The 57,304-nt window shown below is 72.7% G+C and carries 49 protein-coding genes and 1 pseudogene; 33 read left to right on the top strand and 17 right to left on the bottom strand.

Features of this window, described 5'->3' with window-relative positions:
* Window positions 1-178 precede the first annotated feature (178 nt).
* Complete coding sequence (locus IE136_RS23250; protein WP_189601290.1) at window positions 179-766, top strand: pyridoxamine 5'-phosphate oxidase family protein; 588 nt, start codon at window positions 179-181, stop codon at window positions 764-766.
* 245 nt (window positions 767-1,011) lie between these two features.
* Here the strand turns inward: IE136_RS23250 and IE136_RS23245 are convergent, their stop codons facing one another.
* From IE136_RS23245 to IE136_RS23220, 6 genes are all read right to left on the bottom strand, one after another.
* Entirely contained in the window at window positions 1,012-3,768 is a 2,757-nt protein-coding gene (locus tag IE136_RS23245; protein ID WP_158991956.1) for a fumarate reductase/succinate dehydrogenase flavoprotein subunit, read from the bottom strand.
* 22 nt (window positions 3,769-3,790) lie between these two features.
* Window positions 3,791-4,546: an ABC transporter ATP-binding protein gene (locus IE136_RS23240; RefSeq protein WP_158991958.1), complete on the bottom strand. Its 756-nt coding sequence runs from the start codon at window positions 4,544-4,546 to the stop codon at window positions 3,791-3,793.
* On the bottom strand, window positions 4,543-5,433 hold the full coding sequence (locus IE136_RS23235) for an ABC transporter permease (RefSeq protein WP_189601289.1): 891 nt from the start codon (window positions 5,431-5,433) through the stop codon (window positions 4,543-4,545). Before IE136_RS23235 ends, IE136_RS23240 begins: the two co-directional genes overlap by 4 nt.
* Complete coding sequence (locus tag IE136_RS23230; RefSeq protein ID WP_189601288.1) at window positions 5,430-6,782, bottom strand: ABC transporter substrate-binding protein; 1,353 nt, start codon at window positions 6,780-6,782, stop codon at window positions 5,430-5,432. Before IE136_RS23230 ends, IE136_RS23235 begins: the two co-directional genes overlap by 4 nt.
* Before the next feature lie 14 nt (window positions 6,783-6,796).
* Complete coding sequence (locus IE136_RS23225) at window positions 6,797-7,024, bottom strand: 4Fe-4S dicluster domain-containing protein (RefSeq protein WP_017236562.1); 228 nt, start codon at window positions 7,022-7,024, stop codon at window positions 6,797-6,799.
* Between the two features lie 62 nt (window positions 7,025-7,086).
* On the bottom strand, window positions 7,087-7,854 hold the full coding sequence (locus IE136_RS23220; RefSeq protein ID WP_158991964.1) for a GntR family transcriptional regulator: 768 nt from the start codon (window positions 7,852-7,854) through the stop codon (window positions 7,087-7,089).
* Between the two features lie 237 nt (window positions 7,855-8,091).
* Here IE136_RS23220 and pcaDC point away from each other — a divergent pair, with 237 nt between their 5' ends.
* The 6 genes and pseudogenes from pcaDC to IE136_RS23190 all read left to right on the top strand — a co-directional run.
* Window positions 8,092-9,360 (top strand): bifunctional 3-oxoadipate enol-lactonase/4-carboxymuconolactone decarboxylase PcaDC, encoded by a 1,269-nt coding sequence (gene pcaDC / locus IE136_RS23215; RefSeq protein WP_189601287.1) that lies wholly within the window; start codon window positions 8,092-8,094, stop codon window positions 9,358-9,360.
* A 52-nt stretch (window positions 9,361-9,412) separates the two neighbouring features.
* Window positions 9,413-10,045, top strand: a complete 633-nt coding sequence (locus IE136_RS23210) for an MBL fold metallo-hydrolase (protein ID WP_189601286.1) — start codon at window positions 9,413-9,415, stop codon at window positions 10,043-10,045.
* Between the two features lie 55 nt (window positions 10,046-10,100).
* Window positions 10,101-10,880, top strand: a complete 780-nt coding sequence (locus IE136_RS23205; protein WP_158991970.1) for an exodeoxyribonuclease III — start codon at window positions 10,101-10,103, stop codon at window positions 10,878-10,880.
* A gap of 253 nt (window positions 10,881-11,133) precedes the next feature.
* Window positions 11,134-12,117 (top strand): glycerophosphodiester phosphodiesterase, encoded by a 984-nt coding sequence (locus tag IE136_RS23200; RefSeq protein WP_229819055.1) that lies wholly within the window; start codon window positions 11,134-11,136, stop codon window positions 12,115-12,117.
* A 120-nt stretch (window positions 12,118-12,237) separates the two neighbouring features.
* Complete coding sequence (locus IE136_RS23195; RefSeq protein ID WP_189601285.1) at window positions 12,238-12,675, top strand: DUF6278 family protein; 438 nt, start codon at window positions 12,238-12,240, stop codon at window positions 12,673-12,675.
* Between the two features lie 167 nt (window positions 12,676-12,842).
* Window positions 12,843-13,302: pseudogene (locus IE136_RS23190) on the top strand (ATP-binding cassette domain-containing protein); the annotation flags it as partial.
* Between the two features lie 83 nt (window positions 13,303-13,385).
* On the opposite strand, the gene IE136_RS23185 reads toward IE136_RS23190, so the two are convergent.
* From IE136_RS23185 to IE136_RS23175, 3 genes are all read right to left on the bottom strand, one after another.
* Entirely contained in the window at window positions 13,386-14,960 is a 1,575-nt protein-coding gene (locus tag IE136_RS23185) for an alpha/beta fold hydrolase (RefSeq protein WP_189601284.1), read from the bottom strand.
* 123 nt (window positions 14,961-15,083) lie between these two features.
* A complete protein-coding gene (locus IE136_RS23180; protein ID WP_189601283.1) occupies window positions 15,084-16,256 on the bottom strand; it encodes a L,D-transpeptidase in 1,173 nt (390 codons plus the stop codon).
* Window positions 16,257-16,361: 105 nt separating this feature from the next.
* Complete coding sequence (locus IE136_RS23175) at window positions 16,362-17,732, bottom strand: radical SAM protein (protein ID WP_158991979.1); 1,371 nt, start codon at window positions 17,730-17,732, stop codon at window positions 16,362-16,364.
* A 169-nt stretch (window positions 17,733-17,901) separates the two neighbouring features.
* On the opposite strand from IE136_RS23175, the gene IE136_RS23170 reads away from it, so the two are divergent.
* Entirely contained in the window at window positions 17,902-19,164 is a 1,263-nt protein-coding gene (locus IE136_RS23170) for a cytochrome P450 (protein ID WP_158991981.1), read from the top strand.
* Here the strand turns inward: IE136_RS23170 and IE136_RS23165 are convergent.
* Window positions 19,109-19,846, bottom strand: a complete 738-nt coding sequence (locus IE136_RS23165) for a hypothetical protein (RefSeq protein ID WP_189601282.1) — start codon at window positions 19,844-19,846, stop codon at window positions 19,109-19,111. The genes IE136_RS23170 and IE136_RS23165 overlap by 56 nt on opposite strands.
* 118 nt (window positions 19,847-19,964) lie before the next feature.
* Between IE136_RS23165 and ggt the strand changes: the two genes are divergently transcribed.
* Window positions 19,965-21,776: a gamma-glutamyltransferase gene (gene ggt, locus IE136_RS23160; RefSeq protein WP_189601281.1), complete on the top strand. Its 1,812-nt coding sequence runs from the start codon at window positions 19,965-19,967 to the stop codon at window positions 21,774-21,776.
* Window positions 21,777-21,851: 75 nt separating this feature from the next.
* On the opposite strand, the gene map is transcribed toward ggt, so the two are convergent.
* Entirely contained in the window at window positions 21,852-22,619 is a 768-nt protein-coding gene (gene map / locus IE136_RS23155; RefSeq protein ID WP_189601280.1) for a type I methionyl aminopeptidase, read from the bottom strand.
* Between the two features lie 32 nt (window positions 22,620-22,651).
* On the opposite strand from map, the gene IE136_RS23150 reads away from it, so the two are divergent.
* From IE136_RS23150 to IE136_RS23110, 9 genes are all read left to right on the top strand, one after another.
* Window positions 22,652-22,903 (top strand): helix-turn-helix domain-containing protein, encoded by a 252-nt coding sequence (locus tag IE136_RS23150; protein WP_158991989.1) that lies wholly within the window; start codon window positions 22,652-22,654, stop codon window positions 22,901-22,903.
* A 58-nt stretch (window positions 22,904-22,961) separates the two neighbouring features.
* Window positions 22,962-23,375: a PPOX class F420-dependent oxidoreductase gene (locus tag IE136_RS23145; RefSeq protein WP_158991991.1), complete on the top strand. Its 414-nt coding sequence runs from the start codon at window positions 22,962-22,964 to the stop codon at window positions 23,373-23,375.
* Window positions 23,376-23,496: 121 nt separating this feature from the next.
* Window positions 23,497-24,900: a UL36 very large tegument protein gene (locus IE136_RS23140; RefSeq protein WP_158991993.1), complete on the top strand. Its 1,404-nt coding sequence runs from the start codon at window positions 23,497-23,499 to the stop codon at window positions 24,898-24,900.
* Window positions 24,901-25,146: 246 nt separating this feature from the next.
* Window positions 25,147-25,989, top strand: a complete 843-nt coding sequence (locus IE136_RS23135; RefSeq protein ID WP_158991995.1) for a nitrilase-related carbon-nitrogen hydrolase — start codon at window positions 25,147-25,149, stop codon at window positions 25,987-25,989.
* The gene (locus tag IE136_RS23130) at window positions 25,986-27,266 is read left to right on the top strand and encodes an aspartate aminotransferase family protein (protein WP_158991997.1); all 1,281 of its coding nucleotides are present in this window, start codon (window positions 25,986-25,988) and stop codon (window positions 27,264-27,266) included. The genes IE136_RS23135 and IE136_RS23130 overlap by 4 nt, the downstream gene beginning before the upstream one ends.
* A gap of 30 nt (window positions 27,267-27,296) precedes the next feature.
* The gene (gene hydA, locus IE136_RS23125; protein WP_158991999.1) at window positions 27,297-28,700 is read left to right on the top strand and encodes a dihydropyrimidinase; all 1,404 of its coding nucleotides are present in this window, start codon (window positions 27,297-27,299) and stop codon (window positions 28,698-28,700) included.
* A 27-nt stretch (window positions 28,701-28,727) separates the two neighbouring features.
* Complete coding sequence (locus IE136_RS23120) at window positions 28,728-29,744, top strand: TIGR03842 family LLM class F420-dependent oxidoreductase (RefSeq protein WP_158992001.1); 1,017 nt, start codon at window positions 28,728-28,730, stop codon at window positions 29,742-29,744.
* Window positions 29,745-29,797: 53 nt separating this feature from the next.
* A complete protein-coding gene (locus IE136_RS23115) occupies window positions 29,798-31,318 on the top strand; it encodes an NCS1 family nucleobase:cation symporter-1 (protein WP_189601279.1) in 1,521 nt (506 codons plus the stop codon).
* Window positions 31,319-31,373: 55 nt separating this feature from the next.
* Entirely contained in the window at window positions 31,374-32,810 is a 1,437-nt protein-coding gene (locus IE136_RS23110; RefSeq protein WP_158992005.1) for an amidase, read from the top strand.
* A gap of 51 nt (window positions 32,811-32,861) precedes the next feature.
* On the opposite strand, the gene lplAB is transcribed toward IE136_RS23110, so the two are convergent.
* Window positions 32,862-33,917 (bottom strand): lipoate-protein ligase LplAB, encoded by a 1,056-nt coding sequence (gene lplAB / locus IE136_RS23105; protein WP_189601278.1) that lies wholly within the window; start codon window positions 33,915-33,917, stop codon window positions 32,862-32,864.
* A gap of 112 nt (window positions 33,918-34,029) precedes the next feature.
* Between lplAB and IE136_RS23100 the strand changes: the two genes are divergently transcribed.
* From IE136_RS23100 to IE136_RS23075, 6 genes are all read left to right on the top strand, one after another.
* Window positions 34,030-34,866: an inositol monophosphatase family protein gene (locus IE136_RS23100; RefSeq protein ID WP_158992009.1), complete on the top strand. Its 837-nt coding sequence runs from the start codon at window positions 34,030-34,032 to the stop codon at window positions 34,864-34,866.
* Window positions 34,867-34,929: 63 nt separating this feature from the next.
* Window positions 34,930-36,351, top strand: coding sequence for a phytoene desaturase family protein (locus tag IE136_RS23095; protein ID WP_158992011.1), 1,422 nt, complete (start codon window positions 34,930-34,932; stop codon window positions 36,349-36,351).
* A gap of 94 nt (window positions 36,352-36,445) precedes the next feature.
* The gene (locus IE136_RS23090) at window positions 36,446-36,970 is read left to right on the top strand and encodes an O-acetyl-ADP-ribose deacetylase (protein WP_158992013.1); all 525 of its coding nucleotides are present in this window, start codon (window positions 36,446-36,448) and stop codon (window positions 36,968-36,970) included.
* A gap of 481 nt (window positions 36,971-37,451) precedes the next feature.
* On the top strand, window positions 37,452-38,366 hold the full coding sequence (locus IE136_RS23085) for a DUF1206 domain-containing protein (RefSeq protein ID WP_158994847.1): 915 nt from the start codon (window positions 37,452-37,454) through the stop codon (window positions 38,364-38,366).
* A 52-nt stretch (window positions 38,367-38,418) separates the two neighbouring features.
* Complete coding sequence (locus IE136_RS23080; RefSeq protein WP_189601336.1) at window positions 38,419-39,204, top strand: YhjD/YihY/BrkB family envelope integrity protein; 786 nt, start codon at window positions 38,419-38,421, stop codon at window positions 39,202-39,204.
* 258 nt (window positions 39,205-39,462) lie between these two features.
* On the top strand, window positions 39,463-41,523 hold the full coding sequence (locus IE136_RS23075; RefSeq protein WP_158992016.1) for a SpoIIE family protein phosphatase: 2,061 nt from the start codon (window positions 39,463-39,465) through the stop codon (window positions 41,521-41,523).
* Between the two features lie 31 nt (window positions 41,524-41,554).
* On the opposite strand, the gene IE136_RS23070 is transcribed toward IE136_RS23075, so the two are convergent.
* Complete coding sequence (locus tag IE136_RS23070) at window positions 41,555-44,326, bottom strand: SpoIIE family protein phosphatase (RefSeq protein WP_189601277.1); 2,772 nt, start codon at window positions 44,324-44,326, stop codon at window positions 41,555-41,557.
* A gap of 236 nt (window positions 44,327-44,562) precedes the next feature.
* Here IE136_RS23070 and IE136_RS23065 point away from each other — a divergent pair, with 236 nt between their 5' ends.
* Window positions 44,563-46,113, top strand: coding sequence for an AlkA N-terminal domain-containing protein (locus tag IE136_RS23065; RefSeq protein ID WP_158992020.1), 1,551 nt, complete (start codon window positions 44,563-44,565; stop codon window positions 46,111-46,113).
* Between the two features lie 24 nt (window positions 46,114-46,137).
* On the top strand, window positions 46,138-46,614 hold the full coding sequence (locus IE136_RS23060; RefSeq protein ID WP_189601335.1) for a methylated-DNA--[protein]-cysteine S-methyltransferase: 477 nt from the start codon (window positions 46,138-46,140) through the stop codon (window positions 46,612-46,614).
* 32 nt (window positions 46,615-46,646) lie between these two features.
* Here IE136_RS23060 and IE136_RS23055 read toward each other — a convergent pair whose 3' ends face one another.
* Window positions 46,647-47,372 (bottom strand): SIR2 family NAD-dependent protein deacylase, encoded by a 726-nt coding sequence (locus tag IE136_RS23055; protein WP_158992022.1) that lies wholly within the window; start codon window positions 47,370-47,372, stop codon window positions 46,647-46,649.
* A gap of 65 nt (window positions 47,373-47,437) precedes the next feature.
* Here IE136_RS23055 and IE136_RS23050 point away from each other — a divergent pair, with 65 nt between their 5' ends.
* Window positions 47,438-47,644 (top strand): type II toxin-antitoxin system VapB family antitoxin, encoded by a 207-nt coding sequence (locus IE136_RS23050; RefSeq protein ID WP_158992024.1) that lies wholly within the window; start codon window positions 47,438-47,440, stop codon window positions 47,642-47,644.
* Window positions 47,645-47,729: 85 nt separating this feature from the next.
* Here IE136_RS23050 and IE136_RS23045 read toward each other — a convergent pair whose 3' ends face one another.
* Both IE136_RS23045 and IE136_RS23040 read right to left on the bottom strand, forming a co-directional pair.
* On the bottom strand, window positions 47,730-48,221 hold the full coding sequence (locus IE136_RS23045; protein ID WP_189601276.1) for an NUDIX domain-containing protein: 492 nt from the start codon (window positions 48,219-48,221) through the stop codon (window positions 47,730-47,732).
* Window positions 48,218-49,291, bottom strand: a complete 1,074-nt coding sequence (locus tag IE136_RS23040; RefSeq protein ID WP_189601275.1) for an ADP-ribosylglycohydrolase family protein — start codon at window positions 49,289-49,291, stop codon at window positions 48,218-48,220. Before IE136_RS23040 ends, IE136_RS23045 begins: the two co-directional genes overlap by 4 nt.
* A 206-nt stretch (window positions 49,292-49,497) precedes the next feature.
* Between IE136_RS23040 and IE136_RS23035 the strand changes: the two genes are divergently transcribed.
* Window positions 49,498-50,664 (top strand): glycerate kinase, encoded by a 1,167-nt coding sequence (locus IE136_RS23035; protein WP_189601274.1) that lies wholly within the window; start codon window positions 49,498-49,500, stop codon window positions 50,662-50,664.
* A gap of 422 nt (window positions 50,665-51,086) precedes the next feature.
* Here IE136_RS23035 and IE136_RS23030 read toward each other — a convergent pair whose 3' ends face one another.
* Window positions 51,087-52,289 carry a PucR family transcriptional regulator gene (locus IE136_RS23030; protein ID WP_158992032.1) on the bottom strand — a complete coding sequence of 401 codons (1,203 nt, stop codon included), beginning with the start codon at window positions 52,287-52,289 and terminating at the stop codon, window positions 51,087-51,089.
* A gap of 184 nt (window positions 52,290-52,473) precedes the next feature.
* Between IE136_RS23030 and IE136_RS23025 the strand changes: the two genes are divergently transcribed.
* The 5 genes from IE136_RS23025 to IE136_RS23005 form a co-directional block, all read left to right on the top strand.
* On the top strand, window positions 52,474-53,292 hold the full coding sequence (locus tag IE136_RS23025) for an ABC transporter ATP-binding protein (protein ID WP_158992034.1): 819 nt from the start codon (window positions 52,474-52,476) through the stop codon (window positions 53,290-53,292).
* Window positions 53,289-54,074 (top strand): ABC transporter ATP-binding protein, encoded by a 786-nt coding sequence (locus IE136_RS36465; protein WP_158992036.1) that lies wholly within the window; start codon window positions 53,289-53,291, stop codon window positions 54,072-54,074. Before IE136_RS23025 ends, IE136_RS36465 begins: the two co-directional genes overlap by 4 nt.
* Entirely contained in the window at window positions 54,071-54,961 is an 891-nt protein-coding gene (locus tag IE136_RS23015) for a branched-chain amino acid ABC transporter permease (RefSeq protein ID WP_189601273.1), read from the top strand. Before IE136_RS36465 ends, IE136_RS23015 begins: the two co-directional genes overlap by 4 nt.
* Complete coding sequence (locus IE136_RS23010; RefSeq protein ID WP_158992040.1) at window positions 54,954-56,081, top strand: branched-chain amino acid ABC transporter permease; 1,128 nt, start codon at window positions 54,954-54,956, stop codon at window positions 56,079-56,081. Before IE136_RS23015 ends, IE136_RS23010 begins: the two co-directional genes overlap by 8 nt.
* Window positions 56,078-57,304 (top strand): ABC transporter substrate-binding protein (locus IE136_RS23005; RefSeq protein ID WP_189601272.1); only part of this gene is annotated, 1,227 nt, incomplete at its 3' end. The genes IE136_RS23010 and IE136_RS23005, both read left to right, overlap by 4 nt.

The raw sequence follows: 57,304 nt of genomic DNA, 5'->3' as shown, positions 1-57,304 counted from the left end.
ACGACGGTGCGGGCATGCCGCGCCGGCGGGTAGGGCACGCGCCGTTCCCAGTGCCCAGGAGGATCCGTAGTTCGCGGACGATCCTGCAGAGCCCCAGGCCGGCGCCGTGGGGCAGGGGGTACCAGACGCGGTCGGATTCGTTAGACAGGTGAAAAGTTTCCTTACATAATTCTTAGGCATGGGAAAGACTTATGAACGCATCGACGGTCGGCTGCGCACCTTCATAGAGCAGCAGCCGATATTCTTCACCGCGACCGCCCCGCTGGCCGCCGACGGCACGGTGAACCTCTCCCCCAAGGGCCTCAAGGGCTCCTTCGCGGTGCTCGACGAGAAGCGGATCGCCTATCTCGACTTCGCCGGCAGCACTGCCGAGACCGTCGCACACCTGCGGGAGAACGGCCGGATCACGGTGATGTGGTGCGCCTTCCAGGGGCCGCCCAACATCGTTCGGGTGCACGGCCGGGGCGAGCCCGTCTTCCGGGACGGCCCGCGCTTCAAGGAACTGCTCGCGCACTTCCCGGACATCGACCCGACTCGGCACGGGCTGCGCGCGATCATCGTGGTGACGGCCGAACTCGTCCGTGACTCCTGCGGATACGGGGTGCCCTTCATGTCGTACGACGAAGATCGCGACCTGCACGGCAAGCGCTTCTCGCGTGAGGACGACGCCTCGCTGAGCGCGTACTTCACCAAGAAGGACCACATCGCACAGAGCATCGACGGCCTGCCCGGGCTGCCCCTGCCGCTGCCGCCCGGTGACTTCTGAGCAACGCCCCTCTCCGTTCGGAGGTTGCCGTGGCCGACGCGCCCCGCACCTCCGGACACCGCCGCCGCCAGGTGCTGTTGCCCGGCGATCAGCTTCGGGTCCGAGTACCAGGCGTCATCGGGTACGGGGTACACCGCGGTGGGCGCTCATCGCCGTTGGGGCGCGGGAGCCATGGCCGCGCGGGTGCGGCTCGGGAGGCGATGGCGAGCCTGTCCGTTCGTACGGCCCCCGGTTGACCGCCTCCATCAGGCCGCGCGGGACGCGTAGGCGCGGACGTCGGCGTCCGGATCGGAGGCGGCCGCGGTGAGGGCCGCCCGCGCCCCGGGCTCGGCGGCGTGGGGGAGGAGCGAGAGGACGGCGGCTTTGCGGACGTCCGCGTTCGGGTCGGCCAGGGCCCCGGAGAGGGCAGGGACCGCCCGGGCCGGCGGCGCCGCGCGGAGCGCGGTCGCGGCACCCGCCCGGACCTGCCAGGCCGGGTCCTCGAGCGCCGCCGCGGCCTGCTCGGCGTAGAGGGGTGGGCACCCGGTGGCGGCCAGTGCGGCGAGCGCGGCGGCGCGGACGAGCGGGTCCGCGTCGTCCAGCAGCGGGTCGAGCGGCGCGGGGGCCGGGGCGTGCACGGCCGCGAGGCCGCGGGCCACCGCGACCCGGACCTCGCGGGCCGGGTCGGCCGCGGCGGCCGCCAGTTCCGCGGCCGCGTCCACCGAGACCAGGGCCCGGACGGCGGTGATGCGCACGTCGATGTCCGTGTCGGCGAGCGCGGCGGCGTACGCCCCGGCGTCGCCCAGCCGCAGGGCGCGCAGCACGTCGAGCGCGGCGGCCCGGACGGCCGGGTCGTCGACGCCCAGCGCCTCCCGCAGCCCCGCCCCCAACAGCGCCTCGGCGGGCAGTACTTCGACCAGTTCGCGCAGCGCGGCCGCGGCGGCGGTCCGGACCTGAGGTGTGGTGTCCCGCAGGCGCTCGGCGAGCGCGGGTCCGGCGCCGGCCGGCACCGTCTCGGCGAGGGAGGCCACGGCGGCCGCCCGCACAGCCGGGTCGGCGGCGTCCAGGTAGGGGCGCAGCGCGTCCAGGTCGGGGGACTCCTCGGTGAGAGAGAGCAGGCGGAGGAGGGCGGGGCTGGGCGCGGAGACGTCGAGGGCCTCGACCGTGGCCGGCGCTGCCACGCTCGGTGCGGCCGAGGGCGGGGCCGGGCGGGCGGCGGGTGCGGCGTCCCGCGGGCCGGCCGTCGCCACCGGCACCAGCGCGACCTCGCCCAGCCGCCGCTCCGGCCCCGGCGCCGGTGCGAACTCCGGCACCGGCACCACGTACGGCTCGACCGGCCGTGCCGTGAACTCCATCGCTCCCGAAGGGGACTTGCGCAGATCGAGGTGGTGCAGCCAGTCCGTGTCGTCCCGCCCCGGGTGGTCCAGCCGCTCATGGTAAAGGCCCCACCGGGACTCGGTCCGGGCCAGTGAGGCCCGGGCGGCCATCTCCGCGCAGTCCCGGATGAAGGTGACCTCAGCGCACCGCATCAGTTCGTGCGGGGTGCGCGCGCCCATCCCGGCGATCTCCTCCGACATCCGGGTGAACGCCGCCACCGCCAGGGACAGCTTCGCGCCGGTCTTCGGTGGCGCCACGTAGTCGTTGACGAACCGCCGCAGCTTGTACTCCACCTGCGGCTGCGGCGGCCCGTCGGGGTTGCGCAGCGGACGGTAGACGAGGTCGTGGGCGGCGGCCAGCTGGTCACGGGGCAACTCGCCCTCGTACATCCGGTGGCGCGCGGCGTCCTCGCCGGCCAGATCGCCGTAGACGAACGCGCCGATCATGTAGTTATGCGGTACGCAGGCCAGGTCGCCGGCCGCGTACAGCCGGGGCACGGTGGTGCGGGCGTGCGCGTCCACCCGTACCCCGGAGGCGGAGTGCCCGCCGCAGAGTCCGATCTCCGAGATGTGCATCTCGATGTCGTGGGTGCGGTAGTCGTGGCCGCGGCCCTCGTGGAACGTGCCGCGGGTGGGACGCTCCGTCGTGTGCAGGATCGATTCGACGGAGGCGATGGTCTCGTCCGGGAGATGGCTGAGCTTGAGGTACACCGGGCCCCGGTCGGAGGCGAGTTCGGCCGCGAACTCGGCCATCATCTGTCCCGACCAGTAGTCGGACTCCACGAACCGCTCGCCGTGCCGGTTGACCTGGTACCCGCCGAACGGGTTGGCGACGTACGCGCACGCCGGCCCGTTGTAGTCCTTGATCAGCGGGTTGATCTGGAAGCATTCGATCCCGGTCAGGGCGGCCCCCGCGTGGTAGGCCATCGCGTACCCGTCGCCCGCGTTCGTGGGGTTCTCGTACGTCCCGTACAGGTAGCCGGACGCGGGCAGTCCGAGCCGGCCGCATGCCCCGGTGGCCAGGATCACCGCGCCCGCCCGGACGGTGACGAACTCCCCGGTGCGGGTGTTGAAACCGGCCGCGCCGACGGCCCGGCCGTCGCCCGGGTGGGTCAGCACCCTGACCGGCATGACCCGGTTCTCGATGCGGATCCGCTCCCGCATCTCACGACGCCGCAGCTGCCGGTAGAGGACCTTCTTGACGTCCTTGCCCTCCGGCATCGGCAGCACGTACGAACCGGACCGGTGCACCTGGCGGACCGCGTACTCGCCGTGCTCGTCCTTCTCGAACTTCACCCCGTACGACTCCAGGCGCTGGACCATCGCGAAACCGCGGGTCGCGGTCTGCCGGACGGTGGACTGGTCGACGACGCCGTCGTTGGCGCGGGTGATCTCGGCGACGTAGTCGTCGGGTTCGGCACGGCCCGGGATGATCGCGTTGTTGACCCCGTCCATGCCCATGGCGAGGGCGCCGGAGTGCCGGACGTGCGCCTTCTCGAGCAGCAGCACCTGCGCGCCGCGTCCGGCGGCGGTCAGCGCGGCCATCGTGCCTGCGGTGCCGCCGCCGATGACCAGGACGTCGCAGGACAGTTCGGTCGCGTCGGCGAGGGCGGGGATGGCCGGCGGGGTGTCCACCAGAGTGTCCACGGAGGTGCCTTTCGGGTGGCTTTCAGAGGGAGTCGAGGATGCGGCGGTGCAGTTCGGCGGTACCGGGCGCGTGCCGGGCGTCGCGCTCACGCGGGTGCGGTACGTCCAGCACCCGCCCGGACCCGAGCAGCAGGACCCGGTCGCCGAGGTGCAGAGCCTCGTCCACGTCGTGGGTGACGAAGACGACGGTGGCGCCGGTGTCTCGCAGGATGTCGACCAGGAGGTCCTGCATCTCGGCGCGCGTGTGCGCGTCGAGCGCGCCGAAGGGTTCGTCCATCAGGACCGCGCGTGGCCGGCCGGCCAGGGCGCGGGCCAGCTGGACGCGCTGCCGCTGCCCGCCGGACAGCTGGTGCGGCAGCTTGTGGGCGTGCCCGGCCAGACCGACCCGGTCCAGCCAGTCGGCCGCGGACCGCCGCCGTTCGGCCCGGGCCACCCGACGGATCGCAAGGGGTAGTTCTACGTTGGCGCGGGCGGTACGCCAGGGCAGCAGGGCGTCGTGCTGAAAGAAGAGCGCCCGGTCGGCGGTGGGCCGGCCGATCGGCTCACCGTCCTGGGTGACCTGCCCGTCCAGTGGGGGCAGCAGCCCGGCGAGGGTGCGCAGCAGGGTGGACTTTCCGCAGCCGGAGGGCCCGACCACGGCAAGCAGTTCCCCGGGCGCGATCCGCAGCGCCACCGTCCCGGGGACGGCAGCGCCGTCCGCGTGGCCGAGCCGTACGTCGTGCAGGGCGAGTTCGGATCCGGCCGGCTCGGATGCGGCGGGCAGGACGGTGGTGCTCATGGGACCGGCTCCTTCCGGGGAACAGCGGTGCGGACGGTGGCCGCGGGTTCGGCGGGAGTGTCCGCGCGGGTGCGACCGGCCCCGCGGAACGCCGGACGCGGTGCGCCGGCGGCTCCCCGCGCGGCCGGGCGGGGCAGCCAGGAGGTGGCGCGGCGGCCCAGCAGTTCCACCGCGGTCGAGGTGAGCCATCCGAGGGCGCCGATGGTGGCCATGCCGACGAAAACCCCCGGGTAGTCGACGATCGTGTAGTCCTGCCAGGTGCGGTAGCCCACCCCGTACTCGCCGGAGATCATCTCCGCGGAGATCACGCAGATCCACGAGACGCCGATGCCCACCGACAGGCCGCCGAAGATGCCCGGCAGGGCTCCCGGCAGCACCACCGAGAACAGCACCCGAAGCCGGCCGCCGCCCATGGTGAGCACGGCCTCCTCCCAGACCGGGGTGAGCGCCCGGACCGCGTGCCGGGTCGACACCACCACCGGGAAGAAGGCGGCGGTGAAGGTGATGAACACGATGCCCTGCTCGTTGGTCGGCAGCAGCAGGATGGCGACCGGAACCAGCGCGATGGCCGGCACCGGCCGCACCACCTCCACCAGCGGCCCCAGCAGGTCGGCCGCCCACCGGGACCGGGCGACGGCCGTTCCGACCGCCACCCCCGCCACCGCGGCCAGCAGAAAGCCCACCACGATCCGGCGCAGGCTGTGGCCGAGGTCCTGCCGGTACGGGGCGGTGCCCACGCGGTCGGCGAAGGCGGCGGCCACCTCGCCGACCGTGGGGAACTGCTCGAACCGCAGCCACAGGTTGACGTCCAGTGAGGTCAGCAGCTGCCACACCCCGAGGGCCGCGGCCAAGGAGGTCACGCGGAGCAGTCGGCGGCCCCCGCTCATGACGCCAGCCTCACGGCGTCCGCGTAGCGGATGATCCGGGCCCCCGCGTGACGGCCGACGTACCTCTGCGCGCCGGCCGGGGTGACGAAGGCGCGCAGCTCGGTGCCGTCCGCGACCCACACCGCCTTGTCGGCGAACCACAGGGTGCCGGTCAGCGCGTCCGGCACGTACGCGGCCCGCACGTCGGCACCCTCGACGGCCTTGAGCAGCTCCTTGGGACTGGCGAAGGAGCGGGTGGCGGTCGCGCCCCTCAGCCACAGTTCGGGCTTGGCCGCGGTCGCCTCCGGGTAGGCCGGGGACCGTACGGCCCGCCGCAGCGGTGCCTGGTCGACGAAGGCGTCCACGTCGACGTCGCCCACCAGCCCGGCCGCCTTCAGCACCGGCACGTCCTCCTTCAGCGCGGCGATCAGCTCCGGGCGGAGCCGGGGGTCGAAGGTGGCGATGCCGTTGGCGCCGTTGTAGAGGTAGACCACCTCGGCCGGCAGCCCGGTCACCTTCGCCACCGACTCGGCCGCGGCGACCGGACGGGCGCGCAGGTGGTCGGTGGCCCGCCGCTGCGCCTTGAGGAAGTCGTCGAGGATCCCGGCCCGCTCCTCGGCGAACTTCTCCCGGACCGTGACCCCGTGGAAGGTCGGCAGGTTCAGTTCGGCCCCGTCGTACAGAGCGGTGGCCCTGCCCTCGAAGGCCAGCTTGCCGGGCCAGGCGACGAACTGGGCAAGCGCGTCGACGTTGCCCGCGGCCAGGGCCGAAGCGCCCACGCTGGGCTGCTGGTTGAGTTTCTGGATGTCCTTGTCCGGGTCGATGCCGGCCCTCTGGAGGGCTCGGACCAGGGTGCCGTCGGCGGCCGATCCGACGCTGGTGGACACCTTCCTGCCGCGCAGGTCGGCCAGGGAGCGCAGAGTCGAACCGGGCGCGGTGACCACGGTGTTCAGGCCGCCGCGCAGGTTGTAGCCGGTGATCGCGACCAGTCGGGTCGGCTGCCCCAGCTGCTTGCCCCGGGCCGCGTTGATCAGCAGCGGGAAGTCCCCCATCGAACCGATGTCGATCTTGCCTGCGGTCATCTGGGCGGTGATCGGGGCGCCGGTCGCGTAGTCCTGCCAGGCGACCTTGTAGGTGATGCCGTCCTTCCTCCCGCGGGTCGCGAGCTCTTCCTCGAAGTAGCCGAGGGAGCGCAGCAGGGTGCCGGCGGTGACGGTGTTGATGGTCTTGGACTGGTAGCCGACGGTCACGGTGACCGTCTTCGTGTCGGCGTCGCCGTCGGCGTCGGCCGAACCGCCGCAGGCGGTGGCCAGGGGGAGCAGCAGGGCGACCGGGAGAAGCGGGAGGAGGGGGACCCTCGTGCGGGGCATGGGAGTTCGGCCTTTCACCGGAGCAGATAGGGCATGTTGACGGTGACCGCGCCGGTGGGGCAGCGGGCCGCGCACGGGCCGCAGTACCAGCACTCGTCCACGTGCATATACGCCTTGCCGTCGTCCTCGCGGATCGCGAGTGAGTCGAGAGGACACATGTCGACGCAGAGGGTGCAGCCGTCGATGCACTTGGACTCGTCGATGGTCACGGGCACGTCGGCGCGCTGCGGAACGAGAGGCATGGTGGTCTCCAAGGGGCCCGGCAGGGCCGGGAACAGCAGGGAACGGAAGCGGAGCTCAGGGATCAGACGGAGCGGTGCAGCACGCCGCTCATGGTGATGCGGTCGCCGCGGAACCGGATGAACTCCAGGTCCACCGGCCGCCCGTCGGCCAGACAGGTCAGTCGTTCCAGCATCAGTACGGCGGCCCCGCGCGGGGCCTGGAGCACCGCGGCGGAGTGCGCGTCGGCGCTGACGGCCTCCAGGGTGATCTCGGCATGACCGAGCGGACCGCCGGTCAGCGACTCCAGGAGCCGGAACACGTCCGTGTTCTCCAGATCGCAGCCGAGCAGTTCTCCGCCCACGTCCATGGGCAGGTAGGACAGGTCCAGGGAGAGCGGCAGTCCGTTCAGGCGGCGCAGCCGCTCGATACACAGCACGTCGGTGTGCTCGGGCAGGCCCAGCCGATGGGCCACTGGGCCGGGGGCGGTGACCGGCCCGACGGTGCGGACCTCGTTGGTGACCCGCCCGTGCTCGTTCAGGGTCTCGGCCAGGCCCTGGAGGCGGTCGAGCCCGTGCGGGTACTTCTCGCAGACCACCACCGTGCCGACGCCGGGTTGCCGGTCGACGAGTCGCTCGCCGCGCAGCAGGTCCAGGGCCTGCCGGACGGTGTTGCGGCTGGCCCGGTAATCGGCGGCGATGACGTCCTCCAGGGGCAGGACCCCGCCGGGAAAGCCGCCCGCCAGGATCTGGTGGCGCAGCAGGTCGGCGAGCTGCCGGGCCCGGTCCGCACGGAGCCGCCGGCGGCGCGCGGCGGCGACGGGGAGGGCGGCGGGGGCGGGTTCGGCTGGCATGGCAGGGAACGTACAAGGAGAAGCACTCCCATGGTGTTGCCGCAGTATTGCGCCACCTGACGACTCGTGTTTACTGCTCTGACCTGCGGTTTCAGTGGCAGAGCGACGAGATCCGCCACCCGGCGGACCGCATCGTGGACGTCGAGTGCCCACGATGCGGCACGCGGAGCGGCAGGAGGAGCCGCTGGGTTCGACCCGGCGCTGTGGGAGACGGAGAGAGATGAGAGGGTCTTGCGGGTGAGTGAGACACCGACGAACACCCTGCAATACCGCCTCGACGGGCGAGAAGACGCTCCAGTCCTGGTCATCGGGCCCTCGCTGGGCACCACGCTGCACATGTGGGACCGGCAGATCCCCGAACTCACCCGCCAGTGGCGCGTCGTCCGCTTCGACCTGCCCGGCCACGGCGGTGCCCCCGCCCGCCCCTTCATGTCCGTCGCCGAGCTCGGCGACCGGCTGCTCGCCACCCTCGACGATCTGGGCGTCCAGCGCTTCGGCTACGCGGGCTGCTCCATCGGCGGCGCGGTCGGCCTCGACCTCGCGCTGCGGGCGCCCCACCGGGTCGCCTCGCTGGCACTGGTCGCCGCCTCGCCCCGGTTCGGCAGCGCCGACGAGTTCCGCCAGCGTGGTGTGATCGTCCGCACCAACGGCCTGGAGCCGATCGCCCGCACCGCGCCCGAGCAGTGGTTCACCCCCGGGTTCGCCGCCGCCCAGCCCGCGATCGTCGAGTGGGCGGTGCAGATGGTCCGCACGACCGACCCCGGCTGCTACATCGGCGCCTGCGAGGCGCTCGCCGTCTTCGACGTCCGTGAGGCCCTCGGCCGGATCGGCGTCCCCGCCCTCGTCCTCGTCGGCTCCGAGGACCAGGTCACCGGCCCCGCCGAGGCCCGCACGCTGGTCGCCGGGATAGCCGACGCCCGGCTCGCCGTCGTCCCCGGCGCCTCCCACCTCGCCCCGGTCGAGCAGCCGGCCGCCGTCACCGAGCTGCTCACGCACCACTTCGCCGGCGTCGTCCACGACACGCAGAGCGCCCTGCCCGCCCCGCCGATGCCGCCCGTCTCCGCCCCGGTCGTGCCCGTCGCCGAGATCGCCGCCGCCGGCACGGAGCCCGAGCCCGCCGGAGCCGTCCGGCCGGACCCGTACGACACCGGGCTCAAGCTGCGCCGCGAGATCCTCGGCGACGCGCACGTGGACCAGGTACTCCAGGACGGTTTCGCCGCCGACCTCCAGTCGCTCGTGACCCGCTACGCCTGGGGCGAGCTCTGGAGCCGGGACGGCCTCGACCGCCGCACTCGCAGCTGCGTCACCCTCGCGGCCCTGATCACCGGCGGCCACCTCGACGCGCTCGCCGACCACACCCGCGCCGCGCTGCGCAACGGACTGACCCCCGACGAGATCGCCGAGGTCGTCCTGCAGACCTCGGTCTACTGCGGGCTTCCCGCCGCCGAGAGCGCCCTGCGCGTGGTCGGCCGGGTGATCAAGGAGGAGACCACGCCCCAGGCGTAGGCTGACCTCGCCCGTCCGCACCGTCTTCCGCACCGTCGTGAGGTGGAGTCCTGTGAAGCTGACGAAGAAGTCGCACGCCTGCGTCCGGCTGGAGAAGGACGGGCGGACGCTCGTCATCGACCCCGGCGGCTTCAGCGAGGAGGACTCCGCGCTCGGCGCCGACGCGGTGTTCGTCACCCACGAGCACCCCGACCACTTCGACGAGGGCCGGCTGCGGGCGGCCCTGGAAGCGGACCCGGCGGCCGAGATCTGGACGCTGCGAAGCGTCGCCGAGAAGATCTCCGCGGCCTTCCCCGGCCGGGTCCACACCGTCGGCCACGGCGACACCTTCACCGTGGCCGGCTTCGACGTACAGGTGCACGGCGAGCTGCACGCCGTGATCCACCCGGACATCCCGCGGGTCACCAACATCGGCTTCCTCGTCGACGGTGCCGTCTTCCACCCAGGCGACGCACTGACCGTCCCCGACCACCCCGTGGACACGCTGCTGCTGCCCGTGATGGCGCCCTGGAACAAGATCTCCGAGGTCATCGACTACGTACGGGAGGTCAAACCGCGCCGGGCCTTCGACGTCCACGACGCCCTGCTCACCGACCTCGCCCGGCCGATCTACGACCGGCAGATCGGCGCCCTCGGCGGCACGGACCACAGCCGCCTCACCCCGGGCGACTCCACCCGGCTCTGACGGCCCGACCGCGGGGGAACCGCGACTGTCACACCCCGCCGTTAGGCTTGCGCTCATGCGCATCGCGACCTGGAACGTCAATTCGATCACCGCCCGGCTGCCCCGTCTCCTCGCCTGGCTGGAGAGCAGCGGCACGGACGTGCTGTGCGTCCAGGAGACCAAGTGCGCCGCCGAGCAGTTCCCCACCGACGAGCTGCGCGAGCTGGGGTACGCCTCGTCGGTGCACGCCACCGGCCGGTGGAACGGAGTGGCCCTGATCTCGCGCGTCGGCCTGGAGGACGTCGTCCACGGACTGCCCGGCGGCCCCGGCTACGAAGGCGTGCAGGAGCCGCGGGCGATCTCGGCGACCTGCGGCCCGGTCCGCGTCTGGTCGGTGTACGTGCCGAACGGCCGCGAGGTCGCCCACGAGCACTACGCGTACAAGCTGCGCTGGCTGGAGGCGCTCCAGGCGGCGGTGGCGAAGGACGCGGCCGCCGAGCGGCCCTTCGCGGTCCTCGGTGACTTCAACATCGCCCCGACCGACGACGACGTCTGGGACATCGGCGTCTTCGACGGCGCCACGCACGTCACCGCGCCCGAGCGGGCCGCCCTGACCGGTCTGCGCGAGACCGGCCTCACCGACGTGGTCCCGCGCCCCCTCAAGTACGACCACCCCTTCACGTACTGGGACTACCGCCAGCTCTGCTTCCCCAAGAACAAGGGCATGCGCATCGACCTGGTCTACGGCAACCAGCCGTTCGCCGACGCGGTCAAGGACAGCTACGTCGACCGTGAGGAGCGCAAGGGCAAGGGCGCCTCCGACCACGCGCCGGTCGTCGTCGACCTCGACGTCTAGGTCGTGTCCGGAAAGCAGCGCCGTCTGCCCGCAGGCCAGGTCGCGGCGCCTGGTGCGTGCGATCGCAAGGCGGAGGGTCGCCCTCGCACTGGACGTACTTGGTGCTCCTGACAACGCAGCGAGCGTGCGTGCCAGCCATCGCGGGCCAGGCGGGACTTTTACGGACCCGGCCTGGAACCTGCCCCGGACGCCCGGGGCAGGCAGGGCGGGGCGGTCCGCCGCTCCGTCGTGGCGGCCCTCTAGGGTGTGGGGCGTGATCGAGCCCGCCGTCCCGCCCTCCGTCCCGGCCGCCCCCGCCCCGCGCGGGCGGCGTCATACTGTCGCCGCCGCGGGGGCCGCGCTCCTCCTCGCGGCCTCATGCGGTCTCACGTCGGGATGCGCGACGGCCGGGCAGGCGTCACCGCCGCGCGGCGAGGCCGCGGTGCGTGCCACCGCCGCCCCCACCGCCGCGGACGACGAGAAGGCCGCCCGGACGCCCTCGAACACCCTGATGCGTTCGGCCGGCTCGCCGATGACGGTGATCGCCCACCGGGGCGCCTCCTCGGCCGCGCCCGAGAACACCCTGATCTCGGACGAGGTCGCCCGGCGGGGCGGCGCGCGGTGGATCGAGAACGACGTCCAGCCGAGCCGGGACGGCGTGCCCTACGTCCTCCACGACACCACGGTCGACCGGACCACGGACGGCACCGGGCCCATCCGCGCACTGACCGCCGCGCAGCTGGACGCGCTCGACGCGGGCTCCTGGTTCGCACCCGCCTACACCGGTGCCCGGGTCCCCACCCTGGCCGCCCAGTTGGAGGATCTGCGGGTCCGCGGCGGGAACCTCCTCCTGGAGATCAAGGGCAGGCACAGCCGTGAGGAGGTGGCCCGGATCGTCCGGCTCGTCCGCGACCACGGCATGACCGACCGGGTGTTCGTGCAGAGCTTCGACGTGGACGCGCTCAGGCACACCCGCGCACTGGCCCCCGAACTCCCCCTGGGCCTGCTGCGTTCCCGGCTCGACCCCGATCCGGTCGCGGTCGCCGAGGAACTCGGGCTGAGCGCGTACAACCCGGCGGCCGGCGCGCTGGCCACCGATCCGGACGTGGTGAAGGAGCTGCACGCGGCCGGGATCGCCCTGATGGTCTGGACTGTGGACAGCCCGGCCCGGTGGAAGGAGCTGGACGCTCTCGGCGCCGACGCGGTCATCACCAACCGCCCGGCCGAGATGACCGGCTGGAACGCCGCCCGCCCCTGAGCCCCGCCCGCCCCTGAGCCCCGCCCGCCCCTGACCCCGGCCCGGCCACCGCGGTCCCGCCCGTGACGATCTCCGCGCGCCGGGTGGTGCGGTGCGAGGAGGGAATGCGACGCTGGTCGGATGAACATCCCGTTCCTGGACAACTGGCGCAAGCGGCGCGAGGCCGATCCCTCCCCTCTGGCCGCGGCCCTCGACCGCGATCCCGAGGGAGTGGGTGAGCTGCTCGCCGAGTGCGAGCTGCTGCGCGCCAGGGCCCAGGCCGCCGGGGTGAGGCTCGACGACACTCCCCGCTCGCTGGCGGCGATCGACCAGCTTCCGCCGCGCTGGCGTGACGATCCGGAGGAACTGCCCTGGCTCGGCAACGACGCCGGGCTCTATCTGGGCACGGTCATCGTGCGGACCGTACCGGGCGCGAGCTGGCACGTGTGGCCAGGCGGGCAGCCGGTGGTCCGGCTCGCCTCCGGCCGGGAGATCCATGTCGTCGAGGCCGGCCTCGACTGGGCGGTGAGCGGGGCGCCCGAACTGTTCCGGGTGTACGCGGAGGCCGCCGAGGCCTGAGACGGCCGGCACTCGCGGCCCGGCCCGGCCACCCGCCCGGCCCCATCCAACCTTTTGCAGTCAATACGGCTTATGTCGTTTTCATGCGTGTCAGGCATGAAGTGCCTTTTCGTGGTGGATAGTTTGCGCTGACCTCGACACCGTTGAGAAATGAGGCAGGGCAGCCTATGGCCGTCGTCGATCCGTTGATCGAGTCGCGTGGCGTCAGCAAGCACTACGGAACGTTGCACGTCCTGCGGGACTTCGATCTCAGGGTCGGCCACGGGGAGGTGGTGGGGGTCATCGGGCCGCCCGGCTCGGCCAGGTCGACGCTCCGCAAGGGCCATCAACCGCCTGGGCCGTCGAGCCGGGCGAGATCGTCATCGACGGAAGCCCCTCCCGGAGGAGGGGAAGGCGCCGGCCCGACTGCGGGCCGAGGTCGGCATGGTCTTCCCGTCGTTCAGCCTCTTCGCGCGCAAGACCGTTCTCGCCGATTTCTCCCTGGCCCGGATCAAGGTCCGGTGGCACAAGCGTGAGGAGGCCGGGCGGCGTTCGCGCTAACCCCTCGACCGGGTCGGTCTCGCCGCCCACGCCGACAAGTCCTCCGCCCAGCTCTCCGACGGCCGGCCACAGCGCGTGGCGGCTGCTGCCGGGTGGGGGTCCTCCCGCGGGGCCGTAACGGCCTCGCAGCAGCTCGCAAGGAGCCATGCCCGCCCGGCAGCAGCCGGTGATCACTCCTCCCGCAGCGGGATCGACACGTACGACGGGTCGGCCGACGGGGACGAGAAGGTCAGCTGTGCGCCGGTCGGGTTGTGCTCGATGTAGAGCGGGTCGACGGTGTCGACGACCAGGGCGAGACGGTGGCCCGCCGGAACGTCGTAGGACGTGGAGAACAGCTCCAGGTCGACGGAGAACGGCGTGCCGGACGTTTTGCCGTGGAAGGTGTACGGGGCATTGCTGACCAGCTTGCCGAGGCCGAGCGGGCCCACGTCGTAGAGGTACGCGACGAGGGTGCCGCTCTCCTTGGTGGCGGTGACGGTGGTGTGGAGCTTCGCGGTGCCCCGCACCCGCTGGACGGAGTCGTACCGCTCGGACTGCCACACACCGGCGAAGGCCCGGGGGAGCAGCGGGATCGAGGCGACGGGCGGCGCCTGGAAGAACTGGTCCAGGAGGTTGGAGAGCAGCACGACACCGCCGTTGGCACCGGAGTCGACGTTCGCCCAGACGTGCTCGGTGTCGTCGAGCGCGATCCTCTTCTGCCGCGCGCCCACCGACTTCCAGTCGGGGTAGCCCTCGTAGCCACCGGTGGAACGGGACTTGAGCTGCACGGGCTGCTCGCGGTCGATGCCGTTGTCGGCGCCCTTGAGGTGGCGGTCGAACCAGCGGTGGGCGTTGGTCCAGGTGTCGTTGGGCAGACCGAGCAGGCCGGTGCCCTCCGCCGTGGCGTGGTCGCCGGGGCGGAACTCCAGGCGCTTGGGGCCCTTGAGCTTCTCGTAGAAGCTCGCGTACTGGTTGGGCGGGAAGATCGTGTCGCCCCAGGCGTTGCCGAGCATGACCGCCGTGCCGTTGGCGTTGATCCGGTCCAGGTGGGTGACGGCGGAGCGCTTCTTGCCCCAGGCGATCATCTCCTCCTCCTTGGAGAGGTCGGAGGAGAGGAAGTCGCCCAGGATCCGCTGGAGTTCGGGGCCCGGGCGGCCGGTGAGGTAGCCCGCGCCGCCCAGCAGCGCGGCGGCCTGGAGGTGCTGGGTGCGACCGCTGTAGATGGAGTCGATGAGGTCGGCCCAGCCGCTGAGCGCCGCGACGGCCTTGATCCGCTTGTCGTGCGCGGAGGCGAGGAGGCTGATCCCAGCGCCGTACGACACCCCCGCCATGCCGACCTCGGCGGGGTCGGCGGGGGTGTTCGCGAGGGCCCAGTCGATGACCTTGGAGGCGTCGGCGACGTCCTTCGGTCCGGCGGTCTCGATCTCGCCCCCGGACTGCCAGAAACCGCGCGAGTTGTAACTGACCACGACGTAACCGGCGTCGGCGAGCTTCCGCGCCTGGACGAGGTACTCGATCTGAGGCATGGCCCAGCTGGTGGGGAGCACGATCAAGGGGTACCGGGCGGAGCCGTCGGCGCCGGCCGGGGTGACGACGTTGGCCTTGAGGACGGTGCCGCCGTCGCCGGAGATGTCGACGAACCGGATTCCCGACTCCGCGGCGCCGGCGGCGTCGGTGGTGGCGGCGGCGTGTGCGGCGGGGGCGAGCCCGACGGCCGTCCCGGCCACGAGGGCGGCCGAGACGGCGAAGACCAAGGCTGTGCGCACGGGTCACTCCTCACTGGGGATCACTGATGGGGGGCAGTGAAAGTGACCCGACGGTAACCGGTGCGACTTACCGGTGGTAACTGGCGGTAAGTTACGTGCCGGTAACGATTATTGGACGCGGTGTCAACGCAGTGCGCTCCTGGTCCGCCACTCGGGCCACGAGAGGTTCCACTCGCCGTAGCCGTTGTTCAGCGCCTGCGTCCCCTTGGCGTCCGACCCGGTGATCTCGAAGGGGTCGCCGACCCGCACCTCTTCGTACACGGACCTGGCGTCGCCGTCGCTCATGCCGATGCAGCCCGAGCTCCTGTTGGCGTTGCCGAAGTAGGCGGCGTTCCAGGGCGCCGCGTGCGCGTACATCCCCGACCAGGTCAGCCGCATCGAGTAGTCGACCATCTTGTCGTAGGCGTCGCCGAGACCGACGGTCTCGGAGCGCATGTTGATGGTGCCCTCCTTGGACATGAGCACGGCCTTCCCGCGCCAGGACGCCTTCTCGCCGCCCGGCGTACCGGCGGACATCGGCACCTCCCGGACCACCTGCCCGTCCCGGACGAGCGACAGGCGGTGGGCGTCGAGATCCACCTTGACCACCTGGCTCGTCCCGACGGAGAAGCCGGTGGTGTAGTCGCGGACGAACCAGCCGCCCGAGCCGGAGTCCACGCCGTTCAGCTCGGCGTTCAGGGTGACCTTCGTGCCGGACTTCCAGTACTCCTTCGGCCGCCAGTCGACGCGGTCCTTGCCGGACCAGTCCGTCATCCAGCCCCAGGAGCCCTCAGTGCGGTTCGAGGTGGTGACCTTGAGGTGCTTCTCCACCTCGGCCTTGTTCTTCACCGGGTGGTCGAAGACGATCGACAGCGGCTGCCCTATGCCGACCGTGGTGTTCTTGCCCGGGGCCAGCGTCAGCTTGTTGACCTTCTCCGCCGCGGCGGTGGTGAACTCGGCCCGCGCACTCCCGCCGGCCGCGTCCCGCGCCTCGACCGCGTAGGCGGTCCCCGGCGCGGCCTTGCGGCCGGAGGTCCAGCGCTTCTTGTCGGCGGACACCGTCCCGTCGAGCCGGGCGCCCCGGGAATCGGTCACGGTGACCTGCCGCAGCTCGCCCTCGGCGAGCGTCACCACCACCGGCTCGCCCGCCCTGGCCCGGTCGCCGCTGAGGTTCACCGCGATCCGTGTACGTGGCGCGTCCTGCCCGCCCTCCTTCCCGTCGTCGGTCGCCGCGCCGCCGGAACACGCGGTGAGGGCGGCGAGCGCGAGGGCCGCGGCGGTGGGGGCGAGCAGGGTGCGCGGGCGTATGCGGTGCAAGGGGACGACCTCCGGTGTTGATCTCTCTCGCCGGGGGAGAGGGGCAGAGGCCGTGAAAGGTTCCGAAAACCTGCGCTATTCCGGTGATGTCGGATGTGAGATGGGTTATACGGACGCTTCCTCGATGCCTTCGCGGCCCTCGTGGCTTTCCAGTCCTTCGAGTCCTTCGAGGCTGTCCATGAAGGAGCTGACCGAGAACACCGCACGACCCGGGCCGGCGGGGCCGTAGCCGGGTGGGGAGTTCAGGCCGAACTCCTCCAGCGTCGCCCGGTACGCCTCCAGGAGACGGATGTGGTATTCGAGCGGCGCGCCCAGCGGGTTGGCCTTGCCGAGGGGCGTCGTGGGCTCCGGGCACCAGGTGGTGAAGCGCGGGACGACGCCGTGCGACATGAAGAACCGCAGCCCCTCGGTGGTCGAGTCGATCGCCTCGCTCACCTTGGTGAAGCCGAAGGGCTCGGCCATCTCGATGCCCGCCACAAAGTTGGGGATCACATGACGAGGACCGAAGATCTCGGCGGAGTCCAGGATCCTGCGGTGCCACTCGTCACGGCCGACGTACCGCTCCTTGCCCGGGCAGTGCAGCTGGAACAGCCGCCGGTCCCACACCTCGAAGTTGGGGTGGTAGATCCGGATGCCGTAGTCGTGGAACCGCTGCACGGCGTCGCGGGGCAGCGCCTGGGCGACGACCTTGCCGATCCAGCGGCCTGGGAAACGCTCCTCGATGGCCTGCGCGTAGTGGCCGTAGAAATCGGCCTCGTCGCGGCCGGCGACCTGCGAGGTGATCGAGCCGCCGGTGAGGGTGTAGGCCCGGGAGGTGCCCGCGGTGTCGTACCGGTCGATGATCTCCAGCGCCTCCAGCACCTCCTCGACGGGCTTCACACCGGTGTACGGCCGGCCCGCCGCCTTGTGCTGACGCCAGTTGTGGTTGATGTCGCAGAACTGGCACTCCTCCTTGGCGCCGAAGTACTGGCACACCCGGAAGACCGTCAGGTAGACGAGGTAGCCCCACTGGATGGTCGGCGCGACCTCCATCACCGACTTGCCGTTCGACAGCGTGTGACGGTAGTACTCCGGCATCGGAGGCAGGCCGACGTCCGCGATCCGCGCGCCGTCCAGGTACAGGCCCAGCGTGCCGTCCTCGCCACCCCGCACGACGTACGGCGAGTCCGGATTGACCCGCACGGACACGACGGTCCGGCGCAGTCCGTACGGGCCGCCTGTGAGCACGATCTCCTCGGGAGGCCGGTTGAGCGCCGCGGCCCCGAGCTCCGGCAGCGTGCGGTGGTCGAAGGAGAAGATGAAGTACGACTTCGGCTTGACGTCACCCGAGGCCCCGTCGGCGCCCCCGCTCAGCGCGGACGCGTCGAAGGCCATGCCGCCCCGCAGGAGATCCTCCTTAATCACGGCTTCCCGGGGCACGTGCGGGAAGCGCCCCATCAGGTCCTCGACCAGCGCGGTACGGCTGACGCTCTCCATGTCCTGCTCCGTCCTCGACTCCAAGAGGGGCGCTTCGAAGCCTAACCCGCGGGGGCGGGGCCCCGGCCGACGGCCCTCGGTGGGACAGGGCGGCCGCCGGCGCCGGATCAACGGACGCCGGCGCGGATCGAGGGGGTCAGGCCGTCGCGTCCCGTGCCAAGCTGGGCCCGTGGAGAACACGAGCGACGGCTACGACGTCTTCGATCCCCGCGTCTACGCCCGCGGACTGCCGCACGACACCTTCAAGGCCCTGCGCGACCACCGTCCCGTCGCCTGGCAGGAGGAGTACGAAGTCCTCGGCTGGCCCCCCGGTCCCGGCTTCTGGGCCGTCACCCGGCACGCCGACGTCGTGCGCGTACTCAAGGACGCCACCGCCTACTCGTCGTACCTCGGCGCCACCCAGATCCGGGACCCCCACCCCGCCGACCTGCCGTTCATCCGGCGCATGATGCTCAACCAGGACCCACCCGGGCACGGAAGGCCGCGCCGGCTCGTCAGCCGGGCGTTCACCCCGGGCCGGATCGAACGGTTCGCCGCGACCGCGCGGGACAGGGCGAGGACCCTGCTGCGGGCCGCCCGCGAACACGGCCCCGAGGTCGACCTCGTCCGGACCGTCACCGACGACTACGCCCTGCTCAACCTGACCGACCTGCTCGGTGTCCCCGCCGCCGACCGGGGCCTGCTGCTCGCGTGGACCGAGCGCGTGATCGCCTACCAGGACCCCGACGAACCGGCCGTCCTCGACGAGCGGGGTCGACCGGTCGACCCGCGCTCGCCCGCCATGCTCGCCGAGATGTTCCGGTACGCCCAGGAACTCGCCGCGTACAAGCGTGCGCACCCCGCGGACGACGTCATGACCGTACTCGCCACCTCTGAACTCCACGACGCCGAGCTGGAGATGTTCTTCTTCCTGCTGACCGTCGCGGGCAACGACACCGTGCGCTCCGCCGCCCCCGGCGGCCTGCTCGCCCTCGCCGGACACCCGGAAGAGCGAGATCGGTTGTGGAACGGCGAGGTGGGCATGGACAGCGCCGTCGAGGAGCTCCTGCGCAGCCACCCGCCCGTCCTCTCCTTCCGGCGCACCGCCACCCGCGACACCGAACTCGCCGGGCAGCGGATCACCGCGGGGGACAAGGTCGTCGTCCTGCACGCCTCCGCCAACCACGACGAGCGGGTCTTCCGCGCACCCCACCGGCTCGACCTCGGACGGACCCCGAACCCGCACGTCTCCTTCGGGGACGGCCCCCACGTCTGCCTCGGCGCGCACTTCGCCCGGCTCCAACTGCGCGTACTGCACGAGGAGGTACGGGAGTCGCTCACCGGACTCGAACTCGCGGCCCCGCCCCGGCGGCTCGTCTCCAACTTCATCAACGGCGTCAAGTCGCTGCCGGTTCGGACGCGGTGGCGGGAGCCGTCCGCGCCGCCCGCGTGACATCGGCGATCAGCTCCACCACATCGGGGCCGTATGCCTCGGAGTTGACCACCTTGAGGAGCAGCACGAACGGCCCGGAGCCGTAGGTGCGCGCCAGCTTCTCGTGGTGCCGCGCCAGATAGCGGGTCGCGGCCTGATTGGTGATCGCGGACTGGCCGCAGAAGAGGAAGACCGGCCGCCCGCCCTCGCCCCCGGTGAGCCGGGCGAGGACGGCGTACTCGGTGAGCCCGTACACCCCCCGGTACACCTCGCCGTCGACCGTGAACATGCCCTGGTCCTCGACCGGCTCCGGCTCCACGTTCATCGCCAGCCCCGGCAGCAGGGACGACAGATGAGCGGCCATCCGCCGATTGGAGTACGGACCGCCCACACAGAACTCCGTACGGTCCCCGAGACCCTGCCGGGCCATGTCGTGCTGGACTATCTCCGGCCGCGCCCCGCAGTCCTTGATCAGTACGGAGAGTTCGATCAGAGCGGACACGTCGACGTTGTGCACCACCCGCTCGCCGCCCGCCTTGCGGTTCACCACCAGCAGGCACTCGGCACCGTCGTGAAGCCCGAAGAACGCCTGCTTGCGCCGGTGCCGACGGCGCCAGACGTAGGTGCGGGTCAGCCAGCCCAGCGACGCGCTGACGCCGGTCGCGAGGACGCCGAGCACGACATTGCGCAGGTCTTCATTCATGGGCGCGCATGCTAGCGGGGGATCGGGCCCCCGTTCGAGGCGGCGTGTTCGAGGCGGTCCTGACGGGGAAGGCAGGGGGAAGTTACGCTGCCCGGACGGTCGTTGACTGGAGGTAGGAATGCGTCGTTCCGTGCTGCGGAATGGGTCGGTTCTCGTCGTCGCCGCGACGTGGCTCTCGCTCGGAGCCGCGGCTCCTCCGACGACGGCCGGAGCGGACACCGCGTCGCCCCCGGTGAAGGAGCCCGTCGCCGTCGGCTACGGCGGGGCCGTCGCCAGTGTCGACGCCGACGCCTCCGCCGCCGGCATCGAGGTGCTCCGCCGGGGCGGGAACGCCGTCGACGCGGCCGTCGCCGTGGCCGCGGCCCTCGGCGTCACCGAGCCGTACTCGGCCGGCATCGGCGGAGGCGGCTACTTCGTCCACTACGACGCGCGGAAGCGCACCGTCCACACGATCGACGGCCGCGAGACCGCGCCCCGGTCGGCCGACGCGAACCTGTTCGTGGAGAACGGCAAGCCCATCCCCTTCGAGGAGGGCATGACCAGCGGCCGCAGCGTCGGTACGCCCGGCACCCCGGCGACCTGGAAGACCGCGCTCGACGCGTGGGGGACCAAGCCGCTGCGCACCCTCCTCGAACCGGCCGGCCGCCTGGCCCGCGAGGGCTTCACCGTCGACGCCACCTTCCGCGCCCAGACGGCCGCCAACGAGGCCCGCTTCCGGGACTTCCCCGCCTCCTCCGAACTCTTCCTGCCAGGGGGCCGACTCCCCGTGGTCGGCTCCACCTTCAAGAACCCCGATCTGGCGCGTACGTACGAGAAGCTGGCGCGTGAGGGCGTCGGGGCGCTCTACAAGGGGCCGCTCGCCCGGGACATCGTGAACACCGTGCGCACGCCGCCGGTCCGCGCCGGCGCCACCCGGGTCGTCCGCTCCGGCGACCTGACGGAGCGTGATCTCGCCGCGTACGAGACGGAGTGGCGCCGGCCGACGAAGATCTCCTACCGGGGCCTCGACGTCTACGGCATGGCGCCCTCGTCCTCCGGCGGTACGACCGTCGGCGAGGCGCTCAACATCCTGGAGCGGACCGATCTCTCCTCCGCCTCCCGCGCCGCCTATCTGCACCGCTTCATCGAGGCCAGCCGGATCGCCTTCGCCGACCGGGGCCGCTGGGTCGGTGACCCCGCCTTCGAGGACGTGCCCACGCGCGAGCTGCTCTCGCAGCGGTACGCCGACTCCCGGGCCTGTCTGATGCGCGACGACACCGTACTGACCAGCCCGCTGGCGCCGGGGGACCCGCGGAAGCCGGCGGCCTGCGCCGCCGGAGGGACGGCGGCGCCGACCACGTACGAGGGCGAGAACACCACCCACCTGACGGTCGCCGACCGGTGGGGCAACGTCGTGGCCTACACCCTGACGATCGAGTCGACGGGGGGCAGCGGGATCACCGTGCCGGGCCGCGGCTTCCTGCTCAACAACGAGCTGACCGACTTCTCCTTCGCCCCGGCGAACCCCGCCGTCCACGACCCGAACCTGCCGGGACCGGGCAAGCGGCCCCGGTCCTCGATGTCCCCGACGATCGTCCTCGACCGGCACGGGCGGCCGGTCCTCGCGCTGGGCTCCCCGGGCGGGGCCACCATCATCACCACCGTCCTGCAGACCCTCACCGGGGTCGTGGACCGCGGACTGCCGCTGGTCGAGGCCATCGCGGCGCCCCGGGCCAGCCAGCGGAACCAGACGACCACGGAACTGGAACCGGAGCTGTGGAACAGCCCGTTGAGGGGTGAGCTGGAGGCCATCGGCCACGGCTTCCGCCAGAACGCGGAGATCGGTGCGGCGACCGGCGTGCAACGACTTCCGGACGGCCGCTGGGTGGCCGCGGCGGAGACGGTACGACGGGGCGGCGGCTCGGCGATGGTGGTCCGACCGGCGCACTGAGGCGCGTGGGCACCGACCCCCGCGTGGGGGCGGTGCCGGGGACGGGCGGTGCCGCCCCCACCGGCGCCCGGCGGCCTACAGCGCCGTGAGGATCCTGGGGCCGTCGTCCGTGATCGCCACGGTGTGTTCCGTGTGGGCGGCGCGGGAACCGTCCATGGTGCGGACCGTCCAGCCGTCCCGCGCCGTGTAGTGCTCGTCCCCGCCGCCACCGATCAGCATCGGCTCGATCGCGATGACCATCCCGTGGCGCAGCGGCATGCCCCGGCCCGGGCGCCCCTCGTTGGGAACGCCCGGGTCCTCGTGCATGGTGCGGCCCACGCCGTGGCCGCCGAAGCCGTCCGCGATGCCGTACCCCGCGCCCCGGCAGACCCGGCCGATCGCGTGCGCGATGTCGCCGATCCGGTTGCCGACGACGGCCGCGCCGATGCCGGCCTCCAGGGCCTCGTACGCCGTGTCGATCAGACGCGTGTCCTCCGGGCGGGCCCGGCCCACGGTGAAGCTGACGGCCGCGTCGCCCACCCAGCCGCCGAGGCTCGCCCCGCAGTCGATGGAGACGAGATCCCCGTCGGCCAGCCGCCGGTCGTCGGGGATGCCGTGCACGATCGCGTCGTTCACCGAGGCGCAGACGACCGCCGGGAAGGGGACCGGGGCCCACTCGGGGTGGTAGTCGAGGAAGGGTGAGCCCGCCTCGGCCGCTGCGAGGACCGCCCGGGCCGCCCGGTCCAGTTCCTTGAGTGCGACGCCCGGCGCCGCCTTCGCCCGTACGGCCGCCAGCGCCTCGGCGACCACCCGTCCCGCTTCCCGCATCTCCCGCAGGGACCTGTCCGTCTTGATCTCTACCATTCCCATTACTATACCGGTATTAGAATGGGGGCATGGTGCGCACACCCCTGACCCCCGAAGAGCGCGAGCGCGGCGAGCGGCTCGGCCTCCTCCTCCGCGAGGCCCGCGGCGACCGCTCCATGGTGGAGATCGCGGTCTCGGCCGGGCTCTCCCCGGAGACGCTCCGCAAGATCGAGACCGGACGGGCCCCGACCCCCGCCTTCTTCACCGTCGCGGCGCTCGCGCGGGTCCTCGGCCTCTCCCTGGACGAGATCGTCACGCGCTGCGCGCTCGTACCCGTCTGACGCCGCTCGGGCCGAGGGCGCGAGCCGCCGGTCCACGGGGGCACGTACTCTCGGCCGCATGATGCCCGAGGAGCTGCGGCGCGGCCGCTACGTCAGTCTGACCACCTTCCGCAGGAACGGGACGGGCGTGGCGACGCCGGTCTGGTACGCGGTGGAGGGCGCAGAACTGTACGCGTGGACCCGCAGCGACTCCTGGAAGGTCAAGCGGCTGCGGAACGACCCCCGGGCCGTGGTCGCGGTCTGCGACGTGCGCGGGAAGGTCGCCGAGGGTGCGGTGAGCATGGCGGGCACCGCGCGGCTGCTGGAGGCGCAGGAGCTGCGCCGGGTGCGCAAGCTGCTCGCCCGGAAGTACACCTGGCAGTTCTGGCTCGTCGACTGGCCCGCCACGATCGCCCGGCTCGGCAAGCGTCCGCACACGGGTATCGCGGTGAGCCTCGCGCCCTCGCCCTCCCCGTCCCCGTCGTCCTCGTGACCCGCTCGCGCGGCAGCCGGGCCCTGCCCGAAAACAATCTGTAGCCGTCCCGTAACACGACTGGGGTCGAATACCTGCGGACCGGAAGGTCCCAGTCGAGTGCGCGGGTGGTGCGGGCAGTATGACGGTGTATCAACTCCCGGCGGAGGTCGGCGCGTTCGCGCGCTACCTCAGAGAACTGGTGTCCCGTCTGGAGCCGGGGGAGGGCTGGTACGGAGTCTTCGCGAGCCGGGACCCCGAGGGTCTGCGGGCCTGCCTCGACGGCGCCGAGATCCTGCCCTGGGACGTCGTCGAATCCCTCCTCCAGGACCTCGGCGAGTCGGGTGGCGGACCACAGGCGGCACACGCCAGGGCGCTGCACACCGCTGCGGCGGCCGCCCACGACCGACGGCCCGGCGGGGAGGAGGCGCTGCGCGAGCGCCTTGAGCTGGTGGAGCGGGAGCGGCGGTACGCCGCTGGCCGCTCCCAGGAGCTGGCCGCCCGCCTGCGGGCGGCCCCCGCCTCCGCGGACGCCGCCGGGCTGAGCGGTGAGCTGGCCTGGACGCGGGACGACCACAGCCGCGCGACGGCCCGCGTCACCGAGCTGACGGCCCGGCTGGCCCGCCTGGCGGCAGAGACGGGCCGAAATCTTGGTCGGGGCCGGGGCCGGGGCCGGGGCCCGGGCCCCGGTGCGGGTCTCGCTCCGAGCCCGAGCCCGGGCCCGAGCCTGAGCCCGGGCCCGAGCCTGAGCGCGAGCCGGACTCTGAGCCCGGGGACGGACTCCGTGGCGGCCGCGCCCGAGCCGTCCAGGAAGAGTGCCGGCTCCAAGCGGAGACCTCGCGGCGCCCGTTACGCGTGGATGGACGAGGTCGAGGAGGGCCCGGAGGCCGCGCCCGTGGCCGTGCCCACCCTCCCCGTGGCCGGGGCGGCGCCGCGCGGCGCCCGGTTCGGCGGAGCGGAGGCCCCGGCTCCTGCCGCGCCCGCCACCTCCTCCGTCACCGGAGAGGTCGCCCCGGAGGCGGCGCGCGCGGCCGGGAACGCCGTCCACGCGCTGCGACGGCTGCGCGCCCAAGGTCGCAGCGGCGAAGCGCACGCCCTGCTCTGCGAGGCCCTCGCCGGGCCTCCCGCCTGGCTGCCGGCGCTCGCGACGGAGCTGCACCGCGTCGGACTCGGCGCCGACTGGGCCACCCTGCTATGGGAGGCGGCCTCGCTGCCGCCCGGCCGGCTCGCCGCCGTCGCCGGCGCGCTGGCCGACGCGGGACGTGCGCAGGACTGCGACCAGCTCCTTCGCCAGGGGATCGCGCGCCCGGCGGAGGAGCTCGCCGGAGCCTGCGCCGCCCTTCGGGCCGAGGGTCACCACCGCGAGGCGCACGCCCTCCTCACCGCCTTCGTCCGCGTCCGCACCCCGGAGGACGCCGCGCGTCTCGCGAGCGCCGACCCGCACGGCCTCGTCCCCCAGCTCATCGAGGCGGCTCGCACGGTGTCCCCGGCCCGCGAACGGGACCTGCTGCACGCCCTCCGCGTGGCCGGACTCGCCCGGTCCTGACCTTCCGGACGGGCCTACGGACGTTCCTCCGCACGGCCGTACGGCCGAGGCCGGAACCGACAACCGGAACAGACGCGGACGTGTCGGTGCGTGTCCGACGTGGACCACTCGGGTATGAAACATGATCGACTCAGGCGGTTCACGGCGGTGGTCTTGCTCCGGGGTGTGACGGGGCTTACGTTCTCCTCCTACGCACCGCGTCTACGTGCGTAGAGGCTCTCTGACGCCGTGCCGAAGGAGCAGCTCATGACCGACGTCGTACGCGCCGCGCTCGTCCAGGCGACCTGGACCGGCGACAGCGAATCCATGATCGCCAAGCATGAGGAACACGCCCGTGAGGCGGCTCGGCAGGGCGCCCGGGTCATCGGGTTCCAGGAGGTGTTCAACGCCCCCTACTTCTGCCAGGTGCAGGAGCCCGAGCACTACCGCTGGGCCGAGCCCGTCCCCGACGGCCCCACCGTGCGCAGGATGCGGGACCTCGCCCGCGAGACCGGCATGGTGATCGTCGTCCCCGTCTTCGAGGTCGAGGACTCCGGCTTCTACTACAACACCGCCGCCGTCATCGACGCCGACGGCTCCTACCTCGGCAAGTACCGCAAGCACCACATCCCCCAGGTCAAGGGCTTCTGGGAGAAGTACTACTTCCGCCCTGGCAACATCGGCTGGCCGGTCTTCCGGACCGCGGTCGGCAAGGTGGGCGTCTACATCTGCTACGACCGCCACTTCCCGGAGGGCTGGCGCCAACTCGGTCTGAACGGAGCCCAGTTGGTCTACAACCCGTCCGCGACCCATCGCGGCCTCTCCTCCCACCTCTGGCAGCTGGAACAGCCCGCCGCCGCCGTCGCCAACGAGTACTTCGTCGCCGCCATCAACCGCGTCGGGGTGGAGGAGTACGGCGACAACGACTTCTACGGCACCAGCTACTTCGTCGACCCGCGCGGCCAGTTCGTCGGCGACGTCGCCTCCGACAAGACCGAGGAACTCCTCGTCCGCGACCTCGACTTCGATCTCATCGACCAGGTCAGGCAGCAGTGGGCGTTCTACCGCGACCGCCGCCCCGACGCGTACGACGGGCTGGTGCAGCCGTGACCAGCCTCCACGACCGGCACAAGGCCGTCATCCCCGACTGGGTCGCCCTCTACTACAACGACCCCATCGAGATCACCCACGGCGAGGGCCGCCACGTCTGGGACGCCGAGGGCCGCCGGTACCTCGACTTCTTCGGCGGCATCCTCACCACCATGACCGCCCACGCCGTGCCCGAGGTCACCAAGGCCGTCGCCGAGCAGGCCGGCCGGATCATCCACTCCTCGACGCTCTACCTCAACCGCCCCATGGTCGAGCTCGCCGAGCGCATCGCCACGCTCTCCGGCATCCCCGACGCCCGCGTCTTCTTCACGACCTCCGGCACCGAGGCCAACGACACGGCCCTGCTCCTGGCCACCACGTACCGCCGTTCCAACCAGATCCTGGCGATGCGCAACAGCTATCACGGCCGCTCCTTCTCCACCGTGGGCATCACCGGCAACCGCGCCTGGTCGCCCACCAGCCTCTCGCCGTTGCAGACCCTGTACGTGCACGGCGGCGTCCGCACCCGCGGCCCCTACGCCCAGTACAGCGACGAGCGGTTCGTCGACGCCTGCGTCGCCGACCTCGAGGACCTCCTCGGCCACAGCCGGGACGCCGCCGCGCTCATCGCCGAACCCGTCCAGGGCGTCGGCGGCTTCACCTCCCCGCCCGACGGGCTCTACGCCGCCTTCCGCCGCGTCCTGGACCGGCACGGCATCCTGTGGATCACCGACGAGGTGCAGACCGGCTGGGGCCGCACCGGCGACCACTTCTGGGGCTGGCAGGCGCACGACCAGGCAGGACCGCCCGACATCCTCACCTTCGCCAAGGGCATCGGCAACGGCATGTCCGTCGGCGGCGTCGTCGCCCGCGCCGAGATCATGAACTGCCTGGACGCCAACTCCATCTCCACCTTCGGTGGTTCGCCGATCACCATGGCGGCCGGCCTCGCCAACCTCGGGTACCTCCTGGAGCACGACCTCCAGGGCAACGCCCGCCGCGTCGGCGGCCTGCTGCTCGAACGGCTGCGCGCCGTCGGTGCCGGCGTCGAGGCGGTGCGGGAGGTCCGCGGCCGCGGCCTGATGATCGGCGTCGAACTGACCGTACCGGGCACGGACCAGGCCGATCCGGCGGCGGCCGCCGCCGTCCTGGAGGCCGCCCGCGAGAACGGACTGCTCATCGGGAAGGGAGGCGGGCACAACACCTCCACCCTGCGCATCGCCCCGCCGCTCTCGCTCACCGTCGCCGAGGCCGAAGAGGGCGCCGCGATCCTCGAACAGGCGCTCCGAGACCTGTAGTCCATCCACGCCGACTCAGGGGAGCAGCCCGTGAGCACCCGTACCCTCATCCGCGGCGGGCTGGTCGTCACCGCCGCCGACGAGCTCCACGCCGACGTCCTGATCGAGGACGGCCGGATCGCCGCGCTCGCCGCCCACGGCTCCGACGCCGCCGCCCGCTGGACCGCCGACCGCACCATCGACGCCACCGACCGCTACGTCATCCCGGGCGGGGTCGACGCGCACACCCACATGGAGCTGCCCTTCGGCGGCACCTCCGCCTCCGACACCTTCGAGACCGGAACCCGGGCCGCCGCATGGGGCGGCACCACCACGATCGTCGACTTCGCCGTGCAGAGCGTCGGCCGCTCCCTGCGCGAAGGACTCGACACCTGGTACGCCAAGGCCGACGGCAAGTGCGCCGTCGACTACGGCTTCCACATGATCCTCTCCGACGTCAACGAACACACCCTCGGCGAGATGGACAAGCTGGTGGAGGAGGGCATCTCCTCCTTCAAGCTCTTCATGGCGTACCCCGGCGTCTTCTACAGCGACGACGGCCGGATCCTGCGCGCGATGCAGCGCTCGGCGCACAACGGCGGGCTGATCATGATGCACGCCGAGAACGGCATCGCGATCGACGTCCTGGTCGAACAGGCCCTGGCCCGCGGCGAGACCGATCCCCGCTACCACGGCGAGGTCCGCAAGGTCCTGCTGGAGGCCGAGGCCACCCACCGGGCCATCCAGCTCGCCCGGGTGGCCGGGGCGCCCCTCTACGTCGTCCACGTCTCCGCGGAAGAGGCGGTGCGGGAGCTGGCGGCGGCCCGGGACATGGGGCTCAGCGTCTTCGGCGAGACCTGCCCGCAGTACCTCTTCCTCTCCACCGACAACCTCGCCGAGCCCGGCTTCGAGGGCGCCAAATACGTCTGTTCGACCCCGCTGCGGCCCCGCGAGCACCAGGAAGCGCTCTGGCGCGGCCTGCGGACCAACGATCTCCAGGTGGTCTCCACGGACCACTGCCCGTTCTGTTTCAAGGGCCAGAAGGAGCTCGGACGCGGCGACTTCTCCAAGATCCCCAACGGCCTGCCGGGCGTCGAGAACCGCATGGACCTGCTCCACCAGGCCGTCGTCGAGGGACGCATCAGCCGCCGTCGCTGGATCGAGATCGCCTGCGCGACCCCGGCCCGGATGTTCGGCCTCTACCCGCAGAAGGGCACGATCGCCCCCGGCGCCGACGCCGATGTCGTCATCTACGACCCGCACGTCCGCCAGACCCTGTCCGCGGCGACCCACCACATGAACGTCGACTACTCCGCGTACGAGGGAAAGACCGTGACCGGTCAGGTCGAGACGGTGCTCTCGCGCGGCGAACCCGTCATCGAACAGCGGACGTTCACCGGACGCGCGGGCCACGGCGTCTTCACCCCCCGATCCACCTGTCAGTACCTGAACTAGTCGGTACCCGAACGAGGAGACATCGCCGTGGACTTCGGACTCGTCCTGCAGACCGACCCGCCCGCCTCCGCGGTCGTCGGCCTGATGCGCCGGGCGGAGCGCAACGGCTTCCGCTACGGCTGGACCTTCGACTCCGCCGTGCTGTGGCAGGAACCCTTCGTCATCTACAGCCAGATCCTCGAGCACACCACAAAGCTGCGCGTCGGCCCCATGGTCACCAACCCGGGCACGCGCACCTGGGAGGTGACCGCCTCCACCTTCGCCACCCTCAACGACATGTTCGGCAACCGGACGGTGTGCGGCATCGGCCGTGGTGACTCCGCCATGCGCGTCGCCGGCCGCAGGCCCAACACCCTCGCCCGGCTCGGCGAAGCCATCGACGTCATCCGCGACCTCGCCGAGGGGCGGGAGGCGCTCGTCGACGGCAACCCGATCCGCATCCCATGGATCAAGGACGGGAAGCTGCCGGTCTGGATGGCGGCGTACGGGCCGAAGGCGCTGGCGCTCGCCGGACAGAAGGCGGACGGGTTCATCCTCCAGCTCGCCGACCCCTTCCTCACCGAGTGGATGGTCAAGGCCGTCCGGCAGGCCGCCGCCGACGCGGGCCGCGACCCCGACGCGATCACCGTCTGCGTGGCCGCGCCCGCCTACGTGACCGCCGACGATTCACCGGAGGCCGTGGCCCACGCCCGCGAGCAGTGCCGCTGGTTCGGCGGCATGGTCGGCAACCATGTCGCGGACCTGGTCGCGAAGTACGGGGAGCACTCGGAGCTGGTGCCGGAGGAGCTGACCGCGTACATCAAGAACCGGCAGGGCTACGACTACAGCCACCACGGCCGGGCCGACAACCCCTCCACCGACTTCGTCCCCGACGGGATCGTCGACCGCTTCTGCCTGCTCGGTCCGGCCGAGGCCCACATCGAGAAGCTGCGGAGGCTACGGGAGCTGGGCGTGGACCAGTTCGCCGTGTACGCCATGCACGACGCCAGGGAAGCGACCATCGACGCCTACGGCGAGCGGGTCATCCGGGCGATCAACGCCTGACGCGTGCGACGCCTGACGGCGCTCCGCACGACGAAGAGAAGGGGCACGCCGCCATGACCTCCACCGCCATACCCGAGGGCCGTGTCGAACTCCCGCCCGGCACGGCCCCGGAAGACCCCCGGTTCGTCAACGACGACCTGCTGCCCGTCCCCGTCGGACAGCGGCGCTGGACGACGTACAACTTCGCCGCGCTCTGGGTCGGCATGGCCCACAACATCCCCTCCTGGCTGCTCGCCTCCGGCCTCGTCGCCCTCGGCATGGACTGGAAGCAGGCGGTCCTCACGATCGCCCTCGCCAATGTGATCGTGCTCCTGCCGATGCTCCTGACCGGGCACGCGGGCCCCAAGTACGGCATTCCCTTCCCGGTCCTCGCCCGTGCCTCGTTCGGGCTGCGCGGCGCCAATCTGCCCGCACTGATCCGCGCCGGGGTCGCGTGCGCCTGGTTCGGCATCCAGACCTGGATCGGCGGTCAGGGGATCTTCGTCCTGCTCGACAAGGTCTTCGGCGGCTGGGCCGAGGCCGCCGTGATCGGCGGCCAGCCGTGGACGCTCTGGCTCTGTTTCGTCCTCTTCTGGGTCCTCGAACTCGCCATCATCCACCGGGGGATGGAGGCGCTGCGCCGCTTCGAGAACTGGGCCGCGCCCTTCGTCATCGTCGGCGCGCTCGTGCTGCTGGTCTGGATCGCGGTGAAGGCGGGTGGGTTCGGGCCGCTGCTCGACCAGCCCTCGAAGCTGGGCTGGGGTGCGGAGTTCTGGCCGGTCTTCTTCCCGTCGCTGATGGGGATGATCGCCTTCTGGTCGACCCTGAGCCTCAACATCCCGGACTTCACCCGGTTCGGGGCCGGCCAGCGGGCGCAGATCTGGGGCCAGACGCTGGGGTTGCCGACGACGATGACACTGTTCGCGCTGCTCTCCGTCTTCGTCACCTCCGGTTCGCAGGCGGTGTACGGGGCGCCCGTCTGGGACCCGGTCGCGCTCGCCGCGAAGACGGACAATGTCTTCGGGCTGCTCTTCGCCCTGGTCACCGTACTCATCGCGACGATCTCGGTGAACATCGCGGCGAACGTGGTCTCACCGGCGTACGACCTCGCCAACCTCGCTCCGAAGCTCGTCAACTTCCGTACGGGAGCGCTGATCACGGGCGTCGTCGGTGTCCTGATCATGCCGTGGAAGCTGACCGAGACGCCGGAGCTGTACATCTTCACCTGGCTCGGACTCGTCGGCGGGCTCCTGGGTACGGTCGCGGGCATCCTCATCGCCGACTACTGGATCGTCCGCCGGACCGTCCTCGACCTGGCGGGCCTCTACCGGGCGGGCGGCCCCTACTGGTACCGGGGCGGTTGGAACCCGGTCGCGGTCCTCGCCTTCGTCGTCGGCGGCGTCCTGGCGATCGGCGGCTCGCACTCGGCCCCCGGCAAGGGCCCCTTCCCGGCGGACGGGCTCATCCCGTTCCTCAGGCCGCTCGCCGACTACGGGTGGGCCGTCGGGCTCGCGGCGTCCCTGCTGCTGTACACCGCGCTCATGGGGACGAGAGGGAGCCGTGCTCGCCGGGGCGGGCGGGGTGGCCAGGACTGACAGAGAGGTTACGCTCCAGTAGGGTTCCGGCAGCCGAAGAGACGAGGGGGCTGCCGTGACCGCGATCGAGTACACCGGACTGGCCGAACTGGCGCGGGAGTTGAGGGAGGGAACGGTCACCTCGACCGCCGCCGTCCAGACGGCGCTCGAACGGATCGAGGCCACCCAGCCCACCCTCAACGCCTTCCGCTGCACCCGGCCGGAGGCCGCCCTCGCCGAGGCGGCGGAGGCCGACCGCCGGCTCGCGGCGGGGGTGGGGGCACGCCCGGACGGGGCCTGGGGGAGGCTCCCGCTGCTCGGCGTGCCGCTCGCCGTCAAGGACGACACCGACGTCGCCGGCCTCCCCACCCGCTTCGGCTGCGCCGGTGACATCCCGGACGCGTCCGAGGACGGCGAGGCCGTGCGCCGGCTGCGCGCCGCCGGGGCCGTGATCGTCGGCAAGACCAACTCCTGCGAGCTGGGGCAGTGGGCGTTCACCGAGGGGCCGGCCTTCGGCGCCACCCGCAACCCGTGGAACACCGGACACACCCCGGGCGGCTCCTCCGGCGGCTCCGCCGCGGCCGTCGCCGGCGGACTCGTGCCCGCCGCGCTCGGCTCCGACGGCGCCGGATCCATCCGGATACCGGCCGCCTGGACGCACCTCGTCGGCATCAAGCCGCAGCGCGGGCGGGTCTCCGTCCACCCCTACGACGACTGTTTCCAGGGGCTCACCGTCAACGGACCGCTCGCCCGGACCGTCGGCGACGCCGCCCTGCTCCTCGACGCGGTCGCCGGACCGCACGCGGGTGACCGGTTCCAGCCGACCGCCGTGGACGCCTCGGCCGCCGCGCGCCGGGAGCCCGGGCGGCTGCGGATCGCCCTCGCGTGGCGGCCCCCCTTCACCGCCACCCACAACCCCCTCGACCCGGGGATAGCCCGTGCCGTCACCGACCTCGCCGAAGCCCTCGCCGGCCTCGGACACACCGTGGACGAGGCCCGCCCCCGCTACGGGCTCATCGGGCTGAGCTTCCTGCCCCGCGCCACGGCCGGGATCGCCGAGTACGCCGACCGGCACCCCGATCCCACCCTGCTCGACCCGCGCACCCGCAGCGCCACCCGCACCGGCAGGCGTCTCGGGGGCCGGCTCCTGCGGGCCGCCCGCGCCCGCGAGATCCACCAACACCGCAGGATCGGCGCGCTGTTCGACACGTACGACGTCCTGCTCGCCCCGACGACTGCGGCGCCGCCACCCCGTATAGGCACCTTCGACACGATGCCGGCCTGGCGGACCGACCTGGCGATGGCGGCCACCTGCCCCTACGCCTGGCCGTGGAACGTGCTCGGCTGGCCGGGCGTGAACGTTCCCGCCGGGTTCACCCGGGACGGCCTTCCGGTCGGAGCCCAGCTCCTCGGCCCGGCCGGGAGCGAGCCGCTGCTGATCTCCCTCGCCGCCCAACTGGAGGACACCCGCCGCTGGTTCGCCCACCACCCACCCGCACCCGCGCCCGCCTGACGCCCGGCGTCCGGGGCCGGCCATCCCGCGAGCGCACCAGAGCCCGTGCGGCTACGGCACCCGGGCCGTCCACTCGTGAGTGCCGAACTTGGCCCCCGCCAGATGCTCGGCCGCCGCCGTCTCCTCCTCCGTGACCCGGCCCTCGCTCAGGCCGTAGCGGCTCCGGAAGGACTCGATCATCCGCTCGATGACCGCCTCCCGCGGCAGCCCCGTCTGGCGGCGCAGCGGGTCCACCCGCTTCTTCGCGCTCCTCGTGCCCTTGTCGGAGAGCTTCTCGCGGCCGATCCGCAGCACCTCGGTCATCTTGTCGGCGTCGATGTCGTACGCCATCGTCACGTGATGCAGCACCGCGCCCCCGCCGGCCACCACCCGCTTCTGCGCCGCGCCCGCGATCTTGCCGGCCTCCGTGGCGATGTCGTTGAGCGGCTGGTACCAGGCCTTGATCCCCATGTCGCCGAGCGCGCCGAGGACCCAGTCGTCGAGAAAGGCGTAGCTGTCGGCGAAGGAGAGCCCCTGAACCAGGGCGGCGGGGACCGAGAGCGAGTACGTGACGGTGTTGCCGGGCTCGATGAACATCGCGCCGCCGCCGCTGATCCGGCGGACCACCTCGATGCCGTGGCGCGCGGCCGCCGCCGCGTCCACCTCGTTGCGCAGGGACTGGAAGCTGCCGATGACCACGGCCGGCGCGCCCCACTCCCAGACCCGCAGGGTCGGCGGACGCCGGCCGGCCGCCACCTCGGCGGTCAGCACCTCGTCCAGGGCCATGTGCAGCGCGGGCGACCGGGCCGGCTCGTGGATCAGCTGCCAGTCGTAGTCCGTCCAGTCGGTGGCGTGGGCGAGTGCCCGGCGGACGGCGACCCCGATGCCCTCCGTGGTCAGCCCGAACATCTCCGCGCCCGGCGGCAGCGCCGCGTCGATCCTGGCCGCGAGGCCCGAGGCGCCGGTGTCCGCCGGAGCGCCCTCCAGGGCGCGGTCGACGGCGAGGATCGCCTCGTCCGGTTCGAGGAAGAAGTCGCCCGCGACCCGGACGTTCCGCAGGACGCCGTCCGCCGCGTCGAGATCGACGACCACCAGCTTGCCGCCGGGGACCTTGTACTCGCCGTGCACGGGATCTCCCTTCCCCATAAGGGGTGAACTCGTCCGAAGCGTACTGTGCGGGGAAACGGACGGTGACGGACGCGGTACTCCGCTTGTCAGCCCGCCGTGCTTAGCTGGACACATGATCGATGACTTCCTTGCCCACGTCCTCGCCGGTGGTACGACCGAGGTGGAGGAGGCGATCCGCAAGGCCGCCGCCGCCGAGATCATGCCGAGGTTCCGGCAGCTCGCCGCGCACGAGATCGTCGAGAAGAACGGGCCGCACGACCTGGTGACGGTCGCCGACCGGGCCGCCGAGGCCCATCTGACCGAGTCCCTCACGGCGCTGCTGCCCGGCTCCGTGGTCGTCGGCGAGGAGGCCGTGCACGCCGACCCCGCGGTCTACGAAGCGCTCCAGGGCGACGCGCCGGTCTGGATCGTGGACCCGGTCGACGGCACCCGCCAGTTCGTGCGCGGCGAGGCCGGCTTCTGCACCCTCGTCGCGCTCGCCCGGCGCGGCGAGCTGCTGGCCTCCTGGACGTACGCCCCCGCCCTCGACCAGATGGCCGTCGCGGTGCGCGGACGCGGCGCGACGCTCAACGGGCAGCCGATACGGTCGGGTTCGCCCTCGCCCCGGGACGTCCTGGAGGTCGCCTCCTCCCACCCCGACTACACCACCCCCGACCAGAAGCGCGCCCTGCTCGGCCTCGACACCGACGGCGTCCACGCGCGCCCCTGCGGCTCGGCCGGCCTGGAGTACCTGGACGTGGCCCGGGGACTCGTCGACGCCACCGCCTTCTCCTGGGAGTACGCCTGGGACCACGCGGCCGGGCTGCTCCTGGTGACGGAGGCGGGCGGCGCCCACACGACGGTCGCCGGCGAGCCGTTCCGTATCACCGGAGGCAACGCGCTGCCGTTCACCGCAGCGCGCGACCGAGCCACCGCCGACCGGATCCGGACACTGCTGCGGGGGCGGTGAGCGCCGGCGGACGGGCGGAATATCCTGGCCACCCTGGTCATCGGCTGACGAAGGAGTCCGAAGGTGCCGTCGATGCTCGATGCCGTCGTTGTGGGGGCGGGCCCCAACGGACTGACCGCCGCGGTGGAGCTCGCCCGACGAGGGTTCTCCGTCGCCGTCTTCGAGGCCCGGGAGTCCGTCGGGGGCGGGGCCAGGACCGAGGAGCTGACCCTCCCCGGCTTCCGCCACGACCCCTGCTCCGCCGTGCATCCGCTCGGCGTCGGCTCGCCCGTCTTCGCGACGATGCCGCTGGCCCGGTACGGGCTGGAGTGGCTGCACTCCCGCCTGCCCATGGCGCACCCCTTCGACGACGGCACCGCCGCCGTGCTCTCCCGCTCCGTCGCCGAGACCGCCGCCTCCTTCGGGCCGCGTGACGCCGGCACGTACCGGCGCCTCGTCGCCCCGTACCTCGGCCGATGGGACACGCTGGTACGGGATTTCATGTCGCTGCCGAGCACCGCGCTGCCCCGCGACCCCCTGACGCTCGCCCGGTTCGGCATCGACGGGCTGCCGCCCTCCACCTGGCTGATGCGCCGCTTCCAGGACGAGAAGGCGCGCGCCCTGTTCGCCGGGCTCGTCGGCCATGTCATCGCTCCGCTGGGCGGATTCGCCACCACGGCGGTCGGTCTCGTCTTCGCGCTGGCCGCCCACGAGGGCGGCTGGCCGCTGCCCCGGGGCGGCTCACAGGCGATCTCCGACGCCCTCGCCGCGTACCTGAAGGACCTCGGCGGCGTGGTCCACACCGACTACGAGGTGAAGCGGCTCGACGACCTGCCGCCCGCCCGCGCCTACGTCTTCGACACCTCGCCCACCGCCCTCGCCCGCATCGCCGGCTTCGGCGGGTACTACGACCACTACCGGTACGGAGCGAGCGCCTTCAAGATCGACTACGCGCTCGACGGCCCCGTGCCGTGGACAGCCGAGGCGCCCCGCCACGCCGGCACCGTCCAGATCGGCCCCACCAGCGGCGAGATCGGCGCCGCCCTGCGCCAGGCGTCCTCCGGGACGGCGCCCCAGGCGCCCTTCCTCATCACCGCCCAGCCCAGCATCGTCGACCCCGGCCGCGCCCCCGAGGGCAAGCACGTCTTCTGGGCGTACGGCCACGTCCCGAACGGCTGGGACGGCGATCTCACCGAGGCGATCGAGCGCCAGATCGAGCGCTTCGCACCCGGCTTCCGCGACCGCGTGCTGGCGCGCGCCACCGCCGGGCCGCGTGAACTCGCCGCCCGCAACGCCAATTACGTGGGCGGCGACATCGCCTGCGGCGCGGCCCGCGGTCTGCAACTGCTGCTGCGGCCCCGGCTCTCCCTCTTCCCGTACAACACCCCGCACCCGGCGGTCTTCCTCTGCTCCTCCGCGACCCCGCCGGGCCCCGGCGTGCACGGCATGTCCGGCCACAACGCCGCCAAGGCGGTGTGGCGTCGGCTGCGCGCGACGCGCGGCTGACACGGGCTCACGGGCCGCGTCGGTGGCCGAGACCCGCCGCGTACGCCGCACAAAGGGGGCGCGGCCGGGCCGTCGGCTGGGCGATGATGGCCGTATGGCGCACTCCCCGAAGATCACGCTCGTTCCCGGTGACATCACCGAGCAGCACGTCGACGCGATCGTCAACGCGGCGAACTCCTCGCTGCTCGGCGGCGGCGGTGTCGACGGCGCGATCCACCGCCGGGGCGGCCCCGAGATCCTCGCGGAGTGCCGCGCGCTCCGCGCCGGCCACTACGGCGGCGGCCTGCCCACCGGCCGCGCCGTCGCCACCACGGCCGGCCGCCTGCCCGCCCGCTGGGTCGTCCACACTGTCGGCCCCGTCTGGTCCCGCGACGAGGACCGCTCCGAGCTGCTCGCCTCCTGCTACCGCGAGTCGCTGCGGATCGCGGCCGAGCTGGGCGCCCGTACCGTCGCCTTCCCGGCCGTCTCGGCCGGCGTCTACGGGTGGCCGATGGAGGACGCGGCCCGGATCGCGGTGGAGACGGTGCGGAGCACTCAGAGCGCGGTCGAGGAGGTCAGGTTCGTCCTCTTCGACGAGCGGGCGTACCAGGCGTTCGCCGAGCGGGTCCACTCCTCGTAGCCCGGCGGAGCCGTGTGGGGCCGTCGTTCGCCGCCACCCCGGTTTCAGCGGCCTGGATTCCAGGGTGGATCCGGCACTCGGCGGTGGCTTCCCGGACAGGGCGGTCCTACCGTGGAGGGACAGGGAGCAGACCTGGGAGTGCGCCATGCTCGTCGTCCTGGTCTCCGGAGTGGCCGGCGTCCTTGCCCGTCGCAGCAGTGCCCATGAGCTTACGCGCGGACTCACCCTCGTCGGCTACGACGTCACCGGCACCGCCGGAACGTTCCTCCTTTACGGCATGGTCATCGTGGCCTTGATCCTTGCAGGGCCGGGCCTTCTTGCGGCCGGTGCTCGTCGTAGCTCTCGCCCTGGCCACCGTGAGCAGGTCAGGGGCGACACCCGGCATGGACGCGGGCCGAGGATGCCTGCGAACGCTGAGCGCGGCCCCAGCCCAGGCGGACCGGTGCACCGTTCGGTTTGACCGCACGTGGAGGTGCCAGACATGGCCGTCAGGAAAGACGGTGCCGCGCAGCCCAAGTCCCAGGGGCGGCGTCTGGCCGACAGCCGCGCCGTCGAAGTCGCCTCCAGGGCCGGGCTCTGCGCCCGAGGAGTGATCTACGTGCTGGTGGGGCTTCTGGCCGTGCAGATCGGTTTCGGCGGTGGCAGCGGCAAGGAGGCCGACCGGTCCGGCGCCGTGGGGACGATCGGTGAGCAGCCGTTCGGCCGGGTGCTGCTGTGGGCGCTGGTGGTGGGGCTGGCGGCGATGGCGTTGTGGCGTCTGTCCGAGGCGGCGTTCGGACAGACGGTGACGGACGGTGACAGGTGGACTCGTCGCCTGGGCTCTTTGGGGTTGGCGGTCTTCTACGCGGTGATCTGTGTCGGGGTGGTGCAGACGGCGCTGGCCGGCGGCTCCTCCGGCAGCCGGCCTGGCGATGAGACGTCGAAGGAGTACACCGCGAGGGTGTTGGAGTGGCCGGGCGGACGGGTACTGGTCGGCACCTTCGGAGCCGTCCTGGTCATCGTGGGCGTGGTGATACTGGTGCGCAGCCTGATGCGGAAATTCGAGAAGAACCTCCGGACGGGCGAGATGAGCCCGGCGACGCGGCGGGTCGTCGCGGTGCTGGGCATCGTGGGCGGCGTGGCGTGCGGAGTGGTCGCGGCCGCGTCCGGCCTGTTCGTCCTGCTGGCGGCGGTGCGGTTCGACCCCAGTGAGGCCAAGGGCCTGGACGAGATATTGCGTTCGTTCGCCGCAACCCCGGCCGGGCCTGTACTGCTGATCGCCGCCGCGGTGGGCCTCGTGCTGTTCGGCGTCTACTCGTTGTGCGAAGCCCGATGGCGCGAAGCCGCTGCGCACGGCACTCCGGCGGAAGAGTCGACCGGGGCCCAGGGCTCGGAACCACGCCCCCGTGCGTCCTAGAAGGAGGAACTCCTCCGGCTCCGCAACGGGCCGCTCGTCTCTGTTCGGGCGGCTGCGGCGCGTGCACCGCCGTGTGCGGGGCGGGCGCCGGTGGGCTCAGGTCAGCCAGTTCGAGCTGTGGCAGCGTTCGCTGGGGTTCGCGGCGCTCGGTTTCCTGACACTGGTACCACTGCTGATCGTCGTGTCCGCGGCGGATCCGGCGAGCGGGCGGGGGTTCGCGCAGTGGCTCGGAGACGGCCTCGGCGTATCGGCGGCCGCCAGAGAGGACATCGAGCGGTTGTTCGCCCTGCCGGGCCAGACGTTGCGGACCACCACGGCGTTCGGCCTCGCCGTGCTCGCCGTCTTCGGCCTCTCGTTCGGCGCGACGGTGCAGAGCGGGTACGAGAAGGTCTGGAACCTGCCCCCGGCCCGCTGGTGGGCCCGGTGGCGGCATGTCGTGTGGCTCGCCGTCCTCATCGGAGTCCTCTTCCTGTCCGGGGTCACACCGCTGTGGCGAGCGACCGCCGACCGTGGGGTGATCACGCTGCTGAGCGGCGCTCTGTTCTTCTGGTGGTCCCAGCGGATGCTGCTCGGCGGCCGGGTCGCCTGGGCCGCCCTGCTGCCCGGGGCGGTGATCACCATGGCCGGGCTGCTCGGCCTCCGGGTCTTCTCCCGCCTTGTGTTCTCCCCACTGATCGCATCCAGCGCCGTCACCTACGGCCCCGTCGGAACCGTCCTGGTCATCCAGTCCTGGCTGGTCGGGGTCGGCGTCGTCGTGTTCGGAGGTGCGCTGGCCGGCCGTCTCCTTCACGAGGGGCTCCCCCGCATGGCCCACGCCCTGAAAAAACGGCGCGGATGAGAGTCGCCTCCGGGCGACGGCCATGGCGACGGCGACCGCGGTGAAGGCGGTCCGCTTCGTGCTCTCCGACGAGAGGGCGTGGCCAGGCCTTCGCCGCGCACGTACGGTGAGCGGTGCCCGGGCGGGACATCGGCGGGACAGCCCGCGCGACCCCGGCCGGGCGCCCGAACCGAACGGCCGCCCAAGCTGAGCCCCCCATCGGGCCCTCGGCTAGGGTGATTGGGTAGGAAAGACACCCCCCGGTGTTAGGTCGATGCGTTGGACACTTTTCAGTCGCCGAGCGAAACGCCGGAGCGACCGCCGGCCGCCGTCGGCTACGCGGGTGTGCTGCGCGAACTGCTGCCGATCGCCCTGTGGCGGGAGGACACCGAAGGACGGGTTGTCGAGTGGTCGCTCGCCGCCCAGGACCTGCTCGGCTACCGGCCCGAGGAACTGCTCGGACGCCTCGCCACACCCGTCCTGGCCCCCGAGGGCAACCGGGAACTCGCCGACCAGCTGACGCGGCGCGTCCAGTCGGGCGAGACCGTCGTCGGGACCCTGCCCGTACGGCACCGCGACGGTCACGACGTGACGATGGAGATGTGGATCGTCCCCGCCGTCGACCCACGCGGCCGGCCCGGCGCGATGCTCATCGCCGTCGAGACCTCCGAGGTCCTGCGCATGCGGGACTCGCTCGCCGCGCTGCAGAGCCTCTTCACCCAGTCGCCCATCGGCCTCGGCACCCTCGGCCCCGACCTGCGGTTCCTCCGCGTCAACGACGCACTGGCCCGGATGAACGGCGTCTCGGCCGACGAGCACCTCGGCAAGCGGCTCACCGAGGTCGTCCCGGGTGTCAACGCCGTGGCGCTCGAGGCGACCATGCGGCAGGTCCTGGAGCGCGGCGAGGCCGTCGTCGACGTGCGCCGCACCGGCCGTACCCCGGCCGACCCCGACCACGACCGGACGTGGTCCTGCTCCTACGCCCCCCTGCTCGACGGATCGGGCCGCCGGCTCGGCCTGATCGCCTCCCTCATCGACATCACCGAGGGACAGCGGGCGCTGGTCGAGGCCGAACGGGCCCGCCGCCGCTTCGCCCTGCTCGCGGAGGCGGGCACGCGTATCGGGACCACCCTCGACCTGCGGCAGACCGCCGAGGAGGTCGTCCAGGTCCTCGTGCCGCAACTCGCCGACTCGGCCGACGTGCAGATGCTCGAAGCGGTCCTCGAACCCGACGAGGCGGGCGCCTCCACCCACGGCCTGCTGCGCCGGCTGGCCGCCGCGTTCCCCGACCCGGCCGCGCCGACCGCGCTGCTCGCCGCCGGACAGACCTTCCAGATCCCGCTCGGCACGGTGTACGAACACGTCATCACCGAGGGCCGGCCGATGAACCTCTACCACAGCGACATCCCGGCCCTCTTCCCCGACCCCCGCGCCGGCGCGCTGCGGACGTACCTCGCCTCCAGCATCGGCTCGGCGCGCCTCGTCCCGCTCGTCGCCCGGGGCAAGGTGCTCGGCGCGGTCGCCGTCACCAGGATCCGCGAGCGCGAACCCTTCGACGAGCAGGACACCGTCCTCGTCGACGAACTGGTGGCGCGTGCGGCTTTGAACATCGACAACGCCCGCCTCTACACCACCCAGCGCGAGGCCGCCCTCACCCTGCAGCGGAGCCTGACCAACAGCGCCCTGCCCAAGGTCGACGGCCTCGAACTCACCGGCCGCTACCTCCCCGCGAGCGACCACGACGTCGGCGGCGACTGGTTCGATGTCATCGCCCTGCCCGAGGGCCGCACCGGGCTCGTCATCGGCGACGTCATGGGCCACGGAATCCACGCGGCGGCCGTCATGGGCCAGCTCCGTACGGCGGTACGGACCCTCGCCCGGCACGGCGTACCGCCCGCGGAGCTGCTCCGCTCCCTCGACGCCGTCGTCGCCGACCTGGGCGAGGACGAGATGGCGACCTGCGTCTACGCCGTCCACGACCCGGCCTCCGGGCGCGTGCTCATCGCCCGGGCCGGCCACCCGCCACCGGCCGTGGCCACCGCGGACGGCGCCATCACCTTCCTGGAGGGGCCGCCCGGCACCCCGCTCGGCACCGGGGGCCAGGACTTCCGCACCGAGGAGCTGCGGCTGCCGCCGGGCAGCCTGCTCGTGCTCTACACCGACGGTCTGATCGAGGCGAGGGACCGTGACCTCGACGAGGGCATGGATCTCCTCGCCCAGGCGCTGCTCCACGTCGAACGGCCGCTGACCCAGCTCTGCGACGACATCCTCGAACGGCTGCTGCCCGGCGCGCCGGGGGACGACGTGGCGGTGCTCCTGGCCCGTACGTCGCTCACGTGACCCGCGGCCGGGATCCTCCCGCGCAGGCGGGTCACCAGGCGAGGTCCTCCAACCCGTCCAGGTCCGGCGCGAGGCTGTTCATGGCGGCCTCCGGACCGGCCCCCGTGGTCAGCGGAAGCTCGGCCCAGATGACCTTGCCGCGCTCCGTGTAGCGGGTGCCCCAGCGCTCGGCGAACTGGGCGACGAGGAAGAGACCCCGACCACCCTCGTCGGTGGTCGCGGCGTACCGCAGATGCGGAGCGGTGCTGCTGCCGTCGGAGATCTCGCAGATGAGACGGCGGTCGCGCAGCAGCCGGACCCGGATCGGCTCGGCGCCGTACCGGATCGCGTTGGTGATCAGCTCGCTGAGGATGAGTTCGGCGGTGAACGCGATGTCGTCCAGCTTCCAGGCCGCGAGCTGCGCCGCGCCCGCGTTGCGCACCCGGCCCACCGCCGACGGATCGGCGGGTACGTCCCACTGCGCGATCCGCTCGGGATCCAGGCGGCGGGTGTCGGCGACCAGCAGTGCGATGTCGTCGTCCGGCGCGGGGACGAGCAGCGCGGTCAGGACGTCGGCGCAGGCCTGCTCCGGGCTGCGCCCGGGCCGGGACAGCGCCTCACCCAGCAGCACGATCCCCGCGTCGAAGTCCCGCTCGCGGTCCTCCACCAGACCGTCGGTGAACAGCACGAGCCGGCTGCCCTCCGGCAGACGCAGCTCCGTCGACTCGAAGGGCATGCCGCCCACCCCGAGGGGCAGTCCGGCGGGCAGCTCGGGGAACTCGACCCGTCCGTCGGGGTGCACGAGCGCGGGGCCGGGGTGCCCGGCGCGGGCGAGGGTGCAGCGGCCGTCCGCCGGGTCGTAGATGACGTACAGGCAGGTCGCCCCGGTCATGCGGTCGCGGGGCTGGGCGCCCTCGCCGTCGATCCCGTCCGTCTCGCTCCCGCCGTCCGCGTCACCCGCCTCGGGCTGGTCGATCCGGTCGATCAGCTCGTCGAGATGGCCCAGGATCTCGTCCGGCGGCAGGTCCAGGGTGGAGAAGTTGTGCACCGCCGTACGCAGCCGGCCCATCGTCGCGGCGGCGTGCAGCCCGTGTCCGACGACATCGCCGACCACCAGCGCCACCCGGGCCCCCGGCAGCGGGATGACGTCGAACCAGTCGCCGCCCACCCCCGCCTTCGCCGGCAGATAGCGGAAGGCGACGTCGACGGCGGACAGCTCCGGCAGGACCCGGGGGAGCAGGCTGCGCTGGAGCGTCACCGCCATGGTGTGTTCGCGGGTGAACCGGCGGGCGTTGTCGATGGAGACGGCCGCGCGCGCCGTCAGCTCCTCCGCGAAGGAGAGATCCTCCTCGCCGAAGGGCTCCGGGGTGTCGGCCCGCCAGAAATTGGCCATCCCCAGGACGACCCCCCGGGCGAGCAACGGCACCGCGAGGAGCGAGTGGAATCCGTACTCCAGGGCCGCCGTGGCGCCTTCGGAGTCCTGGGCCTGCCAGCCCTCGGCCGTGTGCAGGTCCGTCACCCGTACGGCGTGACCACCGTCGAGCGCCCTGGCCATCGGCGTGGTCGGCACCACGCACCGGATCGCGTCCCCGACCGGCTGGAGCGGATGGTCGTCGCGGGTCCCGGTCAGCGCCGTGCGGCGCATCTCGGTGTACGCGCCCGACGGCTCCTCGCCCCGCAGCACCGGTTCGAGCAGTTCCACCGTCACGAAGTCGGCGAAGCGCGGGACGGCGACCTCGGTCAGCTCCTCGGCGGTGCGGACGACGTCCAGGGTGGTGCCGATCCGTACCCCGGCCTCGTACAGCAGCTGCAGCCGGCCCCGTGTGATCGCCGCCCTGCCCGTGAGGGTGGCGAGCTCGGTGGTGTCCCGCAGCGTCATCACGGTCCCGGTGGGGCGGCCCCGGTACGGCTCGGTCGGGCGCACGTTGACCGCGAGCAGCCGGTCGCCCGCCCGGTGCACCTCGTCCGTGGCGGCCCGCCCCGAGGCGAGCAGCGCGGCGGTACCGGGGCCCAGGCCCAGCTCGGTGACGTGGCGCTGTTCCGCGTCGGGCGCGAGGTCCAGCAGGCGCCGCGCCTCGTCGTTGGCGAGCAGCAGACGGCGGTCCGCGTCGATGATGAGCACACCCTCGCGCACCGCGTGCAGCACCGCCTCGTGGTGCTCGTTGATCCGGGTCATCTCCAGCGGGCCCAAGCCGTGGGTCTGCCGCCGCAGCCGCCGGCTCACCAGCGCGGCGCCGCCCACGGCCAGCAGCAGGGCGCCCGCCGCCGTGCCCAGCAGCAGCGGCAACTGACCCTCGACCACGTTGCCGACGTTCTCGATCTCGATGCCGGTACCGACCAGGCCGACGATGTCGCCGTCCTCCGTCCGTACCGGGACGATGGCCCGGACCGCGTCCGTCGGCTCCCCTGTGAAGATCTCGGTGAAGGACTCGCCCGCCCTGGCCCGTGCGATGTCGCCGGTGGTGCGCTCCCCGATCAGCTCGGGCCGTGAGTCGGTGTAACGGATCCCGTCGGGGGTCATCACGGCGAGGAAGTCGAGCCCCGCCGCCCGCCGGGCGGTCTCGGCCCGCTCCTGGAGCACGGCGGTCGGATCGGGGGTCTTCAGGGCGTCGATGAGGCCCGGCGCGTGGGCGAACGCCTCCGCGGCGGCGAGCGAACGGTTGCGCGCCTCGCGCTCGCTGTCGTAGCGCGTCTGGAAGATCAGGGCGAGCGCCCCCACGGTGACGAGCACCACCACGATGACCGCCTGCAGCGCGAAGACCTGACCGGCGACGCTGCGCAGCCCAAGACCCAGCCCCTTGGGCCGGGCAAGACGTCCGGTCATGGCGTGCTTCTCCGCGATTCGGCTGTCGTCACGGATTCGGCTGTCACCCGTTCACATCCTCGCTTCGCCGACGGGTAGGGGATCCGCTCCTTCCATGCTGCTCCTGGTACGGCGGGATATCGAGGCGAGGTGGGCGACACGTGCCACGCGAGCCTCCCGCCCGGCCACTGCGCCGACCGGACGTCGATGTCGTTTTCTCGCCAGCCGGGACCGGGACGGTCCGCGACGATGGGTCCATGCACACCGACACCGAGCGCTGCGTGCGGGCCGTCCGGTCGAAGGACGCCCGCTTCGACGGCATGTTCTTCACCGCCGTCCTGACCACCGGGATCTACTGCCGTCCGAGCTGCCCGGTCGTGCCGCCCAAGGTCGAGAACATGGTGTTCCACCCCAGCGCGGCCTCCTGCCAGCGGGCCGGATTCCGGGCGTGCAAGCGCTGCCGTCCCGACACCAGCCCCGGCTCGCCCGAGTGGAACGTACGGGCCGACGCCGTGGCCCGGGCCATGCGGCTCATCCAGGACGGCGTCGTCGACCGTGAGGGCGTCCCGGGGCTCGCCGCCCGGCTCGGCTGGTCCACCCGTCAGATCGAGCGCCAGCTCCTCGCCGAACTCGGCGCCGGTCCGCTCGCGCTGGCCCGCGCCCAGCGCGCCCAGACGGCCCGGCTGCTCATCGAGACGACCGCGATGCCCATGGCCGAGATCGCCTTCGCGGCCGGCTTCTCCTCGGTCCGCACCTTCAACGACACCGTCCGCGAGGTCTTCGCGCTCGCCCCCGGCGAGCTGCGCGCCCGCGCCGCACGGTCCTCGCCGGCTGTGTCCGTGCCCCGGGCCTCGTCCGCCTCGTCCGCCACGGCGCCGGGGGTCCCGGCGGGCTCAGCGGGCTCTGCGACCCCCGGGGTGATCGCGCTCCGGCTGCCCTTCCGCGCCCCCCTCAACCCCTCGAACCTCTTCGGTCACCTCGCCGCGACCGGCGTTCCCGGCGTGGAGGAGTGGCGGGACGGCGCGTACCGCCGGACGCTGACGCTGCCGCACGGGCACGGAATCGTCGCCCTCACCCCCCGCCCCGACCACATCGCCTGCCGGCTCTCCCTCACCGACCCGCGCGACCTCACCCTCGCCATCAGCCGCTGCCGCTGGATGCTCGACCTCGACGCCGACCCGGTCGCCGTCGACGAACAGCTCCGTACGGACCCGCTGCTCGCCCCGCTCGTCGACCGGGCACCGGGGCGGCGCGTCCCGAGAACCGTCGACGCCGCCGAGTTCGCGGTACGGGCCGTGCTCGGCCAGCAGGTCTCCACCGCCGCCGCCCGGACCCACGCGGCCCGCCTCGTCACCGCGCACGGCGTCCCGATCGAGGACCCCGAAGGAGGTCTCACCCACCTCTTCCCGACCCCCGAGGCACTGGCCGGCCTCGACCCCGAAGCCCTCGCCCTGCCCCGCAGCCGCCGCACCACCCTCCTCACCCTCGTCGAGGCGCTCGCCGACGGCTCCCTCCGCCTGGGACCGGGCGGCGACTGGGCCGAGGCCCGCGCCCGGCTTCTCGCCCTGCCCGGCTTCGGACCCTGGACCACCGAGGTCATCGCGATGCGGGCGCTCGGCGACCCCGACGCCTTCCTCCCCGGCGACCTCGGCATCCGCCGCGCCGCCCAGGGCCTCGGACTGCCGTCCACCCCGGCCGCGCTGACCGCCCGCGCCGCACACTGGCGGCCGTGGCGCGCCTACGCCGTCCAGTACCTCTGGGCCACCGACAGCCACCCGATCAACCACCTGCCCACCGAAGGAAGGTGACCCGCCGTGCCCGACGTCCGGCACATGGTCGTGGACAGTCCGTACGACGCGCTGACGCTGGTCGCCGTCGACGGCGTCCTCAGCCGCATCCACATGACGGACCAGCGCCACCGCCCGCCCGAGGAGAGCTTCGGCGAGCCCGACCCGCGCCCCTTCGGTGAGGTGATCCGCCAGCTCGACGCGTACTTCGCCGGTGCGCTCACCGCGTTCGACCTGCCGTTGCAGCTGATCGGCACGTCCTTCCAGCTACGGGTGTGGGAGCAGCTGCGCCGCATCCCGTACGGCGAGACGCGGACGTACGGAGAACTGGCCGAAGCCCTCGGCAACCCCGCCGCCTCCCGCGCGGTGGGCCTCGCCAACGGCAAGAACCCGGTCAGCATCGTCGTCCCCTGCCACCGGGTGATCGGCGCGAGCGGCTCCCTCACCGGCTACGGCGGCGGTCTCGGCCGCAAGCGGCGGCTGCTCGCCTTCGAGTCGGGCCGTTCGGACACCCTCTTCTAGGTCGTGACCGGCGTCGCGGGCCAGGCGGGACTTTACGGACCCTGGCGCAGGCGCTCCAGGAGGGCGGGCATTGAGGTCCCGATCGGCTCACGCACGATCTCGTCGGCGATCGGGTCGTACGGCGTGGGCTCGGCGTTGACGATGATCAAACGCGCTCCGTGCTCGGCGGCGATCCCCGCGAGCGAGGCGGCCGGCCGGACCTGGAGACTCGTACCCACCGCGAGGAACACCTCGGCGGCCTTGGCGATCCCCATCGCCTCGCCGAGGACGCCGGGGTCGAGCCGCTGGCCGAACATGACGGTGGCCGACTTGAGGATGCCCCCGCAGGCCAGGCACTTCGGATCGTCCTCGCCCGCCCTCACCCGCTCCAGGGCGTCCGCCATCGGAGAACGGGCATGACAGCCGGTGCACACCACAGACCGTGCCGAACCGTGGAGTTCGAGCACCTTGCGCTCGGACACACCGGCGATCTGGTGCAGCCCGTCGACGTTCTGGGTGATGACGCGGACCGGGTTGCCGTCCCGCTCGAACGCGGCGATGGCCCGGTGCGCGGCGTTCGGCTCGGCCCGCAGCACCGGCCCGTCGAGCCGCATCCGCCAGGCGCGGCGCCGGATCTCCGGATCGGACATGTAGTGCGCGTACGTGGCGAGCTTCTCGGCCTCCGGATCGCGAGTCCACACCCCGTTCGGACCCCGGTAGTCGGGGATCCCGGAGTCCGTGGAGATCCCGGCACCGGTGAGAATCGCGACCATGGTCATGAGGCCGAGGGTAGGACCTCACCCACGGCCCCCGCGAACGGAATTCCCGGTGCTAGGTTCCTGTCATGGCCAAGGTGAACATCGCGCTCGACGCCGAACTCGTCGTGGAGGTCATGGTCCTCGCGGGCGTCGGCAACCCACAGGACGCGGTCGAGGCGGTCGTCCGCGACTACATCGCCCGCGGCCACCGCACCGAGGCCCGGACGGCCTCCCGCGAGGAGGCCCACCGCACGGGCGAGGGCATCACCCCGCCCGAGCCCCCGCAGGGCTGAGCCCCGCTCGGCGCGCGCGGCGGCGTTCCCCGCCCAGGCGCACGGGCGGCCGTTCCGCGCGCCGAGCGGGGCGGTGCGGCGGCGCTCAGCGCGCCGGGTAACCGTTCTCCAGCTCCGCCGGGCCGCGGCCGGTCTCCAGCGCGTCCAGGGCCGCGAGGACGCGCCGGCCCAGGCTGCCGAGCAGGTAGGTGGTGACCTCCTCGCGAGCGATCAGCTTCCAGGAGACCAGCTCCTCCTCCTGGAGACGGATCGCCGCGAACTCCTCCTGGCCCAGCACCCCGCCGTCGTACACGTACGCCACGATCGGCGGCCGCGCCGTCCCGTGCGACCAGTCGATCGCGAGCAGCGGCCCCAGCTCCACGTCCAGGCCGATCTCCTCGGCCGTCTCGCGGCGGGCCGCCGTGCGCGGCGTCTCGCCCGTCTCGGACTCGATCGTGCCGCCGGGCAGCGCCCAGCCCTCGCGATAGTTCGGCTCGACGATCAGGACGCGGCCCGTCCCGTCCCGGAAGAGCGCCGCGGCCGCGGCGAGGACGCGGGGAAGACTGGCGATGTACGTGGCGTAGTCGGTCGTCGTCATCCCGCCAGGGTAGCCAGCCGCAGCGTCCGCTCGGCCAGCTCCGTGATCCGTACCCCGTCGAAACCGAAGACCGCGCTGCGCACCCGGTCCTCGAGCGGCTCCGACCACTGCGACGGGATCGCCGCCGCCCCGCACAGCACCCCGGCGACCGAGCCGGCCGTCGCGCCGTTGGAGTCCGTGTCCAGCCCGCCGCGCACGGTCAGGGCGATCGTGGCGGTGAAGTCGCCCTCGCCGTAGAGCAGTCCGGCCGTGAGGACGGCCGCGTTGGGGACGGTGTGGATCCAGCCGAGGCCGTGCGTCCGTTCCGCGAGCTCCGTGAGGGCGTCGGACCACTCCACGCCCGACTCGTACAGGGCGATCGCGTGCCGCACCGTGCGCGCCAGCCGGCTGCTCGCGGGGATCCGTTCGAGGCCGGCCTCCAGGGCGGTCCGCGGGGTCGGCGCCGTGAAGGCGGCCGCGATCAGGGCGGCCGCCCACATCGCGCCGTACACGCCGTTGCCGGTGTGGGACAGCACCGCGTCCCGGCGGGCGAGCGAGGCGGCCCGGCGCGGGTCGCCGGGGGAGGCCCAGCCGTAGACGTCGGCCCTGATCAGGGCGCCGATCCACTCCTGGTAGGGGTTGTCGTAGGTGGCGGTGAGCGGGGGCTTGAGACCGTTGGCGAGGTTGCGGTACGCGGTCCGCTCGGCGGTGAAGGTCTGGAGGTAGGGGAGGCGGAGCAGCCAGTGCTCACCGACCTGCTCCGTGGTGAACGCGAAGCCGCGCGTCTCGAGCAGGTGCAGACCGAGGATGGAGTAGTCGACGTCGTCGTCGCGGCAGCTCCCGTGGATCCGGCCGCGGACGCACTGCGGCCACTCGGGCCGCAGCTCGAACCCCTCGGCCGGCGTGTCGGCGGGCGGCGGCGGCAGGTAGTCGGTGAGCGGGAGCGCGTCGGTCAGGCGCAGATAGAGGTCGATGCGCTCGGGGGTCCAGTGGTCGCCGCGCTCGACGGGCTTGCCGAGCATGTTCCCGGCGATCCGTCCCGTCCAGCCGCCGAGGATGCGGTCGGCGAGTTCACCGCTCTTGAGCGCCATACGTCCGGTGTACCGAATCGCGCGGCACGCCGCGCGCGGAAGGGGCCCGAGAGGGCCGGTGGGGGTCGCCGCCTGATCGATCAGTTCATGGATCGCCACCCCACTATGGTGCGGAATATCGCCTTATCCGGGGGTGGCATGCCGTCTGGCCGTGCGGATAGGGTCGGCCTCGGCGCGACTGCCTGTTCGAAAGCAAGGGATGCAAGGTGACGGACGGAGCAGCAACTGAGGTCGCACACGGACGAGCACGCGTGCTCGTCGCGGCCGACAAGTTCAAGGGTTCGCTCACGGCCGTACAGGTCGCGGAGCGGGTCACAGCAGGACTGCGACGGGTCGTCCCGGAGCTGGTGGTCGAGACGCTGCCCGTGGCGGACGGCGGCGACGGTACGGTCGCGGCGGCGGTCGCGGCCGGTTTCGAGCGCCGTGAGGTACGGGTGACCGGGCCGCTCGGCGAGCCGGTGACGGCGGCGTTCGCGCTGCGCGGCACGACGGCCGTCGTGGAGATGGCGGAGGCGTCGGGCCTTCAGCTGCTGCCCGCAGGCGTCTTCGCGCCGCTCACCGCGACGACGTACGGCTCGGGCGAACTGCTGCGGGCCGCGCTGGACGCGGGCGCGACGACGATCGTCTTCGGCGTCGGCGGCAGCGCGACCACGGACGGCGGGGCGGGCATGCTGGCCGCGCTGGGCGCGGTCTTCCTCGACGCGGCGGGCGAGCCGGTCGGGCCGGGCGGTGCGCCGCTCGCCTCGCTCGCCACCGCCGACCTTTCCGGGATCGACCCGCGGTTCGCCTCGGTCGACCTGATCCTGGCGAGCGACGTCGACAACCCGCTCACGGGTCCGAAGGGTGCCCCGGCGGTCTACGGTCCGCAGAAGGGCGCTTCGCCGGGGGACGTCGAGACGCTGGACGCGGCGCTCTCGCAGTTCGTCACGGTCCTGGAGAAGGCGATCGGGCCGAAGGCCTCGGAGTACGCGATCGCTCCGGGCGCGGGCGGTGCGGGAGGCATCGGGTACGGCGCGCTGGTCGGCCTGGACGCGAGCTTCCGCCCCGGCATCGAGCTGATGCTGGACGTCCTGGGGTTCGCCCCGGCGCTGGAGCGGGCCACACTCGTCATCACCGGCGAGGGTTCGCTCGACGAGCAGACCCTCCACGGCAAGGCGCCCGCGGGCGTGGCCTCGGCGGCCCGCGCGGCCGGCAAGGAGGTCGTCGCGGTCTGCGGCCGCCTCGCCCTCGCCCCGGAGCCCCTGACCACGGCGGGCATCCGTCGCGCCTACCCCCTCACGGACCTCGAACCGGACCCGGCGAAGTGCATCGCCAACGCGGGTCCCCTGCTGGAACAGGTCGCGGCGAACATCGCGAGGGACTTCCTGGCGTAGGCCTCGGCCGGGGTTACGGGGCGCCCCTCAGGGGGCGGGAGCGGTTTCCGCCCGGGGCGCGCCCCGGGCGGAGGCAGCGAGGCCCTCAGGCGGAGACTGCGAGGCCCCCGGGCGGAGACTGCGAGGCCCTCGGGCGGAGACTGCGAGGCCCTCGGGCGGAGGCAGCGAAGCCCTCGGGCGGACGGCCGGCGCTGAAGCTGCCGCCCCGGTGGCACCGGGCCCCTGGGCGGGCGCCCCCCTGCGGTCAGCCAGGGGCCTCTCGGGGCGCTCGGCCGACGCCGAAGCTGCCGCCCCCCGACGGGGGCGCCGGGCCCGTGGAGCGGACGCCCGTGGGCGCCGCCCCGTTGCCCCGACCCGTTCCGCCCTGCGGAACGACTGCCCACAACGGGTGGGGTGAGCAGCGGCGCGGAGGCCCCGGCACGTCAGCCCGGTGGCGTCGTCAGACGGAAGGCGTCCAGGGCCAGGGTCATCTCCGTCAGGTCCCGCGGGCGGGACAGCGACCGCGACGTGAGCTGTTCCAGGCGGCGCAGGCGGTTGAAGACCGTGTTGCGGTGGCAGTACAGGCGGCCCGCCGCCCGGCCCGCCGAGCCCTCGCAGTCCAGCCACACGTCCAGCGTCTCCAGAAGGATCGCCCGGTCCGCCGGGTCCAGTTCCAGCAGCCCGCCCAGGACGTCCGCCACCAGCAGACCGGCCAGCTCCGGCTGTCCCACCACCAGCGCGCCCGCCATCCGCCGGTCCAGGCGGACGATCTGCTGGGACTCCGGCGGACACGTGCGCAGCGCCAGCTCCGCGAGGCGCCGCGCGCGGCCCAGCTCGGACAGGCCGGTGACCACCGGGCTGATCCCGCCCGGCCCCGGGCAACGGCCCTCCAGAAGCTCCGACAGCGCGTCCAGACCCGTCCCCTCCGTCAGGGACACCACCCCGATCTCGCAGTCCGCCCGCATCCGCCACAGGAACCGCGCCCCCGCCCCCTGCACCCGCCGGTGGAACGGCTCCGGGACCTCCCGCCGGTCGTAGCGCAGCACCACCACCGCGTACCGCCCGTGTTCCGGCAGATCCAGGCCCGCCGCCGCCCGCGAGGTGACCTCCGGTGAGCGCTGGCCCTGCAGCAGCGCGTCGAGCAGCGCCTGCAGCTGCTCGTCCGTGCGGCGCCGCAGCTCCAGCTCCGTCGCCCGGTACGCCTCCGACGCCGTGTCCGCCTGCGCGTCCACCGCCGACCACACCATCGTGGCCGCCTGCGTCAGCGCGGCCATCCGCGGCGGAAACGCCGACGCGTCCTCGATCAGCGCGTCCCACACCAGATGCCCGGCGTGCCGGTAGGCGTGCACGACCAGCTCCAGCGGCATGCCCTGCTCGGCCCGACGCCGCCCCATCTCGTCCGCGTGCTCCAGGTCCCGCCGGGGCGAGTCGCGGGGCGCCGAGATCATCTCGATGCCGATCCGCATCGCCTCATGGGCCTCCTGCCAGTGCGTGTCGTACGGCACGATCCGGGCGTACGCCGGCTCGTACTCGTGCAACTCCCTCAGATGCTCGTCCACCAGCTCCGGCAGCCGCTCCAGAAGCGCCGTGCACGCCTCTGCCAACAGTTTCCAGTCGTCGCCGGTCCGCGGTCTGCGCCGTCCCATGCCCGGAGGATGCCACCCCTCCGCCCCCGTCGACAGGCCCCTGACACGCGGTGTTGTGCCCGTGCACAACCCGCCGCCGTGCCCGCTGGTCACCGGCAGCGTTTCGGCCGCCGAACGTGGACGGGCGGCCCGCGCGGTGCTGGGGTGAGCGCCACTGAACGGGGCAATCGGTGGAAGGGGAACCATGGGAGGTACCGCACTCGCGCTCGAGGTGGCGGACCTGTCGGCGGGGTACGGCCCGGTGCGCGCACTGCGGCGGGTGTCGCTGGAGGTACCGGAGGGCGCGGTCGTCACCGTCCTCGGGGGCAACGGCGCCGGTAAGTCCACACTGCTGCGGGCGATCTCGCGCACACTGACGTTCCACGGCGGTGCCGTCGTCTCCGGCACCGTCAGCTTCGGCGGCCGGGCGCTCGGCGGGCTGGCGCCCGACCGGGTCGTCGCCGCCGGGGTCTCCCAGGTGCCCGAGGGCCGCCAGGTCTTCGCCCGGATGACGGTCGAGGACAACCTGCGCGCCGGAGCGCTGGGCGCTCGTGGCGACCGCGCCACGAAGGCCGCCGCCATGAAGCGGGTCCACGAGCTCTTCCCGGTCCTCGCCGACCGCGCACACCAGCGCGCCGGGCTGCTGTCCGGCGGCGAACAGCAGATGCTCGCCGTCGGCCGCGCCCTGATGGCCTCACCGAAGCTGCTGCTCCTCGACGAGCCCTCGCTCGGCCTCGCGCCGTTGATGGCCGCCCGGATAGCCGACACGATCCGCGAGATCAACGCCCAGGGCACGGCGGTTCTGCTCGTCGAGCAGAACGCGGCGCTCGCGCTGCGGCTCGCCTCCCGGGCGTATGTCCTCGAGGTCGGCGAGGTCACCCTCTCCGGCCCCGCCGCCGAACTCGCCGCCTCCGACGAGGTACGCCGCCGCTACCTGGGTGTCGTGGACGAGGAGGCCGCCGCCGACGCGGCGAGCGCCACGACCACGCACCCGGTCCTGTCCCGCTGGGAGGAGGCCCGATGAGCACGACCACCGTGCCCGCCCTCGAAGTCCGGGACGTCACCGTCCGCTTCGCCGGGCTCACCGCCCTCGACTCCATCGGATTCACCGTCCGCCCCGGCACCGTCCACGCCGTCATCGGCCCCAACGGCGCCGGCAAGTCCACCTGCTTCAACGTGCTCTCCGGGGTCTACAAAGCCACCTCCGGCTCCGTCCGCTTCGGCGACCACGAGCTCACCGGACTGCCCCCGCACAAGATCGCCGACCTCGGGGTCGCCCGCATCTTCCAGAACCTCGCGCTGCCGCCCCGCGCCACCGTCGAGGACAGCCTGATGCTCGGCCGCCACCGGCTCACGAGGTCCGGCTTCGTCGCCGCCGGGCTCCGGCTGCCCTCCGCCTCCCGCGAGGACGCGCGCCACCGCGCCCGGGTCCGGGAGATAGCCGCGTTCGTCGGCCTTGAGAAGCAGCTGGGACAGCCCGCGGGCTCCCTGCCGTACGGGCAGCAGAAGCTCGCCGAACTCGCCCGCGCCCTCTGCATGGAGCCGAGGCTGCTCCTCCTCGACGAACCCGTCGCCGGCATGACCGCCGACGAGCGGCGCCGTACGGCCGCCGTCATCGCCGGCGTACGCGACAGCCTCGGCATCTCCATCGTCCTCGTCGAGCACGACATGGGGGTGGTGATGCGGCTCGCCGACTCGGTCACCGTCCTCGACTTCGGCCGTCGCATCGCCGACGGTGCCCCCGCAGACGTACAGAACGACCCGGCGGTCGTCCGCGCCTATCTCGGAGAGGAGACCGCCGAGTGACAACCTTCGCCGAACTCCTGCTCAACGGCGTCTCGTTGGGCTCCATCTACGCCCTCATCGCCCTCGGTTTCGTGGTGATCTTCCGCGCCACCGAGGTCGTCAACTTCGCCCACGCCTCACTGCTGCTCGCCGGCGGCTACTTCACGGCCGTGCTCCACGACACCATCGGCTTCTGGCCGGCGCTGCTCGCCGGCATCGCCGGCGCCGCCCTGGTCGGCGCGGCCGTCGAGTTCCTCGTCATGCGCCGCTACCGGGGCTCGGACCACAGCGTCCTCGCCATCGTCACGATCGGCGTCGACATCCTGCTCGCCACCGAACTGACCCGCCGCATCGGCACCGACATCCTCTCGCTCGGCGACCCATGGGGCGACGCCGTCGTCACCCTCGGCCCGGTCTCCATCGCCGAGACCCGGATCGCGGCCTTCCTCGCCGCGGCCCTGCTCATCACCGCGTTCCTGCTGGCCTTCCGCCACACTTCGTGGGGTGTCGCCATGCGCGCCGCCGCCGAGAACCAGGAGACCGCGGCCCTCATGGGCATCCGCCTCGGCCGGGTCTCCATCGGCGCCTGGGCCGTGGCCGGCGGCCTCGCCGCAGTCGCCGCGCTCTTCCTCACCGTCTTCCCGACGCCCGGTCTGGAACGCTCCACCTCGCTCGCCGCGATGAAGGCCTTCCCGGCGGCGATCCTCGGCGGCCTCGACTCCACCACCGGCGCCCTCGTCGGCGGACTCCTGGTCGGGGTCACCGAGTCCCTCGCCACCGGCTACCAGGGGGATCTGACCTTCCTCGGCCGGGGCATCGGCGACCTCGCGCCGTACCTGGTGATGGTCGCGGTGCTGCTGATCCGCCCGGCCGGACTCTTCGGCACGAAGGAGCTGGCCCGTGTCTGACCTCCTCGCGCGGCCCGTCGCCGCCCGCCCCTCCCACCCCGCCCGCGCCGCGCTCACCCGGCCGCGTACCTGGGTCTGGGCCGTCGCCGGCCTCGTCCTCGCCGCCTTCCCCTTCTACCTTGACCGCTTCTGGCTCCAGGCCGGTCTGTTCGCCATGGCCGCCGCCATCGGCGCCATCGGGATCAACCTGCTGACCGGCGCCACCGGCCAACTCTCCATGGGGCACGCGTTCTTCCTCGCCGTCGGCGCCTACGGCTACTGCCTCTTCGCCGGCGACGGGAAGGACGGCCTCGCCGGACTCGGCCTGCCCGGCTGGCTCGCGGCCGTCGCCGCGGTCGCCCTGGCGGGCCTGGCCGGCGGGGTGTTCTCCCCGATCGCGGGCCGGCTGCGCGGCGCCTACCTCGGCATCGCGACCCTGGCGCTGATCTTCATCGGCCAGCACGTCCTCTTCAACGCGCACGATCTCACCGGCGGCTTCAACGGCCGGGCGGTACCGCCGCTCAGCCTCTTCGGGATCACCTTCGACGACAGCGAACTCCTGGTCGCCCAGATCCCGTTCGGCTCCGCCGAGAAGCTCTGGTACCTCGGGCTCGTCCTTCTCCTCGCGGGCGCGCTCTTCGCCCGCGGAGTCCTCCGCGGCCGCCCCGGCCGCGCCATGAACGCCATCCGGGACCACCGGATCGCCGCCGGTGTCATGGGTATCCCCGTGGCCCGCTACCGCGCCGCCGTCTTCGTCCTCTCATCCATGTACGCGGGACTGGCCGGCGTCCTGCTCGCGCTGGTCTTCCAGCGCACCGTGCCGGAGTACTTCGGCATGATGCTCTCCCTCGAATACCTGGCCATGATCGTCATCGGCGGTCTCGGCTCGGTCGCCGGCGCGGTGGTCGGGGGCGTCTTCGTCTCCCTGCTGCCGCAGCTCCTCAACCGGTACAGCGACGTGCTTCCCCTGGTCTCCGCCCCCGGGACGGGCGGGATCGCACCGGGGGAGGCCGCGCGCTATCTCTACGGCGCCGCCGTCGTCGCGGTGGTGCTCTTCCTGCCCGGAGGCCTGGTCCGGCCGGCCACCCGGAAACCCAAGCGAACCGCCCAACCCTCGCACTCCTCTGGGGAGGAACGATGATCCACCGACGACAGGCGTCCAGAGGCCTGGCCGCCGCGCTCGCCACCCTGGTCGTCCTGACCGCCGCCGGCTGCAGCTCCAAGGCCAAGAGCACGGACGACTCCGGCACCGGCGCCGGCGGCGTGAAGTCCGGCAAGGGCGTCACCGACAAGACCATCGCCGTCGGCGCGCTCACGGACATGACCGGCGTGTACGCCACGCTCGGCAAGAGCGTCACGCAGGCGCAGCAGCTCTACGTGAAGCAGGTCAACGCCGCCGGCGGGATCTGTGGCCGACAGCTCGAACTGACGGTCCGTGACCACGGCTACGACCCGCAGAAGGCGCTGTCCGCCTACACCGAACTGGAGCCGAAGGTCGTCGGCTACGCCCAGTTCATCGGCTCCCCGTTCGTCGCCGCCGTCAAGCAGCGCGTCGACGGCCAGGACAAGGGGGTGGTGCTGCCGCAGGCCTGGTCGGCCTCGCTGCTCGGCTCCCCGTACATCCGCGTCCTCGGCGCGACCTACGACGTCGAGACCATCAACGCCGTCGACTTCCTGGTCAGCGAGAAGGGCCTCAAGGCGGGCGACAAGCTGGGCCACGTCTACTTCGAGGGCGACTACGGCGAGAACGCGCTCGCCGGCTCCAAGCACGCCGCCGGGAAGGCGGGGCTCACGGTCGTGGAGCAGAAGATCAAGCCGACCGACAACGACATGTCGGCGCAGGTCGCGGCCCTCAAGCAGGCGGGCGTCAAGGCCATCGTCATCAGCGCGGGCCCGCGCCAGGCGGCCTCGCTGGTCGGCGTCGCGGCCGCGACCAAGCTCCAGGTGCCGGTCATCGGCAACAACTCGGCGTTCGCCCCGCAGCTACTCGGCACCCAGGCGGGCCCCGCCCTGGAGAAGATGTACTGGTTCGCCTCGCCGAGCCTCCCGATCGGCGCGGACACCCCGGCCGCCCAGAAGCTCGTCACCGACTACAAGGCCGCCTACCCCGGCGACAGCCTCGACAACGGCATTGTCGCCGGCTGGACCGCCGCCAGTGTCTTCGGCGAGGCCCTGAAGAAGGCCTGCGCCGCCAAGGACCTCACCCGTGAGGGTGTCGACAAGGCGCTGCTGACGCTCAACAGCTACGACGCGGGCTTCGGCGTGAAGCACGACTTCAGCGACCCGAAGGCCCCGTCGTCCCGCGAGTCCGTCATCCTCCAGCCGGACAAGTCGGTCACCGGCGGGATGCGGACGGTCCGCGAG

It is taken from the genome of Streptomyces lateritius (assembly GCF_014649715.1).
GTDB classification, from domain to species: Bacteria; Actinomycetota; Actinomycetes; order Streptomycetales; family Streptomycetaceae; genus Streptomyces; species Streptomyces lateritius.
Note: the sequence above shows the minus strand (reverse complement) of the source record. Positions and strands in the feature narration are given on the sequence as shown.

What these genes read in the sequence shown, in the direction of transcription:
- IE136_RS23250 (WP_189601290.1), top strand. Translation starts at nt 179, where the DNA reads ATGGGAAAGACTTATGAACGCATCGACGGTCGGCTGCGCACCTTCATA.
- IE136_RS23240 (WP_158991958.1), bottom strand. Translation starts at nt 4,546, where the DNA reads ATGAGCACCACCGTCCTGCCCGCCGCATCCGAGCCGGCCGGATCCGAA.
- IE136_RS23235 (WP_189601289.1), bottom strand. Translation starts at nt 5,433, where the DNA reads ATGAGCGGGGGCCGCCGACTGCTCCGCGTGACCTCCTTGGCCGCGGCC.
- IE136_RS23230 (WP_189601288.1), bottom strand. Translation starts at nt 6,782, where the DNA reads ATGCCCCGCACGAGGGTCCCCCTCCTCCCGCTTCTCCCGGTCGCCCTG.
- IE136_RS23225 (WP_017236562.1), bottom strand. Translation starts at nt 7,024, where the DNA reads ATGCCTCTCGTTCCGCAGCGCGCCGACGTGCCCGTGACCATCGACGAG.
- IE136_RS23220 (WP_158991964.1), bottom strand. Translation starts at nt 7,854, where the DNA reads ATGCCAGCCGAACCCGCCCCCGCCGCCCTCCCCGTCGCCGCCGCGCGC.
- IE136_RS23205 (WP_158991970.1), top strand. Translation starts at nt 10,101, where the DNA reads ATGCGCATCGCGACCTGGAACGTCAATTCGATCACCGCCCGGCTGCCC.
- IE136_RS23195 (WP_189601285.1), top strand. Translation starts at nt 12,238, where the DNA reads ATGAACATCCCGTTCCTGGACAACTGGCGCAAGCGGCGCGAGGCCGAT.
- IE136_RS23175 (WP_158991979.1), bottom strand. Translation starts at nt 17,732, where the DNA reads ATGGAGAGCGTCAGCCGTACCGCGCTGGTCGAGGACCTGATGGGGCGC.
- IE136_RS23165 (WP_189601282.1), bottom strand. Translation starts at nt 19,846, where the DNA reads ATGAATGAAGACCTGCGCAATGTCGTGCTCGGCGTCCTCGCGACCGGC.
- ggt (WP_189601281.1), top strand. Translation starts at nt 19,965, where the DNA reads ATGCGTCGTTCCGTGCTGCGGAATGGGTCGGTTCTCGTCGTCGCCGCG.
- map (WP_189601280.1), bottom strand. Translation starts at nt 22,619, where the DNA reads ATGGTAGAGATCAAGACGGACAGGTCCCTGCGGGAGATGCGGGAAGCG.
- IE136_RS23150 (WP_158991989.1), top strand. Translation starts at nt 22,652, where the DNA reads ATGGTGCGCACACCCCTGACCCCCGAAGAGCGCGAGCGCGGCGAGCGG.
- IE136_RS23145 (WP_158991991.1), top strand. Translation starts at nt 22,962, where the DNA reads ATGATGCCCGAGGAGCTGCGGCGCGGCCGCTACGTCAGTCTGACCACC.
- IE136_RS23140 (WP_158991993.1), top strand. Translation starts at nt 23,497, where the DNA reads ATGACGGTGTATCAACTCCCGGCGGAGGTCGGCGCGTTCGCGCGCTAC.
- IE136_RS23135 (WP_158991995.1), top strand. Translation starts at nt 25,147, where the DNA reads ATGACCGACGTCGTACGCGCCGCGCTCGTCCAGGCGACCTGGACCGGC.
- IE136_RS23115 (WP_189601279.1), top strand. Translation starts at nt 29,798, where the DNA reads ATGACCTCCACCGCCATACCCGAGGGCCGTGTCGAACTCCCGCCCGGC.
- IE136_RS23100 (WP_158992009.1), top strand. Translation starts at nt 34,030, where the DNA reads ATGATCGATGACTTCCTTGCCCACGTCCTCGCCGGTGGTACGACCGAG.
- IE136_RS23090 (WP_158992013.1), top strand. Translation starts at nt 36,446, where the DNA reads ATGGCGCACTCCCCGAAGATCACGCTCGTTCCCGGTGACATCACCGAG.
- IE136_RS23085 (WP_158994847.1), top strand. Translation starts at nt 37,452, where the DNA reads ATGGCCGTCAGGAAAGACGGTGCCGCGCAGCCCAAGTCCCAGGGGCGG.
- IE136_RS23070 (WP_189601277.1), bottom strand. Translation starts at nt 44,326, where the DNA reads ATGACCGGACGTCTTGCCCGGCCCAAGGGGCTGGGTCTTGGGCTGCGC.
- IE136_RS23065 (WP_158992020.1), top strand. Translation starts at nt 44,563, where the DNA reads ATGCACACCGACACCGAGCGCTGCGTGCGGGCCGTCCGGTCGAAGGAC.
- IE136_RS23060 (WP_189601335.1), top strand. Translation starts at nt 46,138, where the DNA reads ATGGTCGTGGACAGTCCGTACGACGCGCTGACGCTGGTCGCCGTCGAC.
- IE136_RS23055 (WP_158992022.1), bottom strand. Translation starts at nt 47,372, where the DNA reads ATGACCATGGTCGCGATTCTCACCGGTGCCGGGATCTCCACGGACTCC.
- IE136_RS23050 (WP_158992024.1), top strand. Translation starts at nt 47,438, where the DNA reads ATGGCCAAGGTGAACATCGCGCTCGACGCCGAACTCGTCGTGGAGGTC.
- IE136_RS23045 (WP_189601276.1), bottom strand. Translation starts at nt 48,221, where the DNA reads ATGACGACGACCGACTACGCCACGTACATCGCCAGTCTTCCCCGCGTC.
- IE136_RS23040 (WP_189601275.1), bottom strand. Translation starts at nt 49,291, where the DNA reads ATGGCGCTCAAGAGCGGTGAACTCGCCGACCGCATCCTCGGCGGCTGG.
- IE136_RS23030 (WP_158992032.1), bottom strand. Translation starts at nt 52,289, where the DNA reads ATGGGACGGCGCAGACCGCGGACCGGCGACGACTGGAAACTGTTGGCA.
- IE136_RS23025 (WP_158992034.1), top strand. Translation starts at nt 52,474, where the DNA reads ATGGGAGGTACCGCACTCGCGCTCGAGGTGGCGGACCTGTCGGCGGGG.
- IE136_RS36465 (WP_158992036.1), top strand. Translation starts at nt 53,289, where the DNA reads ATGAGCACGACCACCGTGCCCGCCCTCGAAGTCCGGGACGTCACCGTC.